Source organism: Tautonia sp. JC769 (genome assembly GCF_040717455.1).
Taxonomy (GTDB): domain Bacteria; phylum Planctomycetota; class Planctomycetia; order Isosphaerales; family Isosphaeraceae; genus Tautonia.
This window is the reverse complement of the sequence record NZ_JBFEFH010000040.1, coordinates 1-46,759: the sequence shown is the minus strand read 5'-3', so window position 1 is coordinate 46,759 and position 46,759 is coordinate 1. Positions and strand designations below refer to the sequence as shown.

The 46,759-nt window shown below is 68.1% G+C and carries 39 protein-coding genes; 21 read left to right on the top strand and 18 right to left on the bottom strand.

Going from position 1 to position 46,759, the window contains the following annotated elements; translation table 11 throughout:
• Window positions 1–72 precede the first annotated feature (72 nt).
• The 7 genes from AB1L88_RS25235 (at window position 73) to AB1L88_RS25205 (ending at window position 9,887) form a co-directional block, all read left to right on the top strand.
• Window positions 73–537, top strand: a complete 465-nt coding sequence (locus AB1L88_RS25235) for a hypothetical protein (RefSeq protein ID WP_367099483.1) — start codon at window positions 73–75, stop codon at window positions 535–537.
• 110 nt (window positions 538–647) lie between these two features.
• A complete protein-coding gene (locus AB1L88_RS25230) occupies window positions 648–1,106 on the top strand; it encodes a DUF2262 domain-containing protein (RefSeq protein WP_367099482.1) in 459 nt (152 codons plus the stop codon).
• Between the two features lie 843 nt (window positions 1,107–1,949).
• Window positions 1,950–2,372: a hypothetical protein gene (locus AB1L88_RS25225; RefSeq protein WP_367099481.1), complete on the top strand. Its 423-nt coding sequence runs from the start codon at window positions 1,950–1,952 to the stop codon at window positions 2,370–2,372.
• A 346-nt stretch (window positions 2,373–2,718) separates the two neighbouring features.
• Window positions 2,719–5,544: an aconitate hydratase gene (locus AB1L88_RS25220; protein ID WP_367099480.1), complete on the top strand. Its 2,826-nt coding sequence runs from the start codon at window positions 2,719–2,721 to the stop codon at window positions 5,542–5,544.
• A 769-nt stretch (window positions 5,545–6,313) separates the two neighbouring features.
• The gene (gene pdhA / locus AB1L88_RS25215) at window positions 6,314–7,324 is read left to right on the top strand and encodes a pyruvate dehydrogenase (acetyl-transferring) E1 component subunit alpha (RefSeq protein ID WP_367099479.1); all 1,011 of its coding nucleotides are present in this window, start codon (window positions 6,314–6,316) and stop codon (window positions 7,322–7,324) included.
• An 8-nt stretch (window positions 7,325–7,332) separates the two neighbouring features.
• Window positions 7,333–8,313 carry a pyruvate dehydrogenase complex E1 component subunit beta gene (locus AB1L88_RS25210; protein WP_367099478.1) on the top strand — a complete coding sequence of 327 codons (981 nt, stop codon included), beginning with the start codon at window positions 7,333–7,335 and terminating at the stop codon, window positions 8,311–8,313.
• 227 nt (window positions 8,314–8,540) lie between these two features.
• Window positions 8,541–9,887: a dihydrolipoamide acetyltransferase family protein gene (locus AB1L88_RS25205; protein WP_367099477.1), complete on the top strand. Its 1,347-nt coding sequence runs from the start codon at window positions 8,541–8,543 to the stop codon at window positions 9,885–9,887.
• A 124-nt stretch (window positions 9,888–10,011) separates the two neighbouring features.
• Here the strand turns inward: AB1L88_RS25205 and AB1L88_RS25200 are convergent, their stop codons facing one another.
• From AB1L88_RS25200 to ycaC, 6 genes are all read right to left on the bottom strand, one after another.
• Complete coding sequence (locus tag AB1L88_RS25200) at window positions 10,012–10,743, bottom strand: DUF4058 family protein (protein WP_367099476.1); 732 nt, start codon at window positions 10,741–10,743, stop codon at window positions 10,012–10,014.
• A 152-nt stretch (window positions 10,744–10,895) separates the two neighbouring features.
• A complete protein-coding gene (locus AB1L88_RS25195) occupies window positions 10,896–13,391 on the bottom strand; it encodes an EAL domain-containing protein (protein ID WP_367099475.1) in 2,496 nt (831 codons plus the stop codon).
• 1 nt (window position 13,392) lies between these two features.
• Window positions 13,393–14,013, bottom strand: coding sequence for a RedB protein (locus AB1L88_RS25190; RefSeq protein ID WP_367099474.1), 621 nt, complete (start codon window positions 14,011–14,013; stop codon window positions 13,393–13,395).
• Between the two features lie 488 nt (window positions 14,014–14,501).
• Complete coding sequence (locus tag AB1L88_RS25185) at window positions 14,502–15,854, bottom strand: hypothetical protein (RefSeq protein WP_367099473.1); 1,353 nt, start codon at window positions 15,852–15,854, stop codon at window positions 14,502–14,504.
• A gap of 516 nt (window positions 15,855–16,370) precedes the next feature.
• The gene (locus AB1L88_RS25180; protein WP_367099472.1) at window positions 16,371–17,228 is read right to left on the bottom strand and encodes a pirin family protein; all 858 of its coding nucleotides are present in this window, start codon (window positions 17,226–17,228) and stop codon (window positions 16,371–16,373) included.
• A gap of 34 nt (window positions 17,229–17,262) precedes the next feature.
• Window positions 17,263–17,883 carry an isochorismate family cysteine hydrolase YcaC gene (gene ycaC, locus AB1L88_RS25175; protein ID WP_367099471.1) on the bottom strand — a complete coding sequence of 207 codons (621 nt, stop codon included), beginning with the start codon at window positions 17,881–17,883 and terminating at the stop codon, window positions 17,263–17,265.
• Window positions 17,884–18,337: 454 nt separating this feature from the next.
• Here ycaC and lpdA (AB1L88_RS25170) point away from each other — a divergent pair, with 454 nt between their 5' ends.
• The 6 genes from lpdA (AB1L88_RS25170) to AB1L88_RS25145 all read left to right on the top strand — a co-directional run bounded on the left by lpdA (AB1L88_RS25170) (window position 18,338) and on the right by AB1L88_RS25145 (window position 23,186).
• Window positions 18,338–19,726, top strand: a complete 1,389-nt coding sequence (gene lpdA, locus AB1L88_RS25170; protein ID WP_367099470.1) for a dihydrolipoyl dehydrogenase — start codon at window positions 18,338–18,340, stop codon at window positions 19,724–19,726.
• A 303-nt stretch (window positions 19,727–20,029) separates the two neighbouring features.
• A complete protein-coding gene (locus tag AB1L88_RS25165) occupies window positions 20,030–20,293 on the top strand; it encodes a hypothetical protein (protein WP_367099469.1) in 264 nt (87 codons plus the stop codon).
• 22 nt (window positions 20,294–20,315) lie between these two features.
• Complete coding sequence (locus AB1L88_RS25160; protein WP_367099468.1) at window positions 20,316–20,546, top strand: hypothetical protein; 231 nt, start codon at window positions 20,316–20,318, stop codon at window positions 20,544–20,546.
• An 87-nt stretch (window positions 20,547–20,633) separates the two neighbouring features.
• Window positions 20,634–20,969 (top strand): hypothetical protein, encoded by a 336-nt coding sequence (locus AB1L88_RS25155; RefSeq protein ID WP_367099467.1) that lies wholly within the window; start codon window positions 20,634–20,636, stop codon window positions 20,967–20,969.
• A gap of 76 nt (window positions 20,970–21,045) precedes the next feature.
• The gene (locus tag AB1L88_RS25150; RefSeq protein WP_367099466.1) at window positions 21,046–22,437 is read left to right on the top strand and encodes a metallophosphoesterase family protein; all 1,392 of its coding nucleotides are present in this window, start codon (window positions 21,046–21,048) and stop codon (window positions 22,435–22,437) included.
• A gap of 233 nt (window positions 22,438–22,670) precedes the next feature.
• Window positions 22,671–23,186 (top strand): hypothetical protein, encoded by a 516-nt coding sequence (locus tag AB1L88_RS25145; protein WP_367099465.1) that lies wholly within the window; start codon window positions 22,671–22,673, stop codon window positions 23,184–23,186.
• 127 nt (window positions 23,187–23,313) lie between these two features.
• Here the strand turns inward: AB1L88_RS25145 and AB1L88_RS25140 are convergent, their stop codons facing one another.
• The 8 genes from AB1L88_RS25140 to AB1L88_RS25105 form a co-directional block, all read right to left on the bottom strand.
• Entirely contained in the window at window positions 23,314–23,886 is a 573-nt protein-coding gene (locus AB1L88_RS25140) for a DUF417 family protein (RefSeq protein ID WP_367099464.1), read from the bottom strand.
• A 123-nt stretch (window positions 23,887–24,009) separates the two neighbouring features.
• Window positions 24,010–24,954 carry an AraC family transcriptional regulator gene (locus AB1L88_RS25135; RefSeq protein ID WP_367099463.1) on the bottom strand — a complete coding sequence of 315 codons (945 nt, stop codon included), beginning with the start codon at window positions 24,952–24,954 and terminating at the stop codon, window positions 24,010–24,012.
• Between the two features lie 121 nt (window positions 24,955–25,075).
• A complete protein-coding gene (locus tag AB1L88_RS25130) occupies window positions 25,076–25,777 on the bottom strand; it encodes a hypothetical protein (RefSeq protein ID WP_367099462.1) in 702 nt (233 codons plus the stop codon).
• A gap of 157 nt (window positions 25,778–25,934) precedes the next feature.
• Window positions 25,935–26,789 (bottom strand): MqnA/MqnD/SBP family protein, encoded by an 855-nt coding sequence (locus AB1L88_RS25125; protein WP_367099461.1) that lies wholly within the window; start codon window positions 26,787–26,789, stop codon window positions 25,935–25,937.
• A gap of 710 nt (window positions 26,790–27,499) precedes the next feature.
• Window positions 27,500–28,987: a hypothetical protein gene (locus AB1L88_RS25120; RefSeq protein WP_367099460.1), complete on the bottom strand. Its 1,488-nt coding sequence runs from the start codon at window positions 28,985–28,987 to the stop codon at window positions 27,500–27,502.
• On the bottom strand, window positions 28,984–31,758 hold the full coding sequence (locus AB1L88_RS25115; RefSeq protein WP_367099459.1) for a hypothetical protein: 2,775 nt from the start codon (window positions 31,756–31,758) through the stop codon (window positions 28,984–28,986). Before AB1L88_RS25115 ends, AB1L88_RS25120 begins: the two co-directional genes overlap by 4 nt.
• A gap of 166 nt (window positions 31,759–31,924) precedes the next feature.
• Window positions 31,925–32,881 (bottom strand): ABC transporter ATP-binding protein, encoded by a 957-nt coding sequence (locus AB1L88_RS25110; protein ID WP_367099458.1) that lies wholly within the window; start codon window positions 32,879–32,881, stop codon window positions 31,925–31,927.
• 1,064 nt (window positions 32,882–33,945) lie between these two features.
• On the bottom strand, window positions 33,946–34,191 hold the full coding sequence (locus tag AB1L88_RS25105; protein WP_367099457.1) for a hypothetical protein: 246 nt from the start codon (window positions 34,189–34,191) through the stop codon (window positions 33,946–33,948).
• Between AB1L88_RS25105 and AB1L88_RS25100 the strand changes: the two genes are divergently transcribed.
• From AB1L88_RS25100 to AB1L88_RS25065, 8 genes are all read left to right on the top strand, one after another.
• Window positions 34,190–34,750 carry a hypothetical protein gene (locus AB1L88_RS25100; protein WP_367099456.1) on the top strand — a complete coding sequence of 187 codons (561 nt, stop codon included), beginning with the start codon at window positions 34,190–34,192 and terminating at the stop codon, window positions 34,748–34,750. The genes AB1L88_RS25105 and AB1L88_RS25100 overlap by 2 nt on opposite strands.
• A 296-nt stretch (window positions 34,751–35,046) precedes the next feature.
• The gene (locus tag AB1L88_RS25095) at window positions 35,047–35,925 is read left to right on the top strand and encodes a MotA/TolQ/ExbB proton channel family protein (RefSeq protein ID WP_367099455.1); all 879 of its coding nucleotides are present in this window, start codon (window positions 35,047–35,049) and stop codon (window positions 35,923–35,925) included.
• Between the two features lie 190 nt (window positions 35,926–36,115).
• Window positions 36,116–36,589 carry a biopolymer transporter ExbD gene (locus AB1L88_RS25090; RefSeq protein WP_367099454.1) on the top strand — a complete coding sequence of 158 codons (474 nt, stop codon included), beginning with the start codon at window positions 36,116–36,118 and terminating at the stop codon, window positions 36,587–36,589.
• Complete coding sequence (locus AB1L88_RS25085; RefSeq protein WP_367099453.1) at window positions 36,586–37,155, top strand: biopolymer transporter ExbD; 570 nt, start codon at window positions 36,586–36,588, stop codon at window positions 37,153–37,155. The genes AB1L88_RS25090 and AB1L88_RS25085 overlap by 4 nt, the downstream gene beginning before the upstream one ends.
• On the top strand, window positions 37,152–37,973 hold the full coding sequence (locus tag AB1L88_RS25080; RefSeq protein ID WP_367099452.1) for a hypothetical protein: 822 nt from the start codon (window positions 37,152–37,154) through the stop codon (window positions 37,971–37,973). Before AB1L88_RS25085 ends, AB1L88_RS25080 begins: the two co-directional genes overlap by 4 nt.
• Window positions 37,963–38,997: a VWA domain-containing protein gene (locus AB1L88_RS25075; RefSeq protein ID WP_367099451.1), complete on the top strand. Its 1,035-nt coding sequence runs from the start codon at window positions 37,963–37,965 to the stop codon at window positions 38,995–38,997. The genes AB1L88_RS25080 and AB1L88_RS25075 overlap by 11 nt, the downstream gene beginning before the upstream one ends.
• 193 nt (window positions 38,998–39,190) lie before the next feature.
• Complete coding sequence (locus AB1L88_RS25070; protein ID WP_367099450.1) at window positions 39,191–39,814, top strand: RNA polymerase sigma factor; 624 nt, start codon at window positions 39,191–39,193, stop codon at window positions 39,812–39,814.
• A 43-nt stretch (window positions 39,815–39,857) separates the two neighbouring features.
• Complete coding sequence (locus AB1L88_RS25065; RefSeq protein WP_367099449.1) at window positions 39,858–40,286, top strand: hypothetical protein; 429 nt, start codon at window positions 39,858–39,860, stop codon at window positions 40,284–40,286.
• A 97-nt stretch (window positions 40,287–40,383) separates the two neighbouring features.
• Here AB1L88_RS25065 and lpdA (AB1L88_RS25060) read toward each other — a convergent pair whose 3' ends face one another.
• The 4 genes from lpdA (AB1L88_RS25060) to AB1L88_RS25045 all read right to left on the bottom strand — a co-directional run.
• Complete coding sequence (gene lpdA / locus AB1L88_RS25060) at window positions 40,384–41,790, bottom strand: dihydrolipoyl dehydrogenase (protein WP_367099448.1); 1,407 nt, start codon at window positions 41,788–41,790, stop codon at window positions 40,384–40,386.
• Between the two features lie 165 nt (window positions 41,791–41,955).
• A complete protein-coding gene (gene odhB, locus AB1L88_RS25055; protein ID WP_367099447.1) occupies window positions 41,956–43,218 on the bottom strand; it encodes a 2-oxoglutarate dehydrogenase complex dihydrolipoyllysine-residue succinyltransferase in 1,263 nt (420 codons plus the stop codon).
• Window positions 43,219–43,720: 502 nt separating this feature from the next.
• Window positions 43,721–44,740, bottom strand: coding sequence for a hypothetical protein (locus AB1L88_RS25050; protein WP_367099446.1), 1,020 nt, complete (start codon window positions 44,738–44,740; stop codon window positions 43,721–43,723).
• 429 nt (window positions 44,741–45,169) lie between these two features.
• A partial coding sequence (locus AB1L88_RS25045) for a thiamine pyrophosphate-dependent enzyme (protein ID WP_367099445.1) occupies window positions 45,170–46,759 on the bottom strand: 1,590 nt, incomplete at its 5' end.

Sequence of the window (46,759 nt, the reverse complement as noted above, 5' to 3'; positions counted from 1 at the left end):
TTGGTATCTTCAAGCTCTGTCTCGGCGGGCCGGTCCGCTGAGCTTGTTCGTTAGGCGGCACGGGGCCATCATATGGGCGCTCGCCTGAAGGTGAACGGCCTACCGCTCCCGCCGCTCCTCGTCTCTCTCATCGAAGCGGGCCGCTGGCGACATCCCGGCGACGACACCTTGATGTCCGCGATCCCGTTCCTGAACGATCCGTTGGACTTCCTGCAGATCGAGGCGATGAGGCGGGAGTCACGCCCCTCGCTCGCGGGCGACCCGCAAATTTCTGCTCTCTTCCACGTGACGCGGGGCCGTACCTCGGCAAGTGCAGTCGACCTGCCGTGGCTGGACATCGAGCGGGCCGCCTTCGTCGCGGTGAACCGCTTCCCGGGCGACGATGTGGGGATCGCGCTTGACTATCGGTCCTCCGCCGTGAATCCTCGGGTGGTGGCGAGCGAGTGGTTGCCCGGTTCGGCTGGCTGCATCTGGCGGGAGGTGGCCGGAACCTTCGCGGAGTTCGCCTGTCGCCTGGGGTTGTGCGAGCCCGCCTAACCTCGCGCTGCAGCGGACCCGGCCCGCTGCGGCGCTTCCTGGTCAGTCACAGCATACCCTCGGCGGGCCGGTCCGCTGAGCTTGGTCGTTAGGCGGGGAAGGGCGCACGGATGGCGAACCAACGCGAAAAGGGGTCGCGGGACCCAGTGATTGGTGACATCAGGTTCGCCCGCTCGCTCAATCCCGAACTCGACGAGTATTCCGCCGAAGTCGAACTGGGCGGTAGGAGGGTCGAGGTTGACCTCTACTCGGATGCCGAGTTGGAAATTGCCTCTACCATCGCCGTTGTCAGGAAGATCCTCGCCGAATACCCGTCGATCTGTGAGAAGGCGAAGACATACCTTGAAAGACACGTGATACCCGAGTGGGCAGAAGCCTGGCGGGCCGACCAGCCCCGTTGGCTGGACGCCACGATACTGGCCGATCATCTGAAGCTCGATTTTATTACAGCACATGCGGATGGCAGGGCGACGTTCTGGTACACGGCCGGGGAGGTGTTCACCGGCCACGGGCTCCAATTGTTTATGGACAGGAACGGTGCGTTCGTCGATTACGATACGCCGGGCTGATGATCGGTGCCTCGCTCGGGTAGGGTCGTCATCGTCCGGCTTCCCGTCGATACTGCCGTCGCCTCACCGCTCTCATGGCCTCTGATGTCAAGAGCGCACCTTGGACGGGCCGTGGCAGGGGGAAGGGGGCCTGACCGGGTTCGGGGTATGGCTCGGCGCGACGGATCGGACCGGGACGCAGGCGGCGCGGGGGGGGCGGATGGGTGAGTCGCGATGCGTCGGGGGCATCGGCTCGCAAACCGCTCTCGGGGGTCGGCGTGAGGGGGGACGATCGGCGGCGTCGCCTCGCGGCGGAGGCCCGGGGGGAGCTGGTCCCGGCGGGCGTCCGCGCCCCAGACACTCACCCGCGGCCCGCCGGCCGGCCTCTCATTGCGATTGGCTCACGTCTGAACGTGTCCCGTGAGGAAATGGCTCGGCGGCGGGGCCGATGATCTCGGGCCGATCGGCGAAGGGCCGATCGGGGGTGATTCGGGTCGGGTCGATCCCGGTTCGTGCAGGCCTCGGAGACGACCAGGTCGGGGCGGACGCGGTCGAGGGCCTTCCTCGGGGCCTCGGGGTCGGTGGGGAGGGTGGCGGAGGTCGCCTCGGTGGTCTCGGGGTCGTCGACGCAGGTGGCGCCCTTGAACGTGCCGGGGTCGATGCCGATGATGGAGGGCTTGATCGTGGGGCTCCTCGGTGCGGTGCCCGGGGAGTTCGCCCGGCCGCCTCAAGGTGACCCTCGGGGCGGCCCCGCGGCTGACTTGGATTCTTGAGGCGGCGTTCGTCGCGAATAGACTGCGGCGTTCGACGAACATCCTTCCGCGGACGGTACCGGCATGCTCGCGCCCGCTGGGGAGGTCAGACGTGGCCACGAAACACAATAAAACGGGTACTTGCCCGGCCGCGTCGGTCCCCGCCAGTTCATCTCCTGAGGTGCCCTGGCAGATCTGGGTCACCGTGGTCCTCCTCGGCTTGGAAGGCGTCGGGAATCTTCTGTCGATTCCGCGGGAGCCGGCGGCAGCGATCTGGCTCGCCGCCAAGTGCCTCTTCATCGTCGGCTTGATCCGCGGCTGGCGCTGGGTGTTCATACTGTTCTTGGTCGTCGCGGGCCTCCACGTCCTGGCCTTCAGCACGCAGGCGCCGTTCCTCGCGTTTCTGAACCTGGTCATTCTCCTTCTCGTGGGGTCGGCGTTGCGTTTCTTCTTCCCGAGGGACCACCGCCGTAGGCCGGAGTTCGAAGCGATATCGCCGGCCCCTGGATTGTTCGACCGGAGCCTCGACGCCTAACCGCTCTCATGGCCTCTGATGTCAAGAACGCACCGTCGACGGGCCGGGGCGGGACGGGGGGGCATTCGAGCCGGGGATCGGGGAATGGGGATCGCGCGCAGAGACGCAAGGACGCAGAGAGGGGAGGGAGGGGTTTGGGGGGCGCTCGCCGGGATGAGGGGTTGCGATTCCGACGCGAGGTTCTCAGGCCGAGACACTGGTGCGAGGCTGGCCAGGGGGCGCCGAACGGGGCTGCAATCTGGGAGGGGATCGTCGGGATCGTTATGATGGGGCTTTCGAGTCCGCGATGGGTTGACGTGAACTGACGATCTCCGAACGAACCGATGTTGCCCGAGGGCTGCCTCCGATGGCCGACAGTTTTCAGAGTCGAGCGACCATTCAGGTTGATGGCCGACCGTATCAAATTCACCGCCTCGATGCCTTGAGCGGGCAGGGGGTGGACCTGGCCCGCCTGCCGTTTTCGCTGAAGATCTTGCTGGAAAACCTCTTGCGGTGCGAGGACGACCTGACCGTCTCGGCCGACGACGTGCTGGCCCTGGCGAAGTGGGACCCGAAGGCCGAGCCGAAGGATGAGATCGCCTTCCGGCCGGCTCGGGTGTTGATGCAGGACTTCACGGGGGTGCCGGCGGTCGTGGACCTGGCCGCCATGCGAGACGCCATGAGCCGGCTCGGCGGCGACCCGAAGCGGATCAACCCGCTGCAGCCGGCCGAGCTGGTGATCGACCACTCGGTGCAGGTGGACGAGGCCGGGACGAAGCTGGCCCTCCTGCACAACACGGAGCTGGAATACGAGCGGAATCGGGAGCGCTACGCCTTCCTGCGGTGGGGCCAGAAGGCGTTCGAGAACTTCAAGGTCGTGCCGCCGGAGACGGGGATCGTCCACCAGGTGAACCTGGAATACCTGGCGCGGGTCGTCTTCACGAGGGAGGAGGACGGGACGACGATCGCCTATCCCGACACGCTGGTCGGGACCGACTCGCACACGACGATGATCAACGGCCTGGGCGTGCTGGGCTGGGGCGTCGGCGGGATCGAGGCCGAGGCGGCGATGCTGGGCCAGCCGGTGTCGATGCTCGTGCCGCAGGTCATCGGCTTCAAGCTGGCCGGGAAACTGCCGGAGGGGGCGACGGCGACCGACCTGGTCTTGACCGTCACGCAGATGCTCCGGCGTCGGGGGGTGGTGGGCAAGTTCGTCGAGTTCTTCGGCGACGGGCTCGATCACCTGCCGCTGGCCGACCGGGCGACGATCGCCAACATGGCCCCCGAGTACGGCGCGACCTGCGGCATCTTCCCGATCGACGCCGAGACGCTCCGCTACCTGGAACTCTCGGGCCGGCCGGGCGAGTTGATCCGCCTGGTCGAGGCGTACAGCAAGGAACAGGGGATGTTCCGCACGGCCGGCGCCCCGGAGCCGCACTTCACCGACGTGCTGGAGCTGGACCTCTCGACCGTCGTGCCGAGCCTGGCCGGGCCGAAGCGCCCGCAGGACCGGGTGACCCTGGGGGAGGTCAAGAGCGGCTTCGCGCACGTCCTCTCGCAGATGATCCAGGATTCGCCGACGGCGCTGGCCGCCGCCGAGAAGGCCCGCAAGGCCGGCGGCGGGGCCACGACCGACCCGAAGAGCGAGGATCGGCTCGAATCCGAGGGGGGCGGCGGCGTCGCCCCCGGCACCGAGGACCCGCAGGCCCCGGCCGCCCAGACCCACCCCCTGCGCAACGGCAATGGCCACCTGACGCACGGCTCGGTGGTGATCGCGGCGATCACGAGCTGCACGAACACGTCGAACCCTTCGGTGATGATCGGCGCCGGGTTGGTCGCGAAGAAGGCGGCCGAGCGCGGCCTGAAGCCGAAGCCGTGGGTCAAGGCGAGCCTGGCCCCCGGCTCGAAGGTGGTGACCGATTACCTGGACGACGCTGGGCTGACCGCGTCGCTCGACGCGCTCGGGTTCAACACCGTCGGCTACGGCTGCACGACCTGCATCGGCAACTCGGGGCCGTTGTCGAAGGAGATCACCCAGGCGATCCAGGAAGACGACCTGGTGACCGTCTCGGTCCTCTCGGGCAACCGGAACTTCGAGGGGCGGATCAACTCGGAGGTGCGGGCGAATTACCTGGCCTCGCCGCCGTTGGTCGTCGCCTACGCATTGGCCGGGACGATCGACATCGACCTGACGAGCGAGCCGATCGGCAGCGACACGAACGGCCAGCCGGTGTTCCTGAAGGACATCTGGCCGACCCAGAAGGAAGTGCAGGAGACGATCCTCAAGTCGGTCCGGGCCGAGATGTATCGGCGCAAGTATGCCGACGTGTTCGAGGGTGACGAGCGCTGGAAGGGCCTGCCGACCCCCGAGGGGGACCTGTACGCCTGGGACGACGCCTCGACCTACGTGAAGAACCCGCCGTACTTCCAGGGGATGGGGGTCGAGCCGGACCCGGTGCAGGAGATCGCCGGGGCCCGCGTCCTGGCGGTGCTGGGGGACAGCATCACGACCGACCACATCTCGCCGGCCGGGGCGATCAAGGTGCAGAGCCCGGCGGGGACGTACCTGAGGGAGCACGGGGTCGAGGCGAAGGACTTCAACTCGTACGGCTCGCGACGAGGGAACCACGAGGTGATGGTCCGCGGCACGTTCGCCAACGTCCGCCTGCGGAACCAGCTCGCCCCGGGGACCGAGGGGGGCTTCACCCGGCTCCTGCCCGAGGGGGAGGTGACGACGATCTTCGACGCCTCGGAGGAATACCGGAGTCGGGGGGTGCCGCTGATCATCCTCGCGGGCAAGGAGTACGGCTCGGGGTCGTCGCGCGACTGGGCGGCCAAGGGGCCTCGGCTGCTGGGGGTCCGGGCGGTGATCGCCGAGAGCTTCGAGCGGATCCACCGGTCGAACCTGGTGGGCATGGGGATCCTGCCCTTGCAGTTCGGCGCGGGGGACAATGCGCAGTCGCTCGGCTTGACGGGCGAGGAAACCTATGCGATTGAAGGCCTGCGGAAGGTGCTCGACGCGAAATTCGCCGAGGGGCGCGAGGTGCAGGTCGTGGCCACGGGTGCCGACGGCTCGACCGTGCGATTCCCGGCGACCGTTCGGATCGACACGCCGCAGGAGATCAAGTACTATGAGCACGGAGGGATCCTCTCCTTCGTGCTCCGCCAGCTTGTGAAGGCGCGGCAGAGCTGACTCACGCGGGGCGCGCTGTTCCATGAGAAGCAACGCGCCCCGTCGCCCTCCCGACGGGCCGACCGCCTGCAAAGGCCGACCGACCGACCGTCTTCTCGATCGATTGCCCGGCCGATTCGACCGGCCGTTTCCCCGGGATTCGGTTCGAATTCCTTCGAATCGCCCCCAGGAGGGACGGCCGGCCCAGGAGGAGGGGGGCGGATCGGGTCGTCAGCGGTCGAGGCTCCTTCGGGGGTTGGCGATTCGGCGGACGGCACGTCTTGCGTTCGGAATCGGTGGGGCGATCCGCCCCGGAGTGGAGCGGGCCGGGATCGTTTCCCGATCGGATGGGATCGGGGCGGGACGCGGCCCCGGTCGCTTCGGATCGGGTCGCCCGGCATCGACGGGGACTCCCGTGCGGGCGAGGTCGGGCAAGGCGGCCCGGGCCTGCCGGGACGGGGCCCCGATCCGAGGCCCCCGGCCCTCGCCGGCCGACTCCTTTCACGCCCGATGCGCCCTGACTGGCAGGGAAGCCCCCGGTTTGTATAGAATGCCTTCTCTCTGGCAGCGACTGGTGGACCGTTGGCCGGTTCTGGCCCGATTGGTCCGCCACCGGAGCGATTCCCCGCCCGGGACCGCCGCCGCGACGGATTCCGACGCAGGCTTCGATTCTGATCCCGATCCCGTTTCCGATTCCGAGTTCGAGCCGCAACGGTACGAATTCCCACCGCCCCCCCCGGCCTCGCCCCGACCGAACTCCGGACCCGCGACCGAGCAGGAGCTGGAAGATATGGCCCACGCGCAGACTGAAGCCAAGCCCATTGTCGAACGGGAGCAGGCCCTCGACTGGCTCCGCCAGATGCTGGTGATCCGCCGCTTCGAAGAACGTTCCGCGATGTTGTATCAGCGGCAGAAGATCGGCGGCTTCTGCCACCTGTATAGCGGACAGGAAGCCTGCGCCGTGGGTTCGATCGGCGTCCTGCGGGACGACGACTACGTCATCACCGCCTACCGGGACCACGGGCACGCGATTGCCCGGGGGATGGAGCCGAGGGCCGGCATGGCCGAGATGCTCGGCAAGGCCGCCGGCTGCTCGAAGGGCAAGGGCGGCTCGATGCACTTCTTCCAGGCCGACCGCAACTTCATGGGCGGCCACGCGATCGTCGGCAGCCACATCCCGCTGGCCGCCGGGTTCGCCTTCGCCAGCAAGTACCGCGGCGACGAGAAGGTGACGCTCTGCTTCTTCGGCGACGGCGCGATGGACCAGGGGGCCCTGCACGAGGCCTTCAACATGGCCGGGCTCTGGAAGCTGCCGGTCATCTACGTCGTCGAGAACAACCTGATGTCGATGGGCACGCACCTGCACCGGCACTCGGCCGTGCTCGACCTGACCCGGCGCGGCGGGCCGCCCTACGGCTTCCCCGGCGTGGCGGTCGACGCCAACGACATCGAGGCGATGGCCGAGGTGACGCTCGAGGCCGCCAACCGGGCCCGGGCCGGCGAGGGGCCGACGTTCATCGAGGCCAAGACCTACCGCTACCGCGGCCACTCGATGTCCGACCCGATGAAGTACCGGACCAAGGAAGAGCTGGAGAAGGCCCGCGAACGGGACCCGATCGCGCTCTACGAGGTCGTCCTCCGCGAACGCGGCTGGGTCGACGACGAATCGCTCGAACTGATGCAGGCCGAGGTGAAAGAGCTGATCGACGAGGCCATCCGCTTCGCCGAGGAGGCCCCCGAGCCGGAGCTGGACGAGGTCTATACCGACATTACCGTCTCCCCCTACATCCCCCAGGAGTGACCGCTTCCATGGCCGTCATGCAGTACCGAGAGGCCCTGAATCTGGCCATGACCGAGGAGATGGAGCGGGACGACCGCGTCTTCCTCATGGGCGAAGAGGTCGCCGAGTACAACGGCGCGTACAAGGTCAGCCAGGGGATGCTCGACCGCTTCGGCGAGAAGCGGATCGTCGACACGCCGATCTCCGAGAACGGATTCGCCGGCATCGGCATCGGCGCGGCGATGGTCGGCCTGCGGCCGATCGTCGAGTTCATGACCTTCAGCTTCAGCTACGTCGCGTTCGACCAGCTGGTGAACAACGCCGCGAACATGCGCTACATGTCGGGCGGCCAGTTCAACGTGCCGATCGTCTTCCGCGGCAACTCGGGGATCGCCGGCAACCTGGGGGCGACCCACTCGCACCGGCCCGAGGCGCTCTTCGCCCACTTCCCGGGCCTGAAGGTGATGATGCCCAGCACCCCGAGCGACGCCAAGGGGATGCTCAAGGCCGCCATCCGGGACGACGACCCGGTCATCTTCATCGAGCACGAGAACCTGCTCGGCGACAAGGGAGACGTCTCCGAAGACCCCGACTTCGTCGTGCCGATCGGCAAGGCCGACGTGAAGCGCGAGGGCTCGGACGTGACGATCATCACCTACTCCCGGTCGGTGATCACCAGCCTGAAGGCGGCCGAGAAGTTGGAGGAGGAGGGGGTCAGCGCCGAGGTCCTCGACATGAGGACGATCCGGCCGCTCGACCTCGACGCCATCCTCAACTCGGTGACGAAGACCCACCGGGCCATCATCGTCGAGGAGAACTGGCCGTACTGCGGCATCGGCGCCGGCGTGGCCGACCGCATCTACCGCGCCGCCTTCGACGAACTGGACGCCCCGATCCAGCGCGTCACCGCCAAGGACGCCCCGTTGCCGTACAACCGCCGCCTGGAGCTGGACATGCTGCCCAGCGTCGAGCGGGTGGTCGAGGCGGTCAATCAGGTCCTCTACCGCTGAGGGGGACCGGATGAGCTGGGTGCAGGCAGGCCCGGCGTTCTCGTCTCATCCGCCGCGGAGCGTCTTCGAGGGGTGGCCGGGTGCATCTCGACCACCTCGACCGGCAACATGACCTGGCCCCCGTCGGTCGAGCGATTTGCCGACCTGCGGGGGTCTGCTCCCTTTGGTTCAACCCTTGATATCCTCCCTGACACGTCTCGCCGACCGCCTCCCCGGAGCTCCCTTCCATGCCCATTGAAGTGACGATGGCCAAACTCAGCCCGACGATGGAGAGCGGGCAACTGGTGAAGTGGAACGTGAAGGTCGGCGACGCGGTCAAGGAAGGGGACGTCCTGGCCGAGATCCAGACCGACAAGGCCGTCATGCCGATGGAGGCGTTCGACGAGGGGACCGTCGCCCTGCTCGACGTGCAGGAGGGGGATGACGTCGCCCTCGGCCAGCGTGTGCTGGTGATGGCGAGCAAGGGGGAAGACCCGTCGCAAATCGCCGAGAAGTTCAAGGGAGGCTCGGGGTCCGGGGGCGAGGCGAAGGCGAAGAAGGAGAAGGAAGCCGTTCCCGCAGGAGCAGGGGCGGAAGCGGGGGCCGGGGCGCAAGGGGCGTCGGCCGCTCCCGATTACGGCCGGTCGACCGACTCGAACGGCCAGCACGCCGAGGCCGAGGCCGAACCGCGAGAGCCGGGCGGCCGGATCCGCTCCAGCCCGCTCGCCCGCAAGATCGCCGAGTCCGAGGGGATCGACCTCGGCCAGGTCGACGGCTCCGGGCCCAACGGCCGGATCGTCCGCCGAGACGTCGAGGAATTCCTCCAGAACCGAGGCGCCGCCGCCCCGAGCAAGGGGAAAGAGGCCGGAGCCGCCCCGGCCATGCCGGTGGCCCGCGGCCCGGTCCGCGAGACGCAGCGCGTGCCCCACAGCCGGATGCGCAAGACGATCGCCTCGCGGATGCTGCAGGCCAAGCAAGCGGCCCCGGAGATCCACGTCACGAGCGACATCCGGATGGACCGGATCGTCGCCCTCCGCGAGCAGCTCAACGCCCAGCTCTCGAAGCAGAAGATCAAGCTCTCGGTCGGCGACTTCGTGACCAAGGCGGTGGCGATGGCCCTGCGGAAGCACCCGGACCTGAACGCCTCGTATGAAGAGGACGCGATGGTCTTGCATGGCGATGTGAACATCGGCATCGCCGTGGCGCTCGACGGCGGCCTGATCGTCCCGGTCTTGCCGCATGCCGACCAGCTCGGCCTGGTCGAGATCCGGCAGGGGACGCTCGCCCTGGCCGAGGCCGCCCGCACGAACACGCTGAACCCGAAGCAGATGATGGGCGGCACGTTCACCATCAGCAACCTCGGCATGTACGGCGTCAAGCAGTTCGACGCGATCCTGAACATGCCCGAGGTCGGCATCCTCGCCGTCGGCGCGACCGAGGCCCGGCCGGTGGTCGAGGGCGGCGAGCTCGTCGTCGGCCAGGTGATGACCGTCACCCTCACCGCCGACCACCGCGCCGTCGACGGCGCGACCGCCGCCGAGTTCATGCGGACGCTCAAGGCGTTCCTCGAAGAGCCGGCCGCGATGCTGCTCTGAGCGGCACCCGAGCGAGTGATCGGCCCCTTGCCCCGAGACGGGAGCCTGCGGGGATCGGTCGAGGGGGGGGGCGCCGGAGCCCCCTCCGGCAGGAATTGCCGTAGGACGACGGACCTGGAATCCGTTACGGGGAGTCCGGGGCGACGAGGGCCTGGATCGGGGGGGGCATCTGGCCCCAGCAGGACTGATAGGTCGGTTCGAGCGGGACGTTGACGTACCAGCCGGGGGCGAGGAACAGGGGGGCCTCGGGCAGGGCGTCGCCGACGGCGATCGGCTCCACGTAGGCCGTCAGGGGAGGGCCGGCGTCGAACGAGGCGACGGCCAAGGGCTTGCCCGGCGGGAGCGGCTCGATCGGGGGGTCGGCCAGGGCCCGCCAGATGGCCGAGGCCAGCCCTTCGGGGTCGCGGGAACCGGCCGGGAACGGGTCGATCATCAGGAGGTGGACCCCGTTGCGGAGGAACGTCACCGCCTTGCCGACGAAGTCGGAGACGGCCGCCTGACGGTCCTTGTTCCCGGGCGAGACGACCTCGATGATGGCCACGACCTGGCCGATTTCGTCCCGGACCGAGAGGCGATTGGCCTTCACCGCGTATCGGGCCGCGTCGATCTCGGCGCGGCCGGAGGCCCGGATCCGGGGAGGAGCCTCGGCGACCGCCAGGCCGACGGCCGGCTCGGGACCGCGGAACTTCAGGGCGATCACGTCCGGCTCCGGGCCGCTGACCCGCTGGTCGGCCATGGCGAAATAGCCGGGAGGCAGGATCCCCTGGTTCAGGACCTTGCTGATCTCGATCGTCCAGTATTGATGGAAATTGTGGTAAATCCCGGGCGAGACGCGGGTCCAGTCGTGCATGGGCATGGGACACCTCCTCGGCCACCATTCTATCACCGGGGCGGGCCGGCGGGGCGGGTGCCGAGGGGCTGGTCGGTCATCGGTCTGCGGTCGAGGACGCGCGTCTCGACCGACCTCGGCGCCCCAGGCCGGCGGCGGCGGCGATCCGGAGGGTTGGGTCACGGGTGGGCCGATTGCAGGAGCAGCGACGCGGAGCGGTCGTCCAGGATGCCGCGGATCAGGTCGGCGGCCGCGGCGGCCTTCGGTCCGGCGGCCCAGGCCTCGAACTGATCGACGGAGAGCGGGGGGGTGAAGTAGTAGCCCTGCGCCACGTCGCAGCCCCAGCCGATGAGCATGTCGAGCGTCTCGGGGTCCTCGACCCCTTCGGCCACCACGTCGAGCCCGAGCGCGTGGCCGAGGTCGATGACCGATCGGACGATGCAGGCGTCCTTCTCCGAGGAGCGGGCGTTGGTGACGAAGCCCCGGTCGATCTTCACCTCGTCGACCGGCAGGTTGCGCAGGTACGAGAGGGAGGAATAGCCGGTGCCGAAGTCGTCGATCGCGATCCGGACGCCCAGGCCGTGGAGCCGGTCGAGGATGTCTCGGGTCTCGGCCGAGTTCTCCATGATCGTCCCCTCGGTGATCTCCAGGGTCAGGTGAGACGGGAGGGGATCGGGGCCCCCCAGGTGCCGGGCGAGGGCCTCGATCAGTTCCTCGTCGCGCAGGTTCTTCGGCGACAGGTTGATGGCGATGTCGAGCGGCCGGCCCGATTCGAGCCAGCGTCGGCTCTGCGCCAGGGCGTCCCGGAGGACCCGGAGCCCCATCGGCCGGATCAGGCCGGTGTTCTCGGCCAGGGGCATGAATCGGGCGGGAGTGAGCGGGCCCTCGCGGGGGTGTTGCCAGCGGACCATCGCCTCGACGCCGGCGATCCGGCCCGACTTCAGGTCGAGCTTGGGCTGGTAGTGCAGCAGCAACTGCCCGTCTCGGATCCCCTGGCGAAGCTCGGTGATCAGGGTCAGCCGGGCCGGGTCGAGGTCGGCCTGCTGCTCGGCCGAGTAGGAGCGGTAGCCGCCGTGGTCGCGCTTGGCGGCGTACATGGCGACGTCGGCCAGCCGCATCAGGGTCGAGGCGTCGGTGCCGTGGTCGGGGAACCGGGCGATGCCGATGCTGGCGCCGACCTCCAGCTCGCGCCCCTGGACGACGATCGGCTGCTTCAGGCAGTCGAGGAGCCGCTCGGCCAGGGCGGCCGCCCCGGGCTCGCCGACCTCGGGCAGCAGGACGGCGAACTCGTCCCCGCCGAGCCTGGCCAGCAGGTCCGACCGCCGCAGGGCGTCGCGGAAGCGGGGGTTCAGCTCCCGGAGGACGGCGTCGCCGTGGTCGTGGCCGAAGGTGTCGTTGATCTCCTTGAAGCGGTCGAGGTCGATCAAGAGCAGCGCGAACTTGCCGTCCCGCGCCCGGGCCGAGGCCACCTCGCGTTCCAGCCCTTGCTGGAAGAAGGCGCGGTTGGGCAGGCCGGTCAAAGCGTCGTGCGTGGCCTGGTAGGCCAGGTGGTCCTCGGCGGCCTTGCGGTCGGTCGTGTCCTCGATCGAGCCGACATGGCCGATGAACCGGCCCTGCTCGTCTCGCATCGGCGCGGCCCGGGCGTGCGCCCATCGGGTGCCCCGGTCCGATCCCTGGAAGCGGAGCAGCTGGTCGAATTCGCCCCGATGGCGGACGGCCGCGTCCCAGCTCTCGGAGACGTGACCGAGATCGTCCCCGTGGACGAAGTTCCGCCAGCCGTCGCCGAAGGCCTCGCGCTCGGTATACCCGGCGATGGCCTGGGCCCTCGGGTTGACGTAGGTGCAGCGGCCTTGCTCGTCGGTCGTGAAGATGCCGATGGGAGAGCAGGCGCAGAGGGCTCGGAAGCGGGCCTCGCTGGTGCGCAGGGCCTGCTCGGCCCGGACGCGATCGGCGACCTCGGCGGCCAGCCCGTCGTTGGCGACCCGGAGGGCGGCGGTCCGGTCGAGGACGGTCTGCTCGATCCCGTCCCGGGTGACCTCCAGGCGGGCCTGCCGCTCGGCGATGGCCTGCATCTCCCGGACGCTCCGCAGGCACGACCAGATGAGGAAGATGTCCTCGAAGGCGACCCAGCCGCTATGCTCGATCCATCGGAACCGCTGGAAGTAGGGGACCCCGTAGATCGAGGCCGGCCAGACCATCCCCCGGATCAGGTGGTCGAGCACGACGACGGCCGAGGCCGTGACCAGCACCCGCCAGTCCCGGTAGAAGGCCAGCAGCGCGAGCGACCCGAAGATGTGGAAGTGCGTCTCGATCCGGCCGCCGGTCAGGTGGATGAGCAGGGCCCCCATCAGCGACTGGCCGACGGCGACGGCGTGCCGGGTCGAGGCCGCCCCGGGGCGGGTGAGCACCAGGAGCACCGGCAGGCTGACGATCGCCCCGCCGAGCCAGGCGGCGGCGTAGAGGTGCAGGTGGACCTGGCTCGTGGCCCCGGCCCAGGCCCTCGGCGAGACGACCAGGGCCACGACGATCGCCGCCGCCCACTGGAACAGCAGGAGGATGGCGAACAGCCGGTCGGTCTCCTGGAAGATCCGCTGCCGGTGCTCGCGGAACTGGACCCCGGCCCGGCGGTCGATCTCGTGCTGGTTCCCGGCCCCAATCGGCGCGATCGATCCCATTTCAAGGGCCCTCGGGCTGGCCAGTCGGCGGGTTGAACAGGGGGCAGCCGAAGACCGGCATCCGGTCCCGATCCGATCGGCCCGATCGGGCCAGGTCGACGACCGCGTCGCGGCCGGGATTGGCCCCCTCGTGGCCCCTCGACCCGGTGATCCCGCCCCGGTAGCGCAGGGTGCCGTGCTCGTCGAACAGCAGGGCGAGGCCGGAGGTGGCCGCGCCGAACCGGGCGGTTTCCAGCCCCTCGGGGTCGGCGACGACCCGGACGCCGGGGATCGCTTCGGCCGATCGCCAGATGTCGGACTGCCCGGCGGCCTGCTCCAGTCCTTCGGGCTGGATGAAGACGACGTGGGCGGCCAGTTTGCCCGGGCATCGGGCCATCAATCGGGCCAGCTCGGCGATCGAGGCCCGGGTGCAGGGGCATTGCGGGTGCGCCAAAACGACGAGGTTGGGCACGCCCGGCTCTGGAGCGATGGCGCTCTGCGACGGCCAGCGGTCCGGGGGAGATCCGATCGCCCCGGGGGTCGCGCGATGGTCTTCCAGCAGGAAGAATCCCCAGCCGACCGACGCGAGCCAGGCCAAGCCGCCCGCCGCCAGCCAGGCCACCCGATGCCATCGGCGTCCCATCAGCCGTCCTTTCGTTGAGAATTCCGCCACGTTGGCGGCATGGCGCCGCCGACGCACCTCGGCCGATCGCTCGCGATGCGCAAGACCCCTGTCCCCAATCCTAGTTCTCATTCGGGGGAAAACGTGATTGAACCGGATTTGATGCCGGAGCGGCCGCGCGCGAGCCGCCTCGACGGGGAGTGGCCGGGGGCCTTTCGGGCCGGAGAATCATCCGACCATCGCCGTGGCGGGCTGCGAGGCAGGGGCGGTGGATTCGCAGGGGGCATGGTGGCCCCGGTCGGATGACTCGATGGCCGCTCGTCGGCCCCGCCGCCGAGTCCATGCGGATGCTCAAGGCGCTGCTCGAAGGGCCGGCCGCGATGCCGCGCCGGCCGAGCGACCCGATCCCTCCGGAGCAGCCTCCGGCGATCGTTTCAAGGCCGCCGGAGGCCGATCAGGGGTCGATCGACAGGGTTCGAACGCGTCAACGACGCGGGCGAGGGGGCCGACTACTGGCATCGGCCCGAGAACTGGAAGCAGACGGGGAACTGGGTGTCGCGGGGGTCAGGCGTCGGACGAGGTGGGTCGACACGGGTGTGGAAGTACCAGGTGCCGGCGGCCCGGAAGGGCACGGCGATCGGGCTGCCGACGTCGCCGCCGAAGTCGATGCCGCCGGGCAGGTATGGGCTCTGGTGCTCGAGGAAGAACCGCGACCAGTCGAGGCAGCCGGTTCCCCGGACGATCTGGACCTGCTGGACAACGATCCGGCCGCTCAGGCTCGTCAGCGGGATGTTCAGCGACCAGCGGTTGTTGACCCGATCCGGGTTGGCCTGGTAGGGGCCGAGCACCTGCCCCTGGTAGAAGACCACGGAGACCGTGTCCTCCAAACCCGGGTCGTTCCCGCCGTTGGTCGTGACCCGATAGACGATCTCGCCCGGGTCGCCCGGCCCGGGGCTGGGCGGGGTCACGACGATCTCGCCGGTCGGCGGCAGGTCCGTCCCCACGCCCGGCGCGATGTCCACCGAGACGACGTCCTGGCTGGAACTCCAGCAGAGCAGGATCTGGTCGCCGGGGCAGATGGTCACCCGGTTCTGCCCCTCCGGGATGTCGCGACATCGGATGTCCGGCGAGGCGGCCACCCCGACCTTGAGGTCCACCGTCGATCTCGCCGGCCCGTCCAGCGTGCCGGTGCCCCCGGCCCGGATCGTGTAGCCGGCGAGCGGACCCTCGCGGAGGTCCAGGACCCCGCAGTGGATCGTGAACGACCCGGTGCGCAGGTCGAAGACGCCCCGGTCCTCGACCGTGAATCGGACCTCCTCCAGGCCCCACTTCTCAAGCATGGGCAGGTCCTTCGCCGAGATGGCGAAGGCGAAGTCCAGGTCCATGTTCCCGGACTTCAGGTCGAGCGTGCCGGTTGACCCTTCGGGGTCCAGGAACTCCTCCCCGAGGCGCAGGGCCGGCAACTCAAGGGCTTCCCGGTCGCCGTCGCCGTCGACGTCCATCGGGAATGAGAAGGGGAGCATCCGCAGGTCGAGTCCCGTGACCCGGACGGAAAGCGTCTCGGGCTCCTTCCCTCGGCGATATTCCAGGGTCATCGAGCCGTCGCCCCGGATCAGGGTCGGGATGTGGCCGCCGGGCGGGTAGACCGCGATCGGCGGTTCCAGCGTGAGGCGATACGAGACTTCGGCCGGGAGCTTTTGGAACGGGCCGACTCCGGGCAACCCGTCCCGCCCCTCGTCCCGCGGATGATCGACAACCGTCGGGCCTGCAGAGCAGGCACACGAACCCTCCTGTCCAGCCACCACGTCTGGCATCAGGAGGGCGGAGGCGATTGCGAACGACGCAGCGATTTGACCAAGCATGTCACGCTCCTTTTCGTCCTCGTTGACCGTCACCGGGAGCACATCCTGAGCGAACACCCTTCCAACCAAAAAAGGCCCGCACCCCTGGCAGGCATGCCAAGAGAAGCGGGCCGTCACGACCGATCCCTGCCACCCGACACGAGTGGATCAGTACCTCAGGATTTTATTTCGCGTGTTTTTGGAATTCAAGTGTTTGCCGATGCGATCCTTGGGACGGCCTCGAGAGACTCGAGATTGTGTGCATTCGCTCAAGGCCGTGGCGACGACCGATCCCTCCCTCGAACCGTGCGAGGGGGCAGGGCCCCGGCAAGTCCCGACTCGATTGCGTGCGCCTCATGGATGCGGCCTCGAGCGACAGCACGTCTGCGATCCCGCGCGGCCCGACGTTCGTGCCCAAGTCACCCGATGATCGAGGGTCGAAGGGGCGGGCGTCATCGTGACCTCAGTCAGGAGCATGCGATGGCCGCTCGCCGCCACGCGGGTGGGCCCCTTCCGGCCTCCGACCCTCGCCGACCGCTACGAGAGCCGGCCGAGGCGGCCCTGCCGGTAATCCCGGATCGCCTCCTGGATTTCGTCGGGGGTGTTCATGACGAAGGGGCCGTGGCCGGCGATCGGCTCGCCGATGGGGGCGCCGGTCAGGACGAGGAGCCGCGAGGGGGATTCGGTCCGAAGGGAGGCACGCTGCCCTTCGCGGGAGAGCTCGGCCACCTCGACGGCGGAGACGCGCGTGACGTCGAGCTCGACGGAACCGGACTGGACGACGATGAGGCTCGTGTGACCCTCCGGGAGCGGGAGTTCGACCTGCCGGGAGGCGTCGAGCGTGATGTCCCAGGCGTTGATGGGGGTGAAGGTCCGGGCGGCTCCCGAAGTCCCCTGGAAGTCGCCGGCGATGACCCGGACGGTCCCCGAGCCGTCGGCGATCGGGACGCGGGGGATGTCGGCATCGAGCAGGCTCTGGTAGCCGGGGGCGGCCCGCTTGTCCCGGGAGGGCAGGTTGACCCAGAGCTGGACCATCTCCAGGGTGCCGCCCTCTCGGGTGAAGCGTTCGCTGTGGAATTCCTCGTGGACGACGCCCGAGGCGGCGGTCATCCACTGCACGTCGCCGGCGCCGATGGTGCCGTGGCTGCCGGAGGAGTCGCGGTGTTCCAGCTCCCCCTGGTAGACGATGGTGACGGTCTCGAAGCCGCGGTGCGGGTGCTCCTCGACCCCTCGGGGGGCCGGGGCGGGTTCGAAGGCGAGCGGCCCGGCGTAGTCGAGCAAGAGGAAGGGGTCGAAGGCGTTCCCCCTGCCGTACGAGAAGAGGCTGCGCACCGGGAACCCGTCGCCGACCCAGTGCGGGGGGACGTTGCGGATGACGCGTCGGAGCTGCTTCATCGGAGGGAGACTCCCGAGGGTGTCCGGGCGGCCGTCACCGGGCGTTGTGGCTGGTGATGAGGTTCCGGTAGGCCGGGAGGTGGTTCGAGAAGAGGGCGCCGAGCCCCTCGACGTCGTTCCGCCAGTCGCGGTGCAGCTCGCAGGCGACGCCGAACCAGCTCATGAGCTGCGCCCCGGCGGCTTCCATGCGCGACCAGGCGGCCTCCCGGGTCGTCAGGTTGAACGTGCCCGAGGCGTCGGTGACGACGAAGACCTCGTAGCCGGCCTCGATGGCCGAGAGGGCGGGGAAGGCCACGCAGACCTCGGTGACGACCCCGGCGAGGATGAGCTGCTTCTTGCCGGCCTGCTCGACCGCCTTGACGAACTCGTCGTTGTCCCAGGCGTTGATCTGGCCGGGGCGGGCGATGTAAGGGGCGTCGGGGAAGAGGGCCTTCAGCTCGGGGACGAGCGGGCCGTTCGGGCCGTCCTCGAAGCTGGTGGTCAGGATCGTCGGCAGTTGGAAGTATTTCGCCGCGTCGGCCAGGGCCAGGACGTTGTTCTTGAACTCGTCGGGGGAGAAGTCGTTGACGAGGTTGCAGAGGCCGGACTGGTGGTCGACGAGCAGGACGGCGGCGTCGTCCCTGTCCAGGCGGCGGTATCGGAAGGCGTCGGGCATGGGGGAACCTTTGTCCTTGTCTGTTCGCGAGGTGAAAGGTCGAAGGCGCCGGACTCGGCATCGGTCGAACGGGGGAGACGTGGCGGCCCCAGTGTACCATCCGGCCGCGATGGCGATACGCCCTTGGGGCGGACGTCGTCTGTACGGGGGGGGGCCGGGACGTCACAATAGGGAGATTGACCGATCGGCCGAACACGGAACAGCACCGCCAGGTTCTGATCAGAACCTTGCCCGGGGAGATTCCCCGGTGCCGGGATGGTTCGGGGACGCCCTCTGGGGCCGAGCCGCGGCGGGCGAGTTCCGTCCCGCGCCGCCCGTTCGCGTCGGTTCGGCGGGCGGGCCGGCCTGTTTCGGTTCGTGAAGGCCGGTCGCGGGCGATCGGTCCTCGCCACGACTGTTCGTTCGTGTTTCGCGTTTCACCGACGTTTTTTCACGCATTGAGATCGCTCAACTCATGGCTCACGACTACGACCTGATCGTCATTGGCGGCGGACCCGCCGGATACGCCGGCGCGATCCGGGCCGCGCAGCTCGGCAAGAAGGTGCTCTGCGTCGAGCAGGACAAGCTCGGCGGCATCTGCCTGAACTGGGGGTGCATCCCCACCAAGGCGCTCTTGACCAATGCTCATGTGGTGGAATTGTTGAACCACAACGGCAAGGAATTCGGCTACACCGGCGAGTCGCGCTGGGACTTCTCCCAGATGATCAAGCGAAGCCGCGAAGTGACCACCAAGATGAACAAGGGGATCGAAGGGCTCTTCCGCAAGTACAAGGTGCAGCACCAGCAAGGGACGGCGAAGATCGTCGGCCCGAACCAGGTGAAGGTGGGGGACAAGACGCTCTCGGCCGGGTCGATCGTGATCGCCACCGGCGTGCACGCGAGGGCCTTGCCCGGGGCCGAGTTCGACGGCAAGACGATCATCTCGTACAAGGAGGCGATGAACCTGCCGACGCAGCCGAAGTCGATGGTGGTCGTCGGCGCCGGGGCGATCGGGTGCGAATTCGCCTACTTCTACAACGCGATCGGCACGAAGGTGACGATCGTCGAGATGGTCGACCACCTCCTGCCGATCGAGGACGAGGAGGTCTCGCAGACCCTCCGCAAGAGCTTCGAGAAGCGCGGGATGACCGTCTTCACCGGCTCGAAGACCACGAAGGTCGAGAAGGCCGACGGCGGCGTGAAGGTGACGATCGAGACGCCGAAGGGGCCGCAGACGATCGAGGCCGAGGTGATGCTCGTGGCCATCGGCGTCGAGGGGAACATCCAGGATCTCTGGGACGAGAAGAAGGTCAAGATCGAGACCTTCAAGGGGCACATCAAGGCCGACCCGAAGAAGGGGTACGTCACGAGCGTCCCGTCGATCTTCGCCGTCGGCGACGTGATCGGCCCCCCCTGGCTGGCCCACGTGGCGCACCACGAGGCGATCTGCTGCATCGAGCGCCTCTGCGGACATGCCGACCGCACGGTCGATTACGACAACGTCCCCGGCTGCACCTACACCGAGCCGGGGGTGGCCAGCGTCGGCCTGACCGAGAAGAAGGCCCGTGAGCTGGGCCGCGAGATCCGGGTCGGCAAGTTCCCGTTCATCGCCTCGGGCCGGGCCGTCGCGGCGGGAGAGCCGGAGGGGTTCGTCAAGCTGATCTTCGACAAGGAGCTGGGCGAGCTGCTCGGCGCCCACATCATCGGCGCGAATGCGACCGAGATGATCGCGGAACTTGTCATGGCCCGCAAGCTCGAGGCGACGCAGGAGGAGATCCTCCACGCGATGCACCCGCACCCGACCTTCTCCGAGGCCGTCATGGAGGCCGCCGGCCAGGGGCTGGGCGAGTCGGTCCACCTGTGATTGTCCATGTCGGTTGATATGCCTTGTCATTGAACGAATGCGTTGGGTGGCAGGGATCGTGTCGCCCCCGGGTGCCCCGGGTTCCGCGCCAGCGGACCCCGGGCGGATCCGCATGGGCCGGCCGACCTCTCGCCCGGGGTCCGCTGGCGCGGAACCCGGGGCACCCGGCGCTCTCGACTGCCCCGAGATGAGCCGCGACGGGTGCCGGATTCCCGCCTTCTCCACGCCACGGAACCCCGAAGACCACGCCAAGCGGCTCCGGCGTCGAATCGCCGGGTGCCCCCATCTCCTCGGAGGATGACCATGGCCATCGTCGCCACGCGGACCTATTCCTTCACCCTGACCCTCTCCGGCGTCTCCGTGATCACGGTCGAGATGGCCGACGCGCTGTTCGCGGCCGGTTGCGACGATGCCACGCCGGCGAGTCGAGGCGGGATGGTGAGCATCGCATTCGATCGGGACGCGGAATCGCTCGGCGATGCCGTGGGATCGGCGATCCGGGATGTCGAGCGGGCCGGGTTCAAGGTCGCTCGGGTCGAGGTCGAATCCGCCGGGGAGTCTTCGTGAGGGTCAACAGCGTGGAATCGCCATGTGGTTGATTGTTTTTCATGTTCTGCTTGTTCCTTCCTGGGCGGGTGCCTCGATCGGTCTGGTCCTCCTGTGGAACGCGCGAACGGCCCGGCCGCCGGCGGTGCAGGCGTCGTCGATCGTGGTCGGGCTGGTGTTGATCGGCGTGGCGGTGGGGATCACGGCCCGGGTGGTCATCTTCTGGTCCCAATGGGGAATGCCGGTCAGCGGCGGGCCGTCTCAGGCGGCGTGAAGGGTCGTGGGGGCGGCTTCTCCTGGTCGAGGGAAGGTCCGCAACAACGGACCCTACAACATCGCAAAACTCGGAGGAGCAGCGGCGATGGCAACGCGTCTGGTGATCCGAGACGGTCTGGCCTCACTCGTCCGCGCGATGTCGGTCGCCGGGTTCCTGTCGGTGGCGGGGAGCGTGGCCGCGACGAGCGGGCCGGTCGGCTGGGCGAGCTGGAGGCGGGCGGGGCTTGGGTGGCGATTCTGGTCGGGCCTCGGCACAATGGGAGCGGCCATCGCGGTGGTGGCGCTGATTGTTTGCCTGGCTCTGATGGTCGGGAAGTGGTCCGATTCGAAGGAACAGATCAATCGGATCTTTTTATGCGGATTTCTCAGCATATTAACACTGATCATGTCTCTGTTCGTCCCGGCGATCAACGCGGTATGATCAGGATGCCGAAGACCGAGTACCCTGCCCAGAACCATCGAATCAAGCTGCGGACCCTTTCGCAAAAGGCAACCCCATGACGACCTTCTCGACATCTCTGCTCCTCCGAGTCCGACCGCTGGCCCTCGCCGGCCTGATGGCCCTGACGGCCTGGCCCGCCTTCGGCTACGACGAGGAAGGCGACCATTCCCACCCGCCGAAGCCGGTGGCCGAGGCAGAGGTCTATCGGCCGACCGCCATGCCCGACCGGATCATCCTCACCTTCACCGGCGACCCGGCGACCTCGCAGGCGGTGACCTGGCGGACCGATGCGACGGTGGAGACGGCCATCGCCGAGATTGCCCTGGCCGACCACGGTCCGCAGTTCGTCGACCGCGCCGAGACGGTCGAGGCCACCTCGACCCCCTTGACCACCGACCTGAACGAGGCGAAGTTCCACTCGGTCGTCTTCGAAGGGCTGGAGCCGAGGACGACCTATGCCTACCGCGTCGGCGACGGGGTGAACTGGAGCGAGTGGGCCCACTTCACCACCGCGAGCGACGAGGCCGAGCCGTTCTCATTCATCTATTTCGGCGATGCGCAGAACAACCTCAAGTCGCTCTGGGCCCGGGTGATCCGGGGGGCCTACACCGAAGCCCCGAAGGCCCGCTTCATCGTCCACGCCGGCGACCTGATCAACCGGGGGGACCGCGACGCCGAGTGGGGCGAGTGGTTCTACGCCGGCGGCTGGGTCAACGCGATGGTCCCGAGCCTGCCGACCCCCGGCAACCACGAATACTCCCGCTCCGGCGACGGCCCGCGCGGCCTCTCCGCCCACTGGCGGCCGACCTTCGCCCTGCCCGAGCACGGCCCGGAGGGGCTTGAAGAAAGCGTATATTTCATCGACTACCAGGGCGTCCGCATCGTCTCGCTCAACTCGAACGAGCGGCAGGAGGAGCAGGTCCCCTGGCTGGAGCGGGTCCTGGCCGAGAACCCGAACCGCTGGACGATCGTCACCTTCCACCACCCGATCTACTCGGCCGCCAGGAACCGCGACAACCCGACGATCCGCAACCTCTGGCAGCCGATCTTCGACAGGTACGCCGTCGACCTCGTGCTCCAGGGGCACGACCACGCCTACGGCCGCAGCGGCCTGGTCGTCGGCGACCAGAACGTCCCCACCGGCGCCGCCGCCCGCGATGACTCCGGCACGGTCTACGTCGTCTCCGTCAGCGGCCCGAAGATGTACGACCTGTCCCAGGCCGGCGACTGGATGAAGCGGAAGGCCGAGGACACCCAGCTCTACCAGATCATCCACCTCCACGGCGACCGCCTCACCTACGAGGCCCGCACCCCCCTCGGCGCCCTCTACGACGCCTTCGAACTCGTCAAGCAGGACGGCCGGCCCAACGAACTGATCGAGGGCAAGCCCACCCTCGGCGAGCGCCTCCGCCGCCTCGAAGCCGCCGCCGAGGCGGCCGGCGACTGATCGATCGCCCCGGTCTCGCGCCCGTCCGATCTCGGGTGCCGGGTGCCCTGCCCACGAAGACGTGGGCAGGCCGCGGAAGCCTCGGCGCCGTCTGTCACGCTCAGTCTGTGAGGGTTGGTTGAGGGAGCCTGGCCACGCCGACGTGGCCGGGGCACCCGAGAACTTCGTGCTGGTTTCCGAGGATCAGATTGTCTTCCCGATCTGCCGCGGCGCATGGGACAACGAGGTGGACTATGAATGAAACCATTGATCGAGCATTGGAACGCTTATTCGATATCAACTTCTTTGCGAATGTTGGCTCTGCAAAGACGCTCGTCGTGGATGGTTGCGATATCGTCGTCCTGAATTCGTGGGACGAAGCCGTAACACTTCGAGGTAGCGAACAAGCCTCAGACGCTTTCTCCGAAGCACGCAGTCGATTGACACGCCGATTGAGTGCAGAGTTCAGAAAGGAATTTAGGGAATGGAACGCGATTTCCAGGAGGAATCGAGAACGATTCGAGACCGACTTGTTTACCAAGGTAGACAAAGTGATTGATGCGATTCCTGAATTGCAGTCTATCGAGCATGGCCGAGAGCTGGTGAAAGACTTTGTCCGCTGGGATATGATCCATTACGCAGCAGAGCAAGCCTATTCTGAACTTGTGGAACCTTCGTTCTACTCGTGTGTCATAGAGGTATATGAGGCAGGGTGTTTTCCGTGCAATTGGAATGAAGTGTGGCCAAATGGAAGGATTTGGGTGTTTTAAAGGCGGTTGATTTGTCGCCCCAACAACGAAGACAAACCTGTTGAAATTTGCCGCGGGTTGGCTGGGGTCCGCGCTGACCCCAGCGACGGGTGGTGTGCCTCCCGTGCCACGCCACTCGGCCGGGCGATCAGGTGGGAAGGCGGTCGCGTCGGCGCAGGTAGGCCTTGGCGGAATCGGCCATGGTGACGAGGGCGGCGCCCAGCATGATGGCGTCCTTGACGACGAGGCGGCCCCGGCCGCTGAGGTACGGGAATCCGTGGTGGGCGTCGCCGAGGGGGGGCACCCAGCATTCGGGCGTGGTGACGAGGAAGGAGAGGGTGACGAACGACATGACGACGACGAGGAAGCTGCCCAACGCCGCCGCCTGGGGGAGCCACGGGTGCAGGCAGAGGAGCAACCCGTAGAGGACGATCACGGCCCCCAGGCCGTAGGAGAACTCATAGGTGCGGTTGGATTGGTGCCAGGAGCGGTTCTCGGGCACGAGGGCGCCTTCGGGGTTCATGTGGGCCTTGTAGCCGCCGGGGTCGGCGTAGAAGAAACTCATGGTCGGGCTGTTGGCGACGAACGGCACGATACCGTCCGCCTCGTAGGGGAACACCTTCAGGCCGCCGATCCAGAGCAGCACGACGATCAGGCCCAGCCGGGTCACGGCCACGCCGATCCGGTCCATCCGAGACGCCAGCTTGAACAACTCCAGCACGATCTCCCTCCTTCCGTCGTAGGGTCCGCTGTGCGGACCGATCCCCCTCTATGCCGTCACGGAATCGGTCCGCACAGCGGACCCTACGTGGGCAACTCATCCGAGCCATTCGGTCTCACCGGCTCAAGTATCGGGGGACTCGGCCGGGGGGAGAATGGGCGCTTCGGCCGAAGACATGGACAGATTGCTCCCGCCCCGGATCTCCGTCTCGAAGGCGCGGAAGAAGGTGGGGGAATAGCCGGTCGCCTTCTTGAACAGGCGGCTGAAGTACAGCTCGTCGCCGAAGCCGACCTCGCGCGCGACCTCCTTGACCGGCTTGAGGGTGTGGAGCAGTTGCCACTTGGCGTGGATGAGGATGCGGCTGCGGATCAGGTCGGTCGGGGTGGTGCCGAAGTGCTCCCGGACGAGCCGGCCGAGCGTCTTGGGGGTCACGTGCAGCCGCTTCGCATACTCGGCGGGGGAGTGGATCGTGCGGTAATGCTCCTCGATCAGGGCGCGCAGCTCGGCCAGGATCGGGTGCCGGGCGGCCGTCGCCGCGTCCGGGCCGCACGCCCCCGCCCGGGACGCCTTGATCCTGGTGGCGAGGATCAGCACGACCTTCAGGAGGGCGAGCATGGCCTCGCCGTACGCCAGGTCGCGCCGGGCATCCTCCCGCCGGAGGCGGTCGAGCAGGCCGGCCACCTCCGCCTTCGTCGCGTCGTCCAGCTCGACCGAGGGGGGGCCGTAGGGGTCGTTGAACAGGGCGCCGCTGCACCCGACCTCGGCGTGGAACGTCTCGACGCAGAGGAAGTTGGCGTGGAACCGGACGACCTGCCCGCGGACGCGGCCCTCGGGGACGAACCGGAGGTGCTGGTAGGGGACGAAGCAGAGCAGGGAGCCGGGGCCGAAGGGGAACGTCGAGGCATCGGCCCAGAAGATCCCGGAGCCGGATTCGACCAGGTAGATGGCGAACTCATTCGTGCGGGCCGGCTCGCTCGGCTCGCCGTCGATCTCCCACCGTCCCAGGCGAATCGGCTCGTCCCCGTTGCGGGGATCGTACAGGTCGCCGGGGCCGTTGCGATCGGTCATGACCGTTCTCAGTCGCGCCGTCCGGCGGATGGCTGGGGTCAGGATGACCCCAGCAGGCGAGCGGAAGGAGGCGAACCCATGATTGGGGTCGGGATGACACCGGCCAACCCGCCAGAATAACTTACCACTTCCAAACATGAACTCCACTGGCATCATGGAAACCAGAGCGTTTCAATAGAGCTGCAAGTCGGTAATCAATGGTGACGTTGTTGTCGTTGCCGCCGCCTTCTGTCTGATCGCCTCCACAGAAGAAAGCATCAGACTTTCTCTTGGCAAAGAGACGCTCGCCTTCATGCGACAGGGCTGTCACGTCTGACCCCGCTGCATCAATAATCGTTTTGTATAGCTCATAGGTTCGCACTGCCAAATCACTGCCAGCCCGGCGAAGTTGTGCCATCCCGTTTTCCCACAACTTTCCATTCCAAGAATCGAATAGCCAATCTCCAAGAACAAGATCCAGGAGGCGATCCCCCTCAAGGCCATCGCTAGAAACATCAATGAAACACGGCTTGCCGATCAGATAGACAACAAATGCCAGTCGTTCAGCAGGCACGTTGGTCGTTTTGGCTTTATCCCCACCGACTGCTACTACTTTCGCCCAGTCATCAGCAAAGCCCGCTGCAACCTCAGATAATGAATTTGACGGATCAATTCCGTTTCGCCATTCGATAAGACTTATCATGAGGCGGCACTTGAACGATTGTCGGCAATTTAATTCAGCTAACGGATAGATGCCAGTCGATTTTGCTGCATCCATGCCGCGTTGCGATCTCTGGATTTGTCCCCGAAAAAAGTCAAGCATCTCGGATACTGTCATCGCCATCAATCAAATCACCGTGAAATTGCAGGAACATCCGGCCTGCCAATCGGCGGTGTGGCTGGGGTCATCCTGACCCCAGCGGACGGGTGGGAGGCGGTCGACGCAGCGACTGGGGTCAGGAAGGAAGACCCCAGTGACCCCGATTGGGAAAGGCGTCGCGTCAGCCGACGAACTGGACGTCGACGGGGCCGGGGAGGAGCTGGGCGGCCTCGGCGCGGCGGAGGAGGGTGCGGACGGCCTCGCGGCCGCGGTCGCCGTAGTCGACGGTCCAGTCGTTGACGTACATGCCGACGAAGCGGTCGGCGAGGTTCGGGTCGAGCCCGCGGGCGTAGGTCAGGGCGTAGTCGAGCGCCTCCTGGCGATGGTCGAGGGCGTACTGGATGCTCTGCTTGAGCAGGCGGGCGATGCGCTCGACGGTCTCCTGGCCGAGGTCGCGGCGGACGACGTTGCCGCCGAGGGGCAGCGGCAGGCCGGTCTCCTGGAACCACCACTCGCCCAGGTCGACGATCTGGTGAAGGCCCTGGTCGGGGTAGTAGAGCTGGCCTTCGTGGATGATCAGGCCGACGTCGGCCTTGCCTTCGAGGACGGTCGGGATGATCTGGTCGAAGGGGACGACCGTGAACGGCACGTCCTTGCCCAGGCAGAGCTGGAGGGCGAGGTAGGCGGTCGTCAGGGTGCCGGGGATGGCGATGGTGGGCTTGCGGGCGCGCAGGTCGTCGAGGGTCATCGGCTCGCGGGCGATGAGCTTCGGGCCGTAGCGGTCGCCCATGCTGGAGCCGGAGGCGAGCAGGGCGTAGGTGTCGGCCAGGTGGGCGTAGGCGTGGATGCTGACGGCCGAGACTTCCAGCTCGCCGTTGAGGGCACGTCGGTTGAGGGTCTCGATGTCTTCGAGCTGGTGGACGAAGTGCAGGTCGCCCGTGTCGAGTTTGTCGTGAGCCAGGGCGTAGAACATGAAGGCGTCGTCGGAGTCGGGGGAATGTCCCACTCGAATGGTGCGCCGGCCGTCGGTAGTCATGGGATCGCGGGAGCCTCGGGGCAGGGGTACGGGATCAGAGGGGAACGTGGGTTGGTTGGCCAGGAGGGCGAGCGGGCCGGTCGTTCCAATCGGGTCAGGGGGATGGAAGTCTCCCTCCCCCTGGTCGATCTCGGGTCCGCTCGTGCGGACAGTCCCGGACCCGATGGTCCGCACAGCGGACCCTACAGACGATTGCTCGCGGTCCTCACACGCCAGGCCGGGCGAAGCCCCCCTCACCCCGGCCCTCTCCCCCGGGGCGGGGGAGAGGGTGGCAAAGTCCAACCCTCGCCCCCTTGCGGGGGAGAGGGCGGCCGGAGGCCGGGTGAGGGGGCGGCGGATTCGAACGCCTCGCCTGGCGATCCGGCCGAGGACCCCTCACCCCGGCCCTCTCCCCGCGGGCGGGGAGAGGGTGACGGAATCCGCTGAACCCTCACCCCCGCAAGCGGGGGAGAGGGTGGCCGCAAAGGCCGGGTGAGGGGGCAATCGGCGGACGCGCCGAGACGGACGATCGAAGGTCCACGCGCAGGCGGTTTCCGCCCGGTCGTCGCGGTCCGGTCGGGGGACGGAACCCCTTTCCTGGCAACGAGCGTCGGAATCGGCCCTTTCCTCATAGAATAGACAAGGCCGCCGCCCCGGTCCACCTGTGCAGCAGGGGATCGGGGCGGCGGCCGGGCGAATCACCGGGCAGGCGAGCGGGTCGAGGGGGGCGATCAGCCCTCCTGTTCCGCCTCGCCGATCGGGCCGAGCATGTCGAGGGCGTCGAAGGGGTCGAGCATCGGGTCGAGCTCGGCGTCTTCGAGCAGGTCGGCGAAGGGCATGTCCTCGGGGACCTCGCGGCCGGCCTGGCGCAGGGCCTCGACGTAGCGGAGGACCGCCTGGCCGGTGTCCTTGCGGTTCAGGTCGTCGTCGCGGTAGGTCGGGTAGTTGTCGAGGACCGACTTCCAGAGGTCGAGCCCCTCGCGGTAGGCATCGGCCGCCTTCGGGAAGTCGGCGTTGAGGTAGGCGAGGTAGCCGTCGTAGAACAATTCTCGCGAGCGGACGCCGTCGTCCTCCATCTCGGCCCGGCAGCGCTCGACCCAGTAGCGGAAGTTGTTCTGATTGGCCCAGCGGTCGGTCCAGGCCATCTTGTTCTCGGTCAGGCGCTCGGCCTCGTCGGGGGTGACCTCGCGGATGTCCTTGTCCTCGTAGCGGCTGAGCAGCTCGGCCCAGTAGCGGGTATCGCCCCGGTACTGCTCGATCAGGGCCGGTTCGAGCACGTCGCCGATGCGGATCGGCTGGGCCACCAGCTCTCCCTGGATGCGGAGGGCGTTGGGAGAGCGGAACTCGTAGTCGCCGAACCTCAGCCATTCCCGCTCGGCCAGGTCCCACTCGGCCTTGGCCCGTTCGCCGAACTGGGCGGGGACGTTCACCTTGCTCCGCTTCTCCAACGCCGCGGCGTAGCGGGTCTGGGCGTGGGCGGGCATGGTGCGGAAGGCCAGGTCGCCGGGGCGCCCCTTGCGGTTCTCGACCGGGTCGACGAACTCGACGGGCGTTTCCAGCTCGGTGGCGAGGCGCTGGAAGTCGTCGGCGCGGTCGACGGCCAGCTCGAACCAGCCCCGGGAGACCTTGAAGTTGTCGTCGTAGAGCCGGTTGTCGACGGGGTCGGTGCGGAAGTCCTCGTCGACGTCCTCGTGGAAGAGCTGGCGGAGGATGATCGACTCGTCGGCGAAGCCGAGCTTGTGGTAGTAGGTCCAGGCGGTGTCCCAGACCAGGTCGGGGCTCTTCGGGTTGTTGGTGACCCCTTCGCGGAGGAAGTTGATCCCGTTCTTGATCCAGATGTACTTGTCGGCCGGGTCGTCCCACTCGACCGAGACGTTGTAGGCCAGGTTCCAGCCCTGGAAGGTCCAGATCGAGAGGAAGTGGGGCTGGAGCTTGGTGATCAGGTCGACGCGGGTCTTCAGCTGGTCCCACTCCTGCAGGCGCTGGAGCTCCTGGGCCTGCATCCAGAGGGCGTTGGCGACGACCCCCCGGAAGCCGCCGATCATGGCCAGCTTGAGCATGAAGCTGCCGGCGTTGACCTCGCCGAGGGTCGCCTCGCCGAGGTCCCGGCGGTCCTTGACGTCTTGCAGCCACTGGCCGTAGGGGACCATGACGGCGAAGAGTCCGACGATCAGGGAGCCATAGAGAATCTGCTTGGCCCGGATGGAGAGCGTGCTCATGCGGCCACCTCGCGATGTTTCAGGATGAAATAGCCGGCGATCGAGAAGGGGAGGGCGTAGGCCAGGGCCAGCAAGACGTTCGCGCCGAGGGTCTGCCACTGGATCGCGAAGCCGTCGGCCACGAGGTTCGAGAGATCCATGGCCGAGAAGTTCGGCACGATGAAGATCAAGAGCGACATGATCGGCACGACGATCGCGTCGAGCGACTTGGCCAGAATCACGCCGAGGGTGGCGTCGAGGTCCGACATCTGATTCTCGTGCGAGATCATGCGGATCATGGACTCGAACGGCCCCCCGCCGGTCAGCTGGCCGCTGGCGAGCTGGCTGAGGATCGGGAAGAAGATTTCGCCGGCGACGAAGAAGAAGACGGTGATCAGCAGGGCGACCGGCCAGCTCAGGAAGGTGCCGGCCCAGACGCCGATGGCGGTCAGCACCATGGCCTGCAGCCAGATGCCGGCCAGGCCCTTCAGGTAGTTGGCCAGGAACGAGCCCTGGCTGGCGACGATGAACAGGTCGTTCTCGGCCATGCCGAGGTACTGGGTCGGGCTGAGGCACTGGACCTGGATCGTCAGGTAGCCCCGGCTGCCGACGAGCATCGAGGCCGGGAACGACCACTTGTTGGTGTAGTACTCGCGCACGTCGAAGGTGTCGCTGTAGACCAGTTCCGGGATCAAGGGGTTGGCCTGGCCGCCGAATTCCTGGGCCAGCGGGTCGAAGATCAGCGGCCCCGGCTGCGGGTCGCCGGGGAACATCGGGGCCTCGCTCGAGAACGGGTGGACGACCTGAATCGAGGCATAGACCGGCTCTCCGGGGCGTCCCTTGGTGGTCCGGTACACGGTGAAGGTCATTTGCACGGGGACGTCGGGCGACCGCAGGGCGGTGGCCTCGTCGATCAGGCGGCTGGCCTCGGCCTCGTCCTCGGTCGCCTGGGCCTGCTCCATCAGGTCGACGTAGCGGCCGACGAGGTCCTGGTACTGCTGGTTGAGGCTCGCCCGCTGCTCCTCGATGCGGGTAATACGAGCGTTGATGCGGGACAGTTCGCTCGGCTCGACCCCTTGTTTCTGCGATTCCAGCTCCATGCGGGCGTAGGCGAGCTCGTAGATCTGATTGGCCAGATCCTCGACCGTCCCGGAGACGAGCAGCAAATTCAGCGGCACGGCCTTCGACTGGGTCGGGAAGGGCATGCCGGGCCGGTTCGGGAAGAGGCGGTCGACCGGGTGCGGGATGTTCTCGCCGAAGAGCCACGAGGCCTCGGCCTGCGTCGCCCCCTCGACGAAGCTGCGGATCTCCAGCTCCTGGCCGACGTCGATCCCCTTGATCCTCGGCTCGCCGACCGAGTCGATGAACGTCAAGGACCCGTCGACCGGCAGCCGGGCCGACATCCGGGTCTCCAGCTGGTCGAGCTGCGAGGCGAGCTGCGAGGCCCGGTTCGTCAGGCCCACCTCCTCGGCCTCGGCGATCTCGGCCCGGAGCTCCTCGATCCGGCCCCCGACGTTGCGGTCGAGGTAGATCAGGCTGATCCCCCCGAGCGCGAGGATCAACACCGTCACCACCGCCATGAAGCCAAACATCCGGCCCCAGACGACCTCCAGGCGGCGGACCGGCTTGGTCACGATCGTGTAGATCGTCTGGAAGCGGATGTCGTTGGGCAGCGAGATCGGCGTGAGGATCGCCACCATGATCGTCAGCAGGATCGACGACAGCAGCATCAACGTGCCGACGTACAGGCGGCTCAGCTCGGCCTGCCGGAGCGCATCGGGCGGCTGGAGGAACCAGTGCGTGAAGGCGAGGATCAACAGGAAGATCACCAGCACGGCCCAGGGGATCCGCGTCTTGCGGAACGACTCGACCCAGCTGAACTTGCCCATCGCGTAGAGCCGCCGCGGCCGGACCCGGGCCACCTCGGCCAGCACCAGCAGCGTGATCCGGAGCAGGACCACGAAGCCCATGTACGTCAGGGACATCTGCACGGCCACGAGCGTCAGGGCGACCACGCCCGAGGGGGTCAGCGAGCCGTCGGCATTGATCAGCATCGTCTCCGGAGACATGCCCAGCCCCGGGGCCAGGAACTGGACCGACCCGCTCGGCAGGCTCAGCGTCACGGCGACCGCGAACACCAGGGCCAGGTGGATGCCGAGCAGGACCAGCATGTCTCCCACGCTCCGCTGGCGGAGGATGCCGGACCAGAGCACGACCTCGAGCCAGAGCAAGCCGACGCCGAGGCAGAGCAGGCCCACCAGCGACGACGCCGAGACGCCCAGCACCTGCACGTCGGCCAGCTGGCCCGAGCCCTGGGCCACCCGGACGAAGACGCTGCCGATGCCCACCAGGATCGCCAGCAGCAAGGCCAGGTCGATCGGGCGGGCGCCGCCGACCGTCACCTTCGGCCGCCTCCGGCCGCGCAGGGACGAGAGGACCCAGGCCCCCACCCAGCCGAGCAAACCGGCCAGCGAGACCACCTTCGCCCAGCTCAGCGGGGGGCCCCACCAGACCGGCACCGTGGCCCTCGGGTCGCCGATCAGGAGGACCCAGTATTGCCACGGCTCCATCTGCTCGGCCGCGGCCATGGTGGGGGCGACCATCGGGCCGGCGTCTCCGCCGGCCCCCGGGGCGGCGGCCGGGGCCGGTGCGGGGGCCGGGGTGCCGGGGGCCTCTTCGGTCACAATCGCCTGGGCCGGCTGGGTGGACGAACCCGGCGGGGCGTCGGGGCCGGCCTGTTCGCCGCCGGCCTGCGCCCAGCACAGCATGAGGAGGAAACTCAGCGCAGACATCGCTCGGGGAGACTCCAGAAGCGGATAATGGACGGGGAAGAACTCGAATGAGACACGGATCGCGAAGGCCCGGATCGAACCGGTTGAGGGCTCCTGCCGTCGTCGGCGGCGGGCGGGGCATCGACCGGCCCGCCCGCCCCAGGGGACGGTCCCCCCGGTGATCGACTCAGGACCTCCTGGCCGCGGTCTCCGGAGCGGCGCCGGGGGCGCCGTCTCCCGCGGCCGAGGCGGGCATGCCGGGGCGGTCGCCCACCCGCCGGCGACCGGGGTGCAGGTCGCTCTCGCGGACGATCCGCAGGAAGAGTTCTTCGAGCGTGGTCGTCGGGTGGTCGACGGCCAGGAGCTCGGCGCCGTGCCGCTTGATGATCGCCTCGATCTCCGTCAGCGCGGCCGGGGGCAGATCCTTCGTCTTGATCTGGGTCACGTCCTGCACGGTCAAGAGGTCGCGGACCTCGCCCAGCTCCTTCAGCTCGCCGCGGTGCAAAATGGCGATCCGGTCGCAGATGTCCTGCATGTCGGCCAGCAGGTGGCCGGAGAGGATGATCGTCTTGCCCCGCTCGCGGAGCTCCCGGATGCGGTCCTTGATCTCGGACGTGCCGATCGGGTCGAGGCCCGAGGTCGGCTCGTCGAGCAGGATCATCTCCGGGTCGTTGATCAGGGCCTGGGCCAGGCCGATCCGGCGCTGCATGCCCTTCGAATATTCGCGGATCTGCCGGTGCTTGGCGGCGGTCAGGCCGACCATGTCGATCAGCTGGTCGACCCGCTTCTTCCGCTCGCTCGGGCTGAGCTTGAACAGCCGGCCGTAGAAGTGGAGCGTCTCCTCGGCGTTGAGGAACTTGTAGAGGTACGACTCCTCGGGCAGGTAGCCGAGCCGCTCGTTCTTGGCGACATTCGTGGCCGACTCGCCGAAGAGGAAGGCCTCCCCCTCGGTCGGGAAGAGCAGGCCGAGCAGGAGCTTGATGGTGGTGGTCTTACCCGAGCCGTTGGGGCCGAGCAGGCCGAAGATTTCCCCGCGGTGGACCTTCAGATCCAGCGCCTTGAGGGCCAGCACCTTCGGGCGCCCCCAGAAATCGCGGTAGACCTTGGTCAGGTTCCGGGTCTCGATGATGACGTCGGAGTTCATCGCCAGGCGCCCTGCATGCTGGATGAGTTCGGAAGGAAGAAGGACGAAAATGCGAGCGAAGGGCTCCGCCCGACCCGATTGACGCGGTTCAATGGGCGTCGCGACCCCGAAAGCAGACGATGGATCGATGCGATCGCGGAAGAATCCGAATCAAGACGCCCCCCATTGCCTCTCCCGGCCGAACGACCGGAGCAACCACGCGCACCCTGCGAGATCGGGGCGCAGGGCGATCGGAGCGGGGGGAGTTTGCGGCTTCTACGACCGGGGCCGGGTTTCGGTTCGATCGGCCCGAAAAAGCGCGACCGCGACCGGGCCCGGATCGGTCACGCCACCATCATCACCCCTCAGGGGGCCTTCGTGCAAGGCGATCGCCCGCTTGGCCTACCGACAAACCCGGACAGCCCGATCGACCCGCTGGGATCGCCACGGCCGCGGTCCTTTCTTCTCGACGCATTCCCCGAACGCCAGCCGACCTTGCGAAGTTGCGAAATTCTTGCGAGATGAGCTGACGGTGGGACTCCCGAGGCACCTGGGTTTCGGCGTGGGGCGGTTCGTCGAGCCACGTCCGGTCCGTCGTGCTCGATGCTCGCCCTGAAGCTCGAATTAGCCGATAACTCCGTAGACCTGGCCTGATTACGACAGTATATTAAAATGGGGCCAGATGCGATGGATTGACCGGCCCGGAGGGCCATACGTGCTTGCAGTTCCTGGCCTCGTTCAAGGTCACGAGAATGTCACATGAAATGCAAACAGGTTTTTCTTGCCTTAGGGCTTGCTGTCGTTGGGGTCCTTGCAGGTGCCCATCGACTCCCGGGAAGTCCACCCCAGGATCGATGTACGGTTCAAAACTTCATGATGGGCGTAATACAAGGAGGCGTCCAGAGCATCATTGTCGATGGAGGAGTCACCACCACGCGATGGGAGGGAACGGTTGAGGTTACGTTCATTTGTCAACGCACGGGGTTTCTCCCTTGTCAAATTTGCACGAGCACGAGAGTCCGGAGGTACAGCGTCGAATTGGGCGATTACGACGAAGGTCTGACGAGCCCGCCTGCCGTGTTCGGTTATGGTTGTGGGACATCGGTCGCCAGTGCATACCTCATCGCCTTCACTGCGATCAACAGCGCGGACGCGAGGGAAAATTTCTTCAAAGTCACTTTTGAAGCCGGAGACTGTTCCGGGGACAGCCTTTCCACCACGACGATCGTCTCGATCGATGACATGACCTGATTGGCGATGAAATCCACCGATTTTGCAATGGCGCCACGGTGGTTGCCATCGCGTTCCTTGCAAGAGAGGAGACGAATCATGTTCAGTTCGACGACGTATAAGGTGGCGGGGCTGGGTTTGCTTGGCGTCTTGTCATACACCATTTCGGCGCTGGCGCTCGCCAGGCCGAGCGCAGTGCCCGACGACGTGCCGTTGAAGGTCGAGCCTGTCCGGCAGGTCATGCGTCCGGCCGAGCAAGGCGCGGTGCCCGGTCCAGGCGTGGTGGGGACCTACGGGATGAATCGCCTGAGTATGGAGAGTTCGCGTGGCCTCGTCACCGTCGATGCGGCAGCGACGCTGTGGGATCGTCGAGATGGGATGAGGTTTGTCTGGTCCTTCCGTGTGCTTGACCCAGAGGACGACCGCGAAGTCGTGTTCGAGGATCGATATGACGGGCAAGTCTTCTCCATCACTCCGGGGCAATCGAGCACAATGACGTTCGCTGACATCATCTCGCCCGACATCCCCAAGGGGCGTTACCCGGCCGAGGTCGTGATCTATGGTTTGGAGCCGGGTGAAGAGGTCTCGGGGCTGGACGATTCTAAGAAGGCCCGATCCTCTATCCTCGCAACAGGGAAGTCACACGTCGTCATCGACTGACGCTCTCTGCGGGCAGTCGCGTTGGTTTCGCGCGGTGGCCCGACGGCCGGGGCCACCCAAATTGGATTATTGAATGGAAGTTATAAAATATTAGCGTGCTTGTGGATCGGTGCGACGGGAAGGGGAAGCCTTCCTCCGAGATGTCTCGCCTGCCTCCGGGCCGAGCGACCGCCGTTGTCGCGCATCGAGGATTGGGCTAAGCTGGATGCCTTCGTGCAGCCGATCGGCCCAAACGGCCGTCGGCTGCCGGTCGAGACGCCGCGCCCGACCCCAGGTGGACCCGATCCGTGCCCAGGATGCTGTGCCCCCGAATCGGCCGACGGCTCGTGATCGCGGCCTCGGTTGTGCTACTGACCGCGCTGTTTGCTCCCCCGGTGGTGACCGGCCAGGACGGCGAGATGCCCGCCGCCGCCGCCGCCGCCGAGGAATCGACCGGCGGCTTCGACACGTCGTTCCTGAGGCTCATGGTCACCTCGACCGGGCCGATCGGCGTGGTCTTGCTCTTGATGTCGTTCTACCTGGTGGCGCTGGTCGTCTGGATGTACTTCGAGTACCGCCGGGGGGTGGCGATCCCGGAACGCCTGACCCGCGACCTGAACACGCAACTGATGCAGCGGCAGTACTCGACCGCCTTCGAGATCGTCAACAGCGACCGCTCGTTCCTGGCCCGGGTGCTGGCGGCCGGGGTCCGCAAGCTGCCCAACGGCCAGCCGGCCGCCTTGCGGTCGATGCAGATGGTCAACGACGACGTGACGATGGAGATGGAGCACCGCACGGCCTATCTGGCCACCGTCGGCACGCTCGGCCCCCTGATCGGCCTCTTCGGCACGGTCTACGGCATGATCATCGCCTTCCGGGCCATGTCGGCCGAGGGGCAGCCCGAGGCCAGCCTGCTGGCCGGGGGCATCTCGACGGCCCTGTTCGCCACCCTGCTCGGCATCGGCGTGGCCATCCCGGCCATCACCTTCTACGCCATCTTCCGCAACCGGATCGCCCGGCTCTCGCTCGAGGTCGAGCTGGCGGCCGAGTCGCTCTTGGAGCAGTTCGCCTCGGGCGTCCGATCGCCCCATCCCCTGGCCGTCTCCCCCGGCACCGGGGCCATGCCGATGCCCCCGCCGAACCCGTCTCCCCCGGCCCGCCCGCCGCTCGGCGGGCCCCCGAAGATGGACGGGTGACGGCCCGCCTCCCGCCTCGATCGCGGGGAGTCGGGAGGGGATGATCGCGGGACCGGGTGAGCCCGAGTCGACCCTTCGAATCGAAAACGACCGGCCCGTCGGAAACGCCCCCTCGACTCGACTCGAATCGATCCGGTCGGCGGCCCTTTTTTTTGGTCAAGATCGGTCACGCCAGAGCCAGGCCAAGCCCATGCCGAGACGCGACCCCGAAGGCGACCCGTACCGCCTGGAAATGAACCTGACGCCGCTGCTCGACGTCGTCCTGCAGCTCATCACGTTCTTCATGATGCTCGTCCACTTCGGCACGCAGATCGAGGCGGCCGACCGCGAGGTCCGCCTGCCCGTCGCCCCGGCCGCCTTGCCGGGGGCGTTGGCGGGCGACGATCGCCTGGTGGTCGTCATCGACGCCGCCGGCCGCCTGATCGCCGGCAATCGCGAGCGGGGCGGGAGCGAGGCCCAGCAGTGGTGGGCCGACCAGGCCACCCGGCGCTTCCGGGGCGCCTCGCTCCTGGGCGAGTCGCTCGACGAGCTGACCACCCAGGTCATCATCCGGGCCGACCGCGACGCGCCCTACGGGGCCGTCCGCTCCAGCCTGGCCGCCGCCCAGCGCTCAGGCTTCGCCCGGTTCAGCCTGGTCGTCATGATGGAGGAGGGGCGACAATGACGATGCTCGGACCCGAGACCGCCCCGAACCCGCGCTGGAAGAAGGCCCCCGAGCACAGCGTCGAGTTCCCCGTCGCGCCGATGCTCGACATGTCCTTCCAGCTCCTCGCCTTCTTCATCCTCACGTTCCAGGCCCCGAGCGGCGAGACGCGGATCGACCTGTACCTGCCCGCCGCCCCGGCCGCGTTGGTGGCCGCGCCCGACGCCTCCGACGGGAGCCCTCGCCCCGGTTCGGCCGCCGAGATGCCCGACCTGGAGACCGACCTCCTGGTCCGGGCCGAGGCCGACGAGCTGGGCGACCTCGTCTCCCTGACCCTCCAGGGGGCCCCCGTGCCCGACACCCGGGCCCTCCGCGACCGGCTCCGCCGCTACCGCGAGCAACTGGGGGGCGAGCCGGTCAAGGTCCGCCTCGAGGCCGACGACCGCCTCCGCTACGAGGAGGCGGCGCGGATCATCGGCTCCTGCTCGGCCGCCGGGGTCGATTCCGTCCGCCTCGCCGGCCCGGCCGCCGGCCCCGGCCCCGAGCCCGCCGCCGGCGACGGCCCGATCGGGGGGGCCTTGCCATGATCGCCCGACGCGGCCCGGCCCGGCGATCGCTCGTGCTCGCCCGGTGGGCCTGGCTGGTGATCCCCCTTGGCATGGCCCTCGGCCCTGGTCTTGGCCTCGGCACGGCCGGTGCGGCGCCGCCCGCCCAGGAATCGGTGGGCGACGACCCGCTGACCCTGGCCGACCTCGACGCCTACCGCCGGGCGCTTCGGCCGATCGACCCGGGCGAGGCCGAGCCCGCGCCGGCGACCTTCGCCGACCTCTGGGAGCGGCCCGACGACTGGCTCGGCCGCCGGGTCGTGGTCGAGGGGCGGGCCGCCCGTCGCTTCCGACAGGGGCCGATCGGCGAGTATCCCCCCCTGGTCGAGCTCTGGATCGCCTCGAGGACCGGCAACCCGACCTGCCTCGTCTATCCGGAGCCCGAGGGGGGCGACCCGACGCCGTTGGGGGGGACGGTCCGCTTCGCCGGCACCTATCACAAGCGCGTCCGCTACGAGGCCGCCGACGAGCCGAGGCTCGCCCCCTTGCTCGTCGGCCCCGAGGCCCCCGAGGTGATCCGGGGCCCCGCCCGGGGGCATTGGCGGCCGATCGGCCCGTTCCGGGAGATCGACTGGCTGGTCGGCCTGATCGTGGCCGCGGCCGTCGTCTCGGTGATCGTCCGCCAGATCTTGCTCAGGCCGAGGCCCCGCAGACGCCTCCGGGACGAGGTCGACGGCCCTCCTCCGGAGTTCCTCGACGGCCCCCCCGACGTCGAGGACGCCCCGGCGCCGCCGACGGACCCTTTTACGGAATCGGGAGGCCGATCGGGCCCCGACCGAGGACCGCGCCATGCCCCTTGAACTCGGCCGATCTCCGCTGACCGACCTGCGGTCGTTGCTCGGCTCGGCGGCCTTCCACGGCGCGATCGTCGTCATCTGCTCGCTGTTCGTCCTCCAGGCGGTCCTGCCCCGAGGCTCCTCGGACGAGGAGCCGCCCGGCCTGGTCGGCGAGATCGGGCCGGTCGACAACCGGGCCTCCGGCGTCGCCCCCGGCGGCGGGCCGGACGACCTGGGGGGCACCCTGACCCCCGAGCAGATGGAACGCCTGGGAGCGATGGTCGACGTGCAGGCGACGACGACCGATCCCGACGCCGTGGCCGATTCCCTGATCGACGAGATCCTCGCCGTGCCGACCGCCTCGGCCCCGACCGACCGCTCCGACCCGCTGCCCTTGCCCGCCATGCCCGGCGTCGGCGTCTTGCCCGGCCCCGGCACCGGCGGCGGCGGGGGAGACGGTGGCGGCTCGGGAGGGGGCGAGGGGCAGGGGATCGGCGCCGGGACCGAGTTCTTCGGCGCGAAGGAGCGGGCGACGTCGTTCGTCTACGTCATCGACCGGTCGGCCAGCATGACGAACCGCAGCTCGATCGACATGGCCAAGCGGGAGCTGCTCGCCAGCCTCCGCCGCCTGCCGGCCGATGCCCGCTTCGGCGTCGTCTTCTACAACGAGCGGGCGACCCCGTTCCTCGATGCCGCCGGCCAGCCCCGGATGATGCCGGCCGACGCCTCGAACAAGGCCCGGTTCGAGTCTCGCCTGGCCCAGATCCCCGCCGACGGCGGCACGAACCACGTCGACGCCCTGATGGCCGCCTACGCCATGAAGCCCGAGGTCATCTTCTTCCTGACCGACGCCGACGACATGACCGACCGCGAGGCCGAGCAGCTGATCCGGGCCGCCGGCCCGATCCGCGTCCAGGCGATCGAGTTCGGCATCGGCCCCGACTCCGGCCTCTCCGTGCCGCTGCGGTCGCTGGCCAATGCGACCGGGGGGGGATACCGCTACATCAATGTCATGACCTTCGCCGCCGGCCGATTCGCCGACGACTGAATCCGGTCGGCGGCGATCCCCGCCGGCCGATCGTGTTCCCGCCCCCCGAATTTTCGAGAGATTCGGGCATCGTCCGAGAGAATTCGTTGGCTCGATCCCCCCGGCACGTCGTATCATGGCGGGGACACGTCACAACACCCGACCCTCGACCCGCTTCGATCCTCCGTCCGGGGCTGACGCCGACCGAGGTCTGATGGCCGCTTCCGAAGCCGACATGCTGTTGATCGCCCAGATCCGAGAGGGCGACATGAGGGCCTGGCAGGTGCTCATCGAGCGCTACGAGGGGCGCCTGCTCGCCTTCGTCGATAGCCGATTGCACGACCGGGCCACCAGCGAGGACGTGGTGCAGGAGACCTTCATCGGCTTCCTGACCAGCCTGCCGAACTTCGACGACCGCCGCGACCTGGAAGCCTACCTCTTCTCGATCGCCGCCCACAAGCTGACCGACCAGCTCCGCCGCCAGGGACGCCGGCCGATCGACCAGTTCGGCTCCGACGACCACGGCCGGCCCCTCGAAGAGGTCGCCGGCCCGGCCCGCGCCGCCAGCAGCATCGCCCGGAGCTCCGAACGCCGGGACGCCGAGGAACGCCTGTTGACCGAAGCCCTCGGCCAGATCATCCAGGACTGGCAGGCCAAGGGGGACTTCGCCCGCCTCCGCTGCCTCGAACTGCTGATCGTCAAGGGGTGGGCCAACAAGGACGTCGCCGCCCACCTCGGCCTGACCGAACAGGCCGTCGCCAGCTACAAGTTCCAGACCATCAGCCGCCTGAAGGAAATGGCCCGCCGCGCCGGCATGAGCCTCGGCGGCCTCGACTGATCGCTTGATTGACCGGAACGGACCGGAACGGAACCCTATCCCCATGGCCGACCCCGCCCCCCCCGTCATCGACGATGAGACGCTCAGGGCCTACCTGGCCGAGTCCCTCTCGGGTGCCGAGATGGCCCGGGTCGAGCGGGCCTTGCGCGGCTCGGCCTCGCTCCGGCAGCGCCTCGAAGACGTCCGCCAGGACCGCCCCGAAAGCGCCATCCACACCCTCGGCGCCATCTGGCGACGCGCCCGGCTCTCCTGCCCCGCGCGGGAGGACCTGGGCAGCTACCTGATCGAGGCCCTCGACCCGGATCATCACGACTACATCACCTTCCATGTCGAGGTCGTCGAGTGCCCCTTCTGCCGGGCCAATCTCGACGACCTCCGCGGCCAGTTCGCGGCCGACGCCCCCACCTCGCAGACCCGCCAGCGCCGCTACTTCCAGTCGAGCCGCCACCTGCTCAGCGGCGACGACGACTGATTTTTTGATTTGAGGCCAATTGCAAGGGGAAGGTGGCGAGCCCCGAGCATCCCGTCGCGGGGATGGCTCGGGTCCACCCATCGGATCGGTCCTCATCTCAACAATTGATCGTGCGTTTGTCGACCGCCAGGGCGGCTTCCTTGAGCGTCTCGGAGAGGGTCGGGTGGCCGTGGCAGATGCGGGCGATGTCCTCGGCGCTGCCGGCGAACTCCATGACGGCGACCGCCTCGGCGATCATGTCCGAGGCCCTCGGCCCGATGATGTGCACGCCCAGCACGCGGTCGGTCTTCGCGTCGGCCAGGACCTTGACGATCCCGTCCTTCTCGTCCATCGCCTTGGCCCGGCCGTTGGCGACGAACGGGGCCTTGCCCACGCGGTAGTCGACCCCTTGCTCCTTCAATTGCTCCTCGGTCAGGCCGACGCTGGCGATCTCGGGCCAGGTGTAGATGACGCTCGGGATCGTCTCGTAGTTGACGTGCCCCGGCTTGCCCGCCAGCAGCTCGGCGAAGGCGACCCCCTCCTCCTCGGCCTTGTGCGCGAGCATCGGGCCGCTGACGATGTCGCCCAGGGCGTAGATGGAGGGGACGTTGGTGCGGAAGTGCGCGTCGATCGTCACCTTGCCCGCCTTCGGGTCGTGCTCGACGCCGACCGCCTCCAGCCCGAGGCCGTCCAGGTACCCGCGCCGGCCGACCGAGACGAGCACCTTGTCGCAGTCGAACGTCAGGGTCTTGCCGTCCTTGGTTTCGGCGGAGAGGGTGGCCTTGCCGTCCTTGACCTCGGCGCCGGTGACCTTCGTCTCGAGCTGGAACTCAAGCCCTTGCTTCTGCAAGATCTTGTACAATTGATTGCCCAGCTCGTGATCGACGATCGGCACGATCCGGGGCAGGAACTCGATGACCGTGACCTTCGCCCCGAGCCGCTTCCAGACCGAGCCCAGCTCCAGGCCGATGTAACCGCCGCCGACCACGACGAGATGCTCCGGCACCTGTTCGAAGGCCAGCGCCTCGGTCGAGCCGACAATGGTCTTGCCGTCGAACTTGAGGAAAGGGAGCTCGATCGGCTCGCTGCCGGTCGCCAGCAGGATGGCGTTGGTTTCCAGCGTCCGCTCGCCGCCGTCGTTCAATGTGACCTGCACCGAGTTCGGGCCGGCCACTTTGCCCGCCCCATAGACCGGCTCGATCTTGTTCTTGCGGAAGAGGCCGCCGACCCCCTGCGTCAGCTCCTTGACCACCTGGTCCTTGCGGCCCATCATCGCGCCGAGGTCGAGCCCGACGCCGTCGGCCGTGATCCCGTGCTTCGAGAAGCGGTGGGTGGCCAGCTCGTACAGCTCGCTCGAATCCAGGAGTGCCTTGCTCGGGATGCATCCGACGTTCAGGCAGGTCCCGCCCAGGGTCGGCCGTTTCTCGACGCAGGCGACCTTCATCCCGAGCTGCGCCGCCCGGATCGCGGCCACGTAGCCGCCCGGTCCCGCGCCGATGACAACCAAGTCGTAACGGTCCGACACTGCTGGTCCTTTCTCGAAGGAGGCGGTAGGCAGAGGACGGTGGGGGAGAGAAGCCAGGAGCCGGAGGGAAGGCCGACGTCGGCGGGAGGGGAGGGGAGGGTTCGGGGCAATCCGGATCGCCGTTCCGCCGCCCCTCCGTTTCCCCGCCCGACTGCATCCCTGCCCTCAGATCTCGAGCATCATGCGTTCCGGGTTCTCGATGCATTCCTTGATGCGGACGAGGAAGCTGACGGCCTCGCGCCCGTCGATGATCCGGTGGTCGTAGGAGAGGGCCAGGTACATCATCGGCCGGATGACGACCTGGTCTCCCACGGCGATCGGGCGCTTCTGGATCGAGTGCATGCCCAGGATGCCGCTCTGCGGCGGGTTGAGGATCGGCGTCGAGAGCAACGAGCCGAACACGCCCCCGTTGGTGATCGTGAAGGTGCCGCCCTGCAGGTCGTCGACGCCGATCTTGTTCTCGCGGGCCTTCTTGCCGAACCCGGCGATCGTCTGCTCGATCCCCGCGAACGACAGGGCGTCGCAGTCGCGGATCACCGGGACCATCAGGCCCCGCTCGGTGCTCACGGCCACGCCGATGTCGTAGTAATTGTTGTAGACGATCTCGGTGCCGTCGATCTGGGCGTTCACCGCCGGGAACGCCTTCAGCGCCTCGACCGTCGCCTTGACGAAGAAGGACATGAAGCCGAGGTTCACCCCGTGCTTCTCCTTGTAGGCGTCCTTGTATTTGCCGCGCAAGGCCATGACGGCCGACATATCGGCCTCGTTGAAGGTCGTCAGGATCGCGGCCGTCTGCTGGGCCTGCACCAATCGCTGGGCGATCTTCTGGCGGATGAGCGGGAGCCGCTGCCGCGTCTGCCGGCCCGATCGCGGCGCGGCCGACGGTGCCGGGGCCGACGGCTCCGCCGGTGCACGTGCCGGTGCCGGTGCCGATCCGCGCGACTCGACCGCGCCGATCACGTCTCCCTTGGTGATCCGGCCGCCTCGGCCGCTCCCCTCGACGCTCGCCAGGTCCACCTTCTCCTCCTCGGCCAGTCGCCGGGCCGAGGGGGACGGCTCGCCGGCCATCGGGCCGTTGCCGCCCGAAGATGGGGCGGGGGAGGGGGCCGCCTCGGCCTTCGCGGGCTCGGCGGCCTTCGGGGCGTCGGATTCCTTCGCGGCCTTGGGCTTGGGGGCCTCGGTCGGGGTGCCGGAGGGGTCGATCGTGCCGACGGTCGCGCCGACCTCGACGGTCTCGCCTTCGGCCACGCCGATCTTCAGGACGCCGTCGGCCGGGGCGGGCACCTCGGTGCTGGCCTTGTCGGTCTCGACCTCGAACAGCGGCTCGCCCGACTTGATCGGCGAGCCGTCCGGCTTCAGCCAGCGCGACAGGATCCCCTCGGTGACGGACTCGCCGGCGCTCGGCACTTTGATCTCGACTGCTGCCATCGCGGGAAGACTCGGTTCGAGGGCCTCCCCGTCCCCATCGCCGGGCCGGGGCTCAAGGGGGGGCGGCCGGTGCGGTTCGATTGCAAGGTGATTCGATTCAAGCAGTTCGGCCGGATCGAGCGTCGCCCGATCCGATCGCTTCGGCCGGCCTGGCGGGGCTCGCCGAGTGGCCCCCGCGCGCTCGCCGATCGGGCTGCGACGCGGGGCTTGCGTCCAGCATAACAAATATTTCCGGGCGAGAGGCATCGGACTGCCCTCGATTTCAGGAGAAAGGGCGGCCGATGGCCATGGCCCTCCCGAGATCGGCCCCTCTCCCGTAGGGTGCCGTCGAGTCTTCGAAGACGCACCTCCCCTCCGTCGCAGCGCGACGACGGAACGCATGGGGCATGTCACCTGAGCAGGACACATGCGGGGGGAGCCAAACACGGATGGAAACCGCACAAGCCTCTCAGCCCGGGCTTCGACGGTGCGTCATCGAGGACTCGACGGCACCCTACGGATCTCACCCGCGACGCTGCCCACGAGCGCGGGGGCGTGGCCGCATCCCCAGGAGATGGCGGAAGAGAATGATCGTGAGCAGGGTGAAGAGCCCGAAGCCGAGCACCGTCCGCACGCCTTCAACCGGCACGGCGTCGCGATCCACCAGCGGGGCGATGACCAACCCGACGAACCCGAGCAGCCAACCCCCGATCATGACCGCCGCATAGACCCGGACCAGGGCGACCGCCCAGGGGTGCGGGGGCCTCGGCGCGGTCGCAGCCTCGGCCATCCGCAGCAGGCGAGCCAGCTCGGCCTCGGTCATCGGCACGAGCAGGCCGGTGCTTCGGTACCACGACCGGGAGATCCGATCGAGGTCGAGCGGGATGCCCGGCAGCTCCTCGGCGGCGATCGGCACGATCGGCAACGTCGGCGATTCGAGCCGTCGGCCGTGCTCGGCCAGCACGTCGAGCGGCGGTCGGCCGGGCAGGTGGGCCAGGTCGATCTCGGGGGGGGTGGCGTGCCGGACGTCCTGGTCGTTCGTCGACAGCCAGCGGCCGCCGTCGAGCCGGGTGTACACCGAGATCTGCGCGCTGACCTGCTCGCCGTCCCCGACCCGATACCGGCTGTGCGACAGGAAGGCCACCATGCGGCCGTCGTCGGATCGCCAGGTCAGAACGTATTGGTCCAATCCGGGGCCGACCACCTGCGTCCGATAGGCCAGGACGAAGCGGAGCCCGGACGCCTCGCAGGCCTCCTCATGCGGCCGGAGCGCATCGAGCACTTCGGCCGGCAGCCGCCCGCGATCGCGCAGGTCGAGCCGCTCGACCCTCGGCAGGGCGAACGGGTAACGCAGGCGAATCCGGAGGAGCTTGCAGGCCGCGAGCACCAGGAAGTTGATCGCATTCTGCGAGCTCCGCCAGTACTCGCCGAAGCTCATCCGCCTGCTGTCGAACTGCAGGACGTCGGTCACCCGGCCCCTCCGCCCCGACTCCGGCGCGGCGTACGGATTGTCAGCCTCCGCATCGGTCGGGCGATCGGTCATGCGAGCATCCCTTGATGGCAGAGTCAGTGGGGTGAAGTCCGCACCGGCGGCATGATTGTCGGTCAACCACCCGCCGCAGTCCAAGACACACTCAACCCTCGTCCCCTTTTGGGTGGAGAGCATGGCCGAAGGCCGGGTGAGGGGGCCGCTGGTTCAGACGACACGCCGTGTGTCTTCAACGGGGACCCCTCACCCCGGCCCTCTCCCCGCCGGCGGGGAGAGCGGGAGAGAGGGGAATCGGCGAGTCCTGGCGAGCGAACTGTCTCAACCCTCGCCCCCTTCCGGGGGAGAGGGTGGCCGTCAGGCCGGGTGAGGGGGCCGCTGCGAGAACATCACGCCTGGCGAGCCGGCCAGGGCCTCCTCTCCCCGCGCGGGCGGGGAGAGGGGGAGAGCAGTCCAACCGACGGGAAGGTGCCCGGGTCGGACCGCTCACCGCTGGCCGTTGACGCCCGCCGGGGCGGCGGTCTTGCGGCCGGCCATGGCGGTGACGAGGTGCGGCAGGACCGGGGCGCCGAGGGCGGCCTCGACCAGTTCGTCCTGCTCGCGGTTGTGCACGGCGTTCGACCCGGTGGCGGGGCTGGCGCTGGCGTCCCGCCCGACGTAGTGGAACGGACGGCCGGTCAGCTCGTGCAGGCGATGGGAGACGAACGTCCAGCCGCCCATGTTCTGCGACTCTTCCTGCGCCCAGACCCACTCGGTCGCGTTCTCATAGCGATCCAGGGCGGCGGTCAAGAGCGCCGCCGGGAAGGGGTAGAACTGCTCGAGCCGGAGGATCGCCACCTCGTCGTTCTTGTTCTGGGCCTCGCGGCGGGCGAGCAGGTCGTAATAGACCTTGCCCGAGCAGAGGACCACCCGGCGGACCGACTCGGGCGTGTTCGTCTCGTCGTCGAGCACCTCGCGGAAGTGGCCCGAGGTGAACTGGTCGACGCCGGAGACGCACCGCTTGTGCCGCAGGAGGCTCTTGGGGGTCATCACCACCAGGGGCTTGCGGAAGGTGCGCCGGATCTGGCGGCGGAGCAGGTGGAAGTACTGCGCCGGGGTCGTGCAGTTGACGACCTGCATGTTGTCCTCGGCGCAGAGCTGCAGGAAGCGCTCGAGCCGGGCGCTGGAGTGCTCCGGCCCCTGGCCCTCGTAGCCGTGCGGCAGGAGCAACACGATGCCCGAGGCGCGGCCCCACTTCGACTCGCCCGAGACGATGAACTGGTCGATGATGACCTGGGCGCCGTTGACGAAGTCGCCGAACTGGGCCTCCCAGCAGATGAGCATATGAGGGGCGTCGAGCGAGTAGCCGTAGTCGAAGCCCAGGACGGCGGCCTCGGACAGCATGCTGTCGAAGACGCAGAACTCGGCCTGGTTGCCGGGGTCGATGAAGTTCAGCGGGTAATGGCGTTCGCCCGTCTGCACGTCGACGACCGAGGCGTGCCGCTGGCTGAACGTGCCGCGTCGGCTGTCCTGGCCGCTCAGGCGGACCGGGGTGCCTTCGAGCATCAACGAGCCGAAGGCCAGCAGCTCGGCGAAGGCCCAGTCGATCGGCCCCCCGTCGGCCATGGCCTGCACCCGGGCGCCGAAGATGCGGTCGAGCTTGCGGTTGCGGGTGAAGCCCTCGGGGATCGAGGCCATCCGGTCGGTCACCAGGGCGAGCCGATCGGCGGGCACGCCGGTCTCGACCGGGTTCCAGTCGTACTCGGGGCGGAGCCCGTCCCAGGGCCCCTTGAAGCCCGGCTGGGCGATCTCGGGCCCTTCGGTGGCGTCGTGGACTTCCTTATAAATGGATTCGAGCTTCTCGCGGAAGGTCTCCTCGAGGGTCTCGGCCTCTCCCTGGGTCAGGTCGCCCGACTCGATCAGTTGCTTGGTGTAGACCTCCAGCACGGGGGGGTGCTGGCGGATCGCCTCGTACATGACCGGCTGGGTGAAGGCCGGCTCGTCGCTCTCGTTGTGGCCGTGCTTGCGGTAGCAGACCATGTCGATGACGACATCCAGCCCGAACGTCTCGCGGAACTCGGTCGCCAGCTCGCCGAC

What these genes read in the sequence shown, in the direction of transcription:
- AB1L88_RS25235 (WP_367099483.1), top strand. Translation starts at nt 73, where the DNA reads ATGGGCGCTCGCCTGAAGGTGAACGGCCTACCGCTCCCGCCGCTCCTC.
- AB1L88_RS25230 (WP_367099482.1), top strand. Translation starts at nt 648, where the DNA reads ATGGCGAACCAACGCGAAAAGGGGTCGCGGGACCCAGTGATTGGTGAC.
- AB1L88_RS25220 (WP_367099480.1), top strand. Translation starts at nt 2,719, where the DNA reads ATGGCCGACAGTTTTCAGAGTCGAGCGACCATTCAGGTTGATGGCCGA.
- pdhA (WP_367099479.1), top strand. Translation starts at nt 6,314, where the DNA reads ATGGCCCACGCGCAGACTGAAGCCAAGCCCATTGTCGAACGGGAGCAG.
- AB1L88_RS25210 (WP_367099478.1), top strand. Translation starts at nt 7,333, where the DNA reads ATGGCCGTCATGCAGTACCGAGAGGCCCTGAATCTGGCCATGACCGAG.
- AB1L88_RS25205 (WP_367099477.1), top strand. Translation starts at nt 8,541, where the DNA reads ATGCCCATTGAAGTGACGATGGCCAAACTCAGCCCGACGATGGAGAGC.
- AB1L88_RS25200 (WP_367099476.1), bottom strand. Translation starts at nt 10,743, where the DNA reads ATGCCCATGCACGACTGGACCCGCGTCTCGCCCGGGATTTACCACAAT.
- AB1L88_RS25195 (WP_367099475.1), bottom strand. Translation starts at nt 13,391, where the DNA reads ATGGGATCGATCGCGCCGATTGGGGCCGGGAACCAGCACGAGATCGAC.
- AB1L88_RS25190 (WP_367099474.1), bottom strand. Translation starts at nt 14,013, where the DNA reads ATGGGACGCCGATGGCATCGGGTGGCCTGGCTGGCGGCGGGCGGCTTG.
- AB1L88_RS25185 (WP_367099473.1), bottom strand. Translation starts at nt 15,854, where the DNA reads ATGCTTGGTCAAATCGCTGCGTCGTTCGCAATCGCCTCCGCCCTCCTG.
- AB1L88_RS25180 (WP_367099472.1), bottom strand. Translation starts at nt 17,228, where the DNA reads ATGAAGCAGCTCCGACGCGTCATCCGCAACGTCCCCCCGCACTGGGTC.
- ycaC (WP_367099471.1), bottom strand. Translation starts at nt 17,883, where the DNA reads ATGCCCGACGCCTTCCGATACCGCCGCCTGGACAGGGACGACGCCGCC.
- lpdA (WP_367099470.1), top strand. Translation starts at nt 18,338, where the DNA reads ATGGCTCACGACTACGACCTGATCGTCATTGGCGGCGGACCCGCCGGA.
- AB1L88_RS25165 (WP_367099469.1), top strand. Translation starts at nt 20,030, where the DNA reads ATGGCCATCGTCGCCACGCGGACCTATTCCTTCACCCTGACCCTCTCC.
- AB1L88_RS25160 (WP_367099468.1), top strand. Translation starts at nt 20,316, where the DNA reads ATGTGGTTGATTGTTTTTCATGTTCTGCTTGTTCCTTCCTGGGCGGGT.
- AB1L88_RS25155 (WP_367099467.1), top strand. Translation starts at nt 20,634, where the DNA reads ATGGCAACGCGTCTGGTGATCCGAGACGGTCTGGCCTCACTCGTCCGC.
- AB1L88_RS25150 (WP_367099466.1), top strand. Translation starts at nt 21,046, where the DNA reads ATGACGACCTTCTCGACATCTCTGCTCCTCCGAGTCCGACCGCTGGCC.
- AB1L88_RS25145 (WP_367099465.1), top strand. Translation starts at nt 22,671, where the DNA reads ATGAATGAAACCATTGATCGAGCATTGGAACGCTTATTCGATATCAAC.
- AB1L88_RS25135 (WP_367099463.1), bottom strand. Translation starts at nt 24,954, where the DNA reads ATGACCGATCGCAACGGCCCCGGCGACCTGTACGATCCCCGCAACGGG.
- AB1L88_RS25130 (WP_367099462.1), bottom strand. Translation starts at nt 25,777, where the DNA reads ATGGCGATGACAGTATCCGAGATGCTTGACTTTTTTCGGGGACAAATC.
- AB1L88_RS25125 (WP_367099461.1), bottom strand. Translation starts at nt 26,789, where the DNA reads ATGACTACCGACGGCCGGCGCACCATTCGAGTGGGACATTCCCCCGAC.
- AB1L88_RS25120 (WP_367099460.1), bottom strand. Translation starts at nt 28,987, where the DNA reads ATGAGCACGCTCTCCATCCGGGCCAAGCAGATTCTCTATGGCTCCCTG.
- AB1L88_RS25115 (WP_367099459.1), bottom strand. Translation starts at nt 31,758, where the DNA reads ATGTCTGCGCTGAGTTTCCTCCTCATGCTGTGCTGGGCGCAGGCCGGC.
- AB1L88_RS25110 (WP_367099458.1), bottom strand. Translation starts at nt 32,881, where the DNA reads ATGAACTCCGACGTCATCATCGAGACCCGGAACCTGACCAAGGTCTAC.
- AB1L88_RS25100 (WP_367099456.1), top strand. Translation starts at nt 34,190, where the DNA reads ATGTTCAGTTCGACGACGTATAAGGTGGCGGGGCTGGGTTTGCTTGGC.
- AB1L88_RS25105 (WP_367099457.1), bottom strand. Translation starts at nt 34,191, where the DNA reads ATGATTCGTCTCCTCTCTTGCAAGGAACGCGATGGCAACCACCGTGGC.
- AB1L88_RS25095 (WP_367099455.1), top strand. Translation starts at nt 35,047, where the DNA reads ATGCTGTGCCCCCGAATCGGCCGACGGCTCGTGATCGCGGCCTCGGTT.
- AB1L88_RS25090 (WP_367099454.1), top strand. Translation starts at nt 36,116, where the DNA reads ATGCCGAGACGCGACCCCGAAGGCGACCCGTACCGCCTGGAAATGAAC.
- AB1L88_RS25085 (WP_367099453.1), top strand. Translation starts at nt 36,586, where the DNA reads ATGACGATGCTCGGACCCGAGACCGCCCCGAACCCGCGCTGGAAGAAG.
- AB1L88_RS25080 (WP_367099452.1), top strand. Translation starts at nt 37,152, where the DNA reads ATGATCGCCCGACGCGGCCCGGCCCGGCGATCGCTCGTGCTCGCCCGG.
- AB1L88_RS25075 (WP_367099451.1), top strand. Translation starts at nt 37,963, where the DNA reads ATGCCCCTTGAACTCGGCCGATCTCCGCTGACCGACCTGCGGTCGTTG.
- AB1L88_RS25070 (WP_367099450.1), top strand. Translation starts at nt 39,191, where the DNA reads ATGGCCGCTTCCGAAGCCGACATGCTGTTGATCGCCCAGATCCGAGAG.
- AB1L88_RS25065 (WP_367099449.1), top strand. Translation starts at nt 39,858, where the DNA reads ATGGCCGACCCCGCCCCCCCCGTCATCGACGATGAGACGCTCAGGGCC.
- odhB (WP_367099447.1), bottom strand. Translation starts at nt 43,218, where the DNA reads ATGGCAGCAGTCGAGATCAAAGTGCCGAGCGCCGGCGAGTCCGTCACC.
- AB1L88_RS25050 (WP_367099446.1), bottom strand. Translation starts at nt 44,740, where the DNA reads ATGACCGATCGCCCGACCGATGCGGAGGCTGACAATCCGTACGCCGCG.